This window comes from Nostoc sp. UHCC 0252 (assembly GCF_034931145.1).
Classification (GTDB): Bacteria; Cyanobacteriota; Cyanobacteriia; order Cyanobacteriales; family Nostocaceae; genus Nostoc.
Map to the genome: position 1 here is coordinate 90457 of NZ_JAYGHE010000004.1, position 56302 is coordinate 146758.

The 56302-nt window shown below is 40.8% G+C and carries 60 protein-coding genes and 2 pseudogenes (1 of these 62 cut by a window edge); 20 read left to right on the top strand and 42 right to left on the bottom strand.

Annotated elements, in window-relative coordinates:
- Positions 1 to 38, top strand: partial view of an anti-sigma regulatory factor gene (locus VB732_RS03745; protein WP_323229638.1) — the end only. Its footprint begins 388 nt before the window's first position; 38 of the gene's 426 nt are visible here — the last part of the coding sequence; its start codon lies off the left edge, out of view; its stop codon occupies positions 36 to 38.
- A gap of 75 nt (positions 39 to 113) precedes the next feature.
- Here the strand turns inward: VB732_RS03745 and VB732_RS03750 are convergent, their stop codons facing one another.
- Positions 114 to 545 carry a ketosteroid isomerase family protein gene (locus tag VB732_RS03750; protein WP_323229498.1) on the bottom strand — a complete coding sequence of 144 codons (432 nt, stop codon included), beginning with the start codon at positions 543 to 545 and terminating at the stop codon, positions 114 to 116.
- A 474-nt stretch (positions 546 to 1019) separates the two neighbouring features.
- Here VB732_RS03750 and queG point away from each other — a divergent pair.
- Together queG and VB732_RS03760 are read left to right on the top strand one after the other, a co-directional pair.
- Positions 1020 to 1993: pseudogene (gene queG, locus VB732_RS03755) on the top strand (tRNA epoxyqueuosine(34) reductase QueG).
- Positions 1968 to 2618, top strand: a complete 651-nt coding sequence (locus VB732_RS03760; protein ID WP_323229499.1) for an HAD-IA family hydrolase — start codon at positions 1968 to 1970, stop codon at positions 2616 to 2618. The pseudogene queG and the gene VB732_RS03760 overlap by 26 nt, the downstream one beginning before the upstream one ends.
- Positions 2619 to 2793: 175 nt before the next feature.
- Here the strand turns inward: VB732_RS03760 and VB732_RS03765 are convergent, their stop codons facing one another.
- Positions 2794 to 3168: a hypothetical protein gene (locus tag VB732_RS03765; protein ID WP_323229500.1), complete on the bottom strand. Its 375-nt coding sequence runs from the start codon at positions 3166 to 3168 to the stop codon at positions 2794 to 2796.
- Positions 3169 to 3390: 222 nt separating this feature from the next.
- On the opposite strand from VB732_RS03765, the gene VB732_RS03770 reads away from it, so the two are divergent.
- Entirely contained in the window at positions 3391 to 3921 is a 531-nt protein-coding gene (locus VB732_RS03770) for an orange carotenoid protein N-terminal domain-containing protein (RefSeq protein ID WP_323229501.1), read from the top strand.
- Between the two features lie 45 nt (positions 3922 to 3966).
- On the opposite strand, the gene VB732_RS03775 is transcribed toward VB732_RS03770, so the two are convergent.
- Complete coding sequence (locus VB732_RS03775; RefSeq protein WP_323229502.1) at positions 3967 to 4731, bottom strand: ABC transporter ATP-binding protein; 765 nt, start codon at positions 4729 to 4731, stop codon at positions 3967 to 3969.
- Between the two features lie 271 nt (positions 4732 to 5002).
- Between VB732_RS03775 and VB732_RS03780 the strand changes: the two genes are divergently transcribed.
- Entirely contained in the window at positions 5003 to 5419 is a 417-nt protein-coding gene (locus tag VB732_RS03780; protein WP_323229504.1) for a XisH family protein, read from the top strand.
- Complete coding sequence (locus tag VB732_RS03785; RefSeq protein WP_323229505.1) at positions 5407 to 5742, top strand: XisI protein; 336 nt, start codon at positions 5407 to 5409, stop codon at positions 5740 to 5742. Before VB732_RS03780 ends, VB732_RS03785 begins: the two co-directional genes overlap by 13 nt.
- 215 nt (positions 5743 to 5957) lie before the next feature.
- On the opposite strand, the gene VB732_RS03790 is transcribed toward VB732_RS03785, so the two are convergent.
- The 9 genes from VB732_RS03790 to VB732_RS03830 form a co-directional block, all read right to left on the bottom strand.
- Complete coding sequence (locus tag VB732_RS03790) at positions 5958 to 7175, bottom strand: ABC transporter permease (protein WP_323229506.1); 1218 nt, start codon at positions 7173 to 7175, stop codon at positions 5958 to 5960.
- Positions 7176 to 7193: 18 nt separating this feature from the next.
- Entirely contained in the window at positions 7194 to 8660 is a 1467-nt protein-coding gene (locus VB732_RS03795; protein ID WP_323229507.1) for an efflux RND transporter periplasmic adaptor subunit, read from the bottom strand.
- 411 nt (positions 8661 to 9071) lie between these two features.
- Positions 9072 to 9713 (bottom strand): Uma2 family endonuclease, encoded by a 642-nt coding sequence (locus tag VB732_RS03800; protein ID WP_323229509.1) that lies wholly within the window; start codon positions 9711 to 9713, stop codon positions 9072 to 9074.
- A 257-nt stretch (positions 9714 to 9970) separates the two neighbouring features.
- Entirely contained in the window at positions 9971 to 10582 is a 612-nt protein-coding gene (locus VB732_RS03805; protein ID WP_323229511.1) for a hypothetical protein, read from the bottom strand.
- A gap of 45 nt (positions 10583 to 10627) precedes the next feature.
- Positions 10628 to 11653 carry a glucokinase gene (locus VB732_RS03810; protein WP_323229513.1) on the bottom strand — a complete coding sequence of 342 codons (1026 nt, stop codon included), beginning with the start codon at positions 11651 to 11653 and terminating at the stop codon, positions 10628 to 10630.
- 84 nt (positions 11654 to 11737) lie between these two features.
- Entirely contained in the window at positions 11738 to 12385 is a 648-nt protein-coding gene (locus tag VB732_RS03815; protein WP_323229515.1) for a histidine phosphatase family protein, read from the bottom strand.
- Between the two features lie 184 nt (positions 12386 to 12569).
- Complete coding sequence (locus VB732_RS03820; RefSeq protein ID WP_323229516.1) at positions 12570 to 12899, bottom strand: DUF1493 family protein; 330 nt, start codon at positions 12897 to 12899, stop codon at positions 12570 to 12572.
- A gap of 159 nt (positions 12900 to 13058) precedes the next feature.
- Complete coding sequence (locus VB732_RS03825) at positions 13059 to 13622, bottom strand: Uma2 family endonuclease (RefSeq protein ID WP_323229517.1); 564 nt, start codon at positions 13620 to 13622, stop codon at positions 13059 to 13061.
- 29 nt (positions 13623 to 13651) lie between these two features.
- Positions 13652 to 14383: an ABC transporter ATP-binding protein gene (locus VB732_RS03830; protein ID WP_323229640.1), complete on the bottom strand. Its 732-nt coding sequence runs from the start codon at positions 14381 to 14383 to the stop codon at positions 13652 to 13654.
- Positions 14384 to 14464: 81 nt separating this feature from the next.
- Here VB732_RS03830 and VB732_RS03835 point away from each other — a divergent pair, with 81 nt between their 5' ends.
- Entirely contained in the window at positions 14465 to 15346 is an 882-nt protein-coding gene (locus VB732_RS03835; protein ID WP_323229518.1) for an Rpn family recombination-promoting nuclease/putative transposase, read from the top strand.
- 15 nt (positions 15347 to 15361) lie between these two features.
- On the opposite strand, the gene VB732_RS03840 is transcribed toward VB732_RS03835, so the two are convergent.
- The 12 genes from VB732_RS03840 to VB732_RS03895 form a co-directional block, all read right to left on the bottom strand.
- The gene (locus VB732_RS03840; RefSeq protein ID WP_323229519.1) at positions 15362 to 16132 is read right to left on the bottom strand and encodes an ABC transporter ATP-binding protein; all 771 of its coding nucleotides are present in this window, start codon (positions 16130 to 16132) and stop codon (positions 15362 to 15364) included.
- 31 nt (positions 16133 to 16163) lie between these two features.
- The gene (locus tag VB732_RS03845) at positions 16164 to 17126 is read right to left on the bottom strand and encodes a branched-chain amino acid ABC transporter permease (protein WP_323229520.1); all 963 of its coding nucleotides are present in this window, start codon (positions 17124 to 17126) and stop codon (positions 16164 to 16166) included.
- Positions 17127 to 17303: 177 nt separating this feature from the next.
- Positions 17304 to 17906 carry a Uma2 family endonuclease gene (locus VB732_RS03850; protein WP_323229521.1) on the bottom strand — a complete coding sequence of 201 codons (603 nt, stop codon included), beginning with the start codon at positions 17904 to 17906 and terminating at the stop codon, positions 17304 to 17306.
- Between the two features lie 14 nt (positions 17907 to 17920).
- Complete coding sequence (locus VB732_RS03855) at positions 17921 to 18871, bottom strand: branched-chain amino acid ABC transporter permease (RefSeq protein WP_323229522.1); 951 nt, start codon at positions 18869 to 18871, stop codon at positions 17921 to 17923.
- Positions 18872 to 18878: 7 nt separating this feature from the next.
- Positions 18879 to 20123, bottom strand: coding sequence for an ABC transporter substrate-binding protein (locus tag VB732_RS03860; RefSeq protein ID WP_323229523.1), 1245 nt, complete (start codon positions 20121 to 20123; stop codon positions 18879 to 18881).
- Positions 20124 to 20357: 234 nt separating this feature from the next.
- On the bottom strand, positions 20358 to 20546 hold the full coding sequence (locus VB732_RS03865) for a WecB/TagA/CpsF family glycosyltransferase (RefSeq protein ID WP_323229641.1): 189 nt from the start codon (positions 20544 to 20546) through the stop codon (positions 20358 to 20360).
- Positions 20536 to 21297 carry a YebC/PmpR family DNA-binding transcriptional regulator gene (locus tag VB732_RS03870; RefSeq protein ID WP_323229525.1) on the bottom strand — a complete coding sequence of 254 codons (762 nt, stop codon included), beginning with the start codon at positions 21295 to 21297 and terminating at the stop codon, positions 20536 to 20538. Before VB732_RS03870 ends, VB732_RS03865 begins: the two co-directional genes overlap by 11 nt.
- A 279-nt stretch (positions 21298 to 21576) precedes the next feature.
- Positions 21577 to 23148 carry a metallophosphoesterase family protein gene (locus VB732_RS03875; protein ID WP_323229527.1) on the bottom strand — a complete coding sequence of 524 codons (1572 nt, stop codon included), beginning with the start codon at positions 23146 to 23148 and terminating at the stop codon, positions 21577 to 21579.
- Positions 23149 to 23246: 98 nt separating this feature from the next.
- Complete coding sequence (locus VB732_RS03880) at positions 23247 to 23672, bottom strand: type II toxin-antitoxin system VapC family toxin (RefSeq protein ID WP_323229528.1); 426 nt, start codon at positions 23670 to 23672, stop codon at positions 23247 to 23249.
- A 7-nt stretch (positions 23673 to 23679) separates the two neighbouring features.
- Positions 23680 to 23895, bottom strand: coding sequence for a hypothetical protein (locus VB732_RS03885; RefSeq protein WP_323229529.1), 216 nt, complete (start codon positions 23893 to 23895; stop codon positions 23680 to 23682).
- A gap of 103 nt (positions 23896 to 23998) precedes the next feature.
- A complete protein-coding gene (locus VB732_RS03890) occupies positions 23999 to 24280 on the bottom strand; it encodes a hypothetical protein (protein ID WP_323229530.1) in 282 nt (93 codons plus the stop codon).
- Entirely contained in the window at positions 24273 to 24524 is a 252-nt protein-coding gene (locus tag VB732_RS03895) for a UPF0175 family protein (RefSeq protein ID WP_073645131.1), read from the bottom strand. Before VB732_RS03895 ends, VB732_RS03890 begins: the two co-directional genes overlap by 8 nt.
- 230 nt (positions 24525 to 24754) lie before the next feature.
- Here VB732_RS03895 and VB732_RS03900 point away from each other — a divergent pair, with 230 nt between their 5' ends.
- Positions 24755 to 25180: a hypothetical protein gene (locus VB732_RS03900; RefSeq protein ID WP_323229532.1), complete on the top strand. Its 426-nt coding sequence runs from the start codon at positions 24755 to 24757 to the stop codon at positions 25178 to 25180.
- A 114-nt stretch (positions 25181 to 25294) separates the two neighbouring features.
- Positions 25295 to 27394: a single-stranded-DNA-specific exonuclease RecJ gene (locus VB732_RS03905; protein WP_323229533.1), complete on the top strand. Its 2100-nt coding sequence runs from the start codon at positions 25295 to 25297 to the stop codon at positions 27392 to 27394.
- 63 nt (positions 27395 to 27457) lie between these two features.
- On the opposite strand, the gene psb30 is transcribed toward VB732_RS03905, so the two are convergent.
- Positions 27458 to 27589, bottom strand: a complete 132-nt coding sequence (psb30, locus tag VB732_RS03910) for a photosystem II reaction center protein Ycf12/Psb30 (RefSeq protein WP_100902773.1) — start codon at positions 27587 to 27589, stop codon at positions 27458 to 27460.
- 189 nt (positions 27590 to 27778) lie between these two features.
- A complete protein-coding gene (locus VB732_RS03915; protein WP_323229534.1) occupies positions 27779 to 28987 on the bottom strand; it encodes a transposase in 1209 nt (402 codons plus the stop codon).
- Positions 28988 to 29298: 311 nt separating this feature from the next.
- Here VB732_RS03915 and VB732_RS03920 point away from each other — a divergent pair, with 311 nt between their 5' ends.
- The 3 genes from VB732_RS03920 (at position 29299) to VB732_RS03930 (ending at position 30556) form a co-directional block, all read left to right on the top strand.
- On the top strand, positions 29299 to 29649 hold the full coding sequence (locus VB732_RS03920) for a YkgJ family cysteine cluster protein (protein WP_323229536.1): 351 nt from the start codon (positions 29299 to 29301) through the stop codon (positions 29647 to 29649).
- 117 nt (positions 29650 to 29766) lie between these two features.
- Positions 29767 to 30198, top strand: coding sequence for a TMEM165/GDT1 family protein (locus tag VB732_RS03925; protein WP_323229537.1), 432 nt, complete (start codon positions 29767 to 29769; stop codon positions 30196 to 30198).
- Between the two features lie 55 nt (positions 30199 to 30253).
- Positions 30254 to 30556: a TMEM165/GDT1 family protein gene (locus VB732_RS03930; RefSeq protein ID WP_323201043.1), complete on the top strand. Its 303-nt coding sequence runs from the start codon at positions 30254 to 30256 to the stop codon at positions 30554 to 30556.
- A 244-nt stretch (positions 30557 to 30800) separates the two neighbouring features.
- Here the strand turns inward: VB732_RS03930 and VB732_RS03935 are convergent, their stop codons facing one another.
- Positions 30801 to 31727, bottom strand: coding sequence for a cobalamin-binding protein (locus VB732_RS03935; protein WP_323229538.1), 927 nt, complete (start codon positions 31725 to 31727; stop codon positions 30801 to 30803).
- Between the two features lie 515 nt (positions 31728 to 32242).
- On the opposite strand from VB732_RS03935, the gene VB732_RS03940 reads away from it, so the two are divergent.
- A complete protein-coding gene (locus VB732_RS03940; RefSeq protein WP_323229539.1) occupies positions 32243 to 34036 on the top strand; it encodes an ATP-binding protein in 1794 nt (597 codons plus the stop codon).
- A gap of 163 nt (positions 34037 to 34199) precedes the next feature.
- On the opposite strand, the gene pruA is transcribed toward VB732_RS03940, so the two are convergent.
- Positions 34200 to 37169: an L-glutamate gamma-semialdehyde dehydrogenase gene (gene pruA, locus VB732_RS03945; protein ID WP_323229540.1), complete on the bottom strand. Its 2970-nt coding sequence runs from the start codon at positions 37167 to 37169 to the stop codon at positions 34200 to 34202.
- 296 nt (positions 37170 to 37465) lie between these two features.
- Here pruA and VB732_RS03950 point away from each other — a divergent pair, with 296 nt between their 5' ends.
- On the top strand, positions 37466 to 38128 hold the full coding sequence (locus VB732_RS03950; RefSeq protein ID WP_323229541.1) for a hypothetical protein: 663 nt from the start codon (positions 37466 to 37468) through the stop codon (positions 38126 to 38128).
- Positions 38129 to 38320: 192 nt separating this feature from the next.
- On the opposite strand, the gene VB732_RS03955 is transcribed toward VB732_RS03950, so the two are convergent.
- From VB732_RS03955 to VB732_RS03990, 8 genes are all read right to left on the bottom strand, one after another.
- Positions 38321 to 39046 (bottom strand): HEAT repeat domain-containing protein, encoded by a 726-nt coding sequence (locus tag VB732_RS03955; protein WP_323229542.1) that lies wholly within the window; start codon positions 39044 to 39046, stop codon positions 38321 to 38323.
- A gap of 169 nt (positions 39047 to 39215) precedes the next feature.
- Complete coding sequence (locus VB732_RS03960; RefSeq protein WP_323229543.1) at positions 39216 to 40061, bottom strand: HEAT repeat domain-containing protein; 846 nt, start codon at positions 40059 to 40061, stop codon at positions 39216 to 39218.
- Entirely contained in the window at positions 40061 to 40318 is a 258-nt protein-coding gene (locus VB732_RS03965; protein ID WP_323229544.1) for a phycobilisome linker polypeptide, read from the bottom strand. Before VB732_RS03965 ends, VB732_RS03960 begins: the two co-directional genes overlap by 1 nt.
- A gap of 73 nt (positions 40319 to 40391) precedes the next feature.
- Positions 40392 to 41261 carry a phycobilisome linker polypeptide gene (locus VB732_RS03970; RefSeq protein WP_323229545.1) on the bottom strand — a complete coding sequence of 290 codons (870 nt, stop codon included), beginning with the start codon at positions 41259 to 41261 and terminating at the stop codon, positions 40392 to 40394.
- A gap of 142 nt (positions 41262 to 41403) precedes the next feature.
- A complete protein-coding gene (locus tag VB732_RS03975) occupies positions 41404 to 42216 on the bottom strand; it encodes a phycobilisome linker polypeptide (RefSeq protein ID WP_323229546.1) in 813 nt (270 codons plus the stop codon).
- 380 nt (positions 42217 to 42596) lie between these two features.
- Positions 42597 to 43085, bottom strand: a complete 489-nt coding sequence (cpcA, locus tag VB732_RS03980; RefSeq protein WP_190729705.1) for a phycocyanin subunit alpha — start codon at positions 43083 to 43085, stop codon at positions 42597 to 42599.
- 83 nt (positions 43086 to 43168) lie between these two features.
- Positions 43169 to 43690, bottom strand: a complete 522-nt coding sequence (locus VB732_RS03985; protein WP_323229547.1) for a phycocyanin subunit beta — start codon at positions 43688 to 43690, stop codon at positions 43169 to 43171.
- A 691-nt stretch (positions 43691 to 44381) separates the two neighbouring features.
- A complete protein-coding gene (locus tag VB732_RS03990; protein ID WP_323229548.1) occupies positions 44382 to 45185 on the bottom strand; it encodes a superoxide dismutase in 804 nt (267 codons plus the stop codon).
- Between the two features lie 908 nt (positions 45186 to 46093).
- On the opposite strand from VB732_RS03990, the gene VB732_RS03995 reads away from it, so the two are divergent.
- The 4 genes from VB732_RS03995 to VB732_RS04010 all read left to right on the top strand — a co-directional run bounded on the left by VB732_RS03995 (position 46094) and on the right by VB732_RS04010 (position 49347).
- A complete protein-coding gene (locus VB732_RS03995) occupies positions 46094 to 46480 on the top strand; it encodes a hypothetical protein (RefSeq protein ID WP_323229549.1) in 387 nt (128 codons plus the stop codon).
- A gap of 471 nt (positions 46481 to 46951) precedes the next feature.
- Complete coding sequence (locus VB732_RS04000) at positions 46952 to 47698, top strand: GDSL-type esterase/lipase family protein (protein WP_323229550.1); 747 nt, start codon at positions 46952 to 46954, stop codon at positions 47696 to 47698.
- 176 nt (positions 47699 to 47874) lie between these two features.
- Positions 47875 to 48309, top strand: a complete 435-nt coding sequence (locus VB732_RS04005; RefSeq protein ID WP_323229551.1) for a hypothetical protein — start codon at positions 47875 to 47877, stop codon at positions 48307 to 48309.
- Positions 48310 to 48807: 498 nt separating this feature from the next.
- Positions 48808 to 49347 carry a DUF3172 domain-containing protein gene (locus tag VB732_RS04010; protein WP_322640448.1) on the top strand — a complete coding sequence of 180 codons (540 nt, stop codon included), beginning with the start codon at positions 48808 to 48810 and terminating at the stop codon, positions 49345 to 49347.
- Positions 49348 to 49447: 100 nt separating this feature from the next.
- Here the strand turns inward: VB732_RS04010 and VB732_RS04015 are convergent, their stop codons facing one another.
- From VB732_RS04015 to VB732_RS04030, 4 genes and pseudogenes are all read right to left on the bottom strand, one after another.
- Positions 49448 to 50287 (bottom strand): AMIN domain-containing protein, encoded by an 840-nt coding sequence (locus VB732_RS04015; RefSeq protein ID WP_323229552.1) that lies wholly within the window; start codon positions 50285 to 50287, stop codon positions 49448 to 49450.
- A 164-nt stretch (positions 50288 to 50451) separates the two neighbouring features.
- Entirely contained in the window at positions 50452 to 50733 is a 282-nt protein-coding gene (locus VB732_RS04020) for a hypothetical protein (RefSeq protein WP_323229553.1), read from the bottom strand.
- Positions 50726 to 51077: pseudogene (locus VB732_RS04025) on the bottom strand (cation:proton antiporter); the annotation flags it as partial. The pseudogene VB732_RS04025 and the gene VB732_RS04020, both read right to left, overlap by 8 nt.
- Before the next feature lie 33 nt (positions 51078 to 51110).
- Positions 51111 to 52400 (bottom strand): cation:proton antiporter, encoded by a 1290-nt coding sequence (locus tag VB732_RS04030; RefSeq protein WP_323229554.1) that lies wholly within the window; start codon positions 52398 to 52400, stop codon positions 51111 to 51113.
- Positions 52401 to 53218: 818 nt separating this feature from the next.
- Here VB732_RS04030 and VB732_RS04035 point away from each other — a divergent pair.
- On the top strand, positions 53219 to 54043 hold the full coding sequence (locus tag VB732_RS04035; protein WP_323229555.1) for an ABC transporter permease: 825 nt from the start codon (positions 53219 to 53221) through the stop codon (positions 54041 to 54043).
- A gap of 122 nt (positions 54044 to 54165) precedes the next feature.
- Here the strand turns inward: VB732_RS04035 and VB732_RS04040 are convergent, their stop codons facing one another.
- On the bottom strand, positions 54166 to 54642 hold the full coding sequence (locus VB732_RS04040; RefSeq protein ID WP_323229556.1) for an NAD(P)H-quinone oxidoreductase subunit N: 477 nt from the start codon (positions 54640 to 54642) through the stop codon (positions 54166 to 54168).
- A 505-nt stretch (positions 54643 to 55147) separates the two neighbouring features.
- On the bottom strand, positions 55148 to 55315 hold the full coding sequence (locus VB732_RS04045; protein WP_323229557.1) for a hypothetical protein: 168 nt from the start codon (positions 55313 to 55315) through the stop codon (positions 55148 to 55150).
- A gap of 270 nt (positions 55316 to 55585) precedes the next feature.
- Here VB732_RS04045 and rplC point away from each other — a divergent pair, with 270 nt between their 5' ends.
- Complete coding sequence (rplC, locus tag VB732_RS04050) at positions 55586 to 56218, top strand: 50S ribosomal protein L3 (protein ID WP_323229558.1); 633 nt, start codon at positions 55586 to 55588, stop codon at positions 56216 to 56218.
- Positions 56219 to 56302: the final 84 nt, after the last annotated feature.

Sequence of the window (56302 nt, forward strand, 5' to 3'; positions counted from 1 at the left end):
TTAAGCTAGAAGCTACTTTACCAGAATTAGTCAAATAGACAAAAGTTATTTTTTGATGCCTAGATTTTGTTTTGGGTAATATCAAACATTTCCTAAGCAATTATAATTATTTGCTATTTTTCCTGTCGTAAAGAAAGTAACTCTTGGGGAGAAGCTAAAAGTTTGATTCTAGTATACAAAATTTGCCGTTGTTGGTTGAGGATAAATAGCCACAAGACATTCACACTACACCAGGAAGTTTGGGCTTTGCCTGTCACCTGGACTTGAATCTCGCCAGTGTCTAAAGTCTCGGCTATTCCTGTGCTGGGGTAAGCTTTAATGTTTTGCCCTTCTTTTTTTAAGTAGGTTGCGATCGCATCTGTCCCCACAATATCAGATTCAAATGGTGGACTCATCACACCATCTACCCCAAACAAGGCGGCAGTTTCCTCAAATTCTCCGGCATTTAAGGTTTCAAAATAACGCAGTACGCTGGGTTCTGTAATTCCTTCAATCTGGAATTCTTCTTTTAACTGCGCTGGCGATATAAATTCAGCAGAGGTCATAAAATTTTCGAGATTATGGTAGCTAAATATTAATTTCAATACAAAAATCGCTAAAAATAAAGCTGCTGTTGAGATAGATTACTATATATTGGTAAATCTTCCCGACGATAGAAGTAGAGATGTTGCAACGCTATGTCTCTACATTCTTATATCTTGCACCAGGCGACTAGAAGTCGCGGCTACACGAGACAAAACCTGTCTCCGCAGGTTGAAAAGCCTTGGTTTTGTGTTAGTCCGCGCAGGCGGACTTCGTTTGTATAGCCGCGATTTCTAATCGCTAGGGCTAGGTGCAAGATGTGAGCATTAGCGTTGGAGTCAATAAAACAGGATTTACGCAAAATCAGATGCTGTAGGGTAGGGGCAATTCATGAATTGCCCTAATATTTGAGTGAAAGTAACAAATATTAATTAAAACTATTAACTAGTTAATGTATAATAATCGAGCCTTGATTAGGCAAAAGTCCCAATAAAAAAATGAGTCAGCATTCAGTAACAAGCAGCAGTGTGGTGAAAGAAAAAGCCAGCGAGTTGGGCTTTCACAAAGTTGGAATTGCTGCTGTAGATAGGATAGATGCCACAGAAGCGCAGAGGTTACAAGCATGGATTGAACTGGGTTATCACGCCGATATGGAATGGATGGCTAACCCAAAACGTCAGGATATCCGCTTAGTGATGCCAGAAGCGCGATCGCTAATATGTGTGGCGCTAAATTACTATACCCCACATCAACGTCCCAAGGGCGAGGAATACGCCAAGATTTCTCGTTATGGCTGGGGAAGGGATTATCACAAGGTAATGCATAAAAAACTTAAGCAGCTAGCTACATGGCTACAATCACTGGATGAAGGTGCATTAGCTCGTTATTATGCAGACACTGGCCCGGTGCAAGATAAAGTGTTAGCTCAACAAGCCGGCATTGGTTGGATTGCCAAAAATGGTAATGTGATTACACGGGAATATGGCTCTTGGGTATTTTTGGGAGAAGTGTTAACCAATTTGGAACTAGAGAGCGATCGCCCGCATACAGAACACTGCGGTAGCTGTACTCGTTGCCTTCAAGCTTGTCCTACAGGTGCAATTACTCAGCCTTTTGTTGTAGATGCTAATCGCTGTATTGCCTATCATACAATTGAAAATCGGGACAACAAACTGCCAGAGACACTCATACCCCATTTAGAAGGCTGGGTTGCTGGTTGTGATATTTGTCAAGACGTTTGTCCTTGGAATCAACGTTTTGCCCAAGCAACTGATATTGCAGAGTTTCAGCCTTATTCTGGGAATATTGCTCCCAAGCTGCTAGAATTAGCCCAAATCTCAGATCAGGAGTGGGATAAACGATTTCCAGCATCTGCCTTGCGGCGGATTAAGCCAGAAATGTTACGACGCAACGCCCTAGCTAATCTTGACGCATCCAGGCAAAGCATGACCCCAAAAGTAATTATTTTTGATTTTGATGGCACCATTGCTGATACAGTAGATGCTCTTGTAAGTATTGCCAATCGTCTAGCTGTAGACTTTGGTTATAGACATATCAGCCCAGAGCAATTAGGCTTCCTTAAAAACTTAACATCTAGGGAAATTATTAAGTATTCAGGAGTTTCTTTATTTAAAATCCCTTTTCTAGTTAAAAAAGTTAAAGGGGAATTAAAAGACAGAATCCCAGAATTAAAACCAATTCCGGGAATTAAGGAAGCGTTGATAGAACTGCAAAATCAAGGATATAAACTCGGCATTATCACTTCTAATTCTAAAGAAAATGTTACGCAATTCCTGACAATTAATGATTTAAATCACCTGTTTGATTTTATCTACTCAGGAATTACGATTTTTGGTAAAACAACGATAATTAATAACGTACTGAGGCAAAAGCAACTCCAACCTCAAGAAGTTATTTATGTCGGAGATGAAACCAGAGATATAGAAGCATCAAAAAAAGCAAATATCCAAGTGATTGCAGTAGGTTGGGGCTTTAACTCACCGGAAGTATTAGCCAAGCAAAATCCAGATTATTTAATTCAGCAACCTAGCGAACTTATAGAAGTAATGAATGGTAGTTATTTCAGCTTAAGTTGACACCTATGGGCAGTGCCGTGCCCCTATCTCGCAATATAATCTTGTACCGCATCTGAATGGGAACCGCTATAGTGAAAATCTTAACTATTGGCGATTCACCAAAATAGTAGGGTGGGACATATATATATCAATGCCCACCCTACAAAATAGCAAGATATCAAGATATCAGGAAAACTTAATTTTTCCGTTCACCCTTTTCTAAAGCTTGTTTTACTAGATCGTCACTGACATCAGTTACACCCTCAGTTTTAGAATTCCCAACTTCCTTTGCTAACTCGACATAATCATCAGGATTACCAGTTGACTGCGCTTGGGTTTTTGTCTCTGCTGGTGTAGAAACTTGATGTTTAGGTGCAGTAGCTGCTTCGGCGGCTGCTGTACCTTTACCTGTGCGATCAACTTCACTCACGCTGAATTGTTGTGCAGTTGCATAATCAGCATCAAAATCGACGTTTGGCGCTTTTTCTTCACCACTAGCTATATTGTCGGCAGCTAATTGGGCATCATGGGTGGGAGCTTCATTAACATTGGGCTTTACTTCATCAGGCATAATTAAAATCCTTAAGTTAAATTTTTATTGCTTACTTGAAAGAGCATAACAAGATAATTAGCTATTTCTATGCTCCCTTGGGAGAGACTTTACCTCTATTAAAAGATAGATTAAAGTTGGAATTTGCAATTAATATAACTCTTTCTCTCGATACTAGAAGCTGGTACTCAAACTTTGGTAGTCCTTAGTTTAGCCTGTAAAATTTCTTTGGAAATAATAATTATGACTGCAAGTTACGATAAAAGTATTTCTCAAGCCCAGAGCAATGAAAGTCAAAAATTGATGGATGCCTTTAACAATTTAGATACCGATGCAAAATTAGCTTGGTTCTATTTGGTTTATAAAAAAATGGGTGATTCTATCACGCCAGCTGCTCCGGCGGCGGCGGAACCTGAGTTAGCACCGCTTCTACTAGGAGACTATTTTGAGTTATCTGATGAACAGCAACTAGATATTATGCGGGATATTGTTAACTGCAAAGATACCGAATATTCCCGCGCTTATGGGGCGATAAAAGAAAACAATCAACTGTTAGTTTGGTATGCTTGGGCAGTAGCTATGGGCGATAAGGTGGTTGACTTACCAGCTAGCTACGAGCCAACTAAGGCAATTACTGATCTGGTTTCCCAGATTGAAGGATTAGATTTTGACGAGCAAATTTCGGTGTTTCGGACAATAGCTGGTGAAGTGGGTTACACCGATGTTAAGCCAATTGAGACACAAGCAGAAACTGGAAAAACGCCGAGTTTGTAATTAGCTTTGGCGACTAGAAATCGCAGCTACGCGGACTCTAAAAACCTATGAGACAGCTAACTGACTCAAGTCGCCTGGTGTGAGATTTGAATGCACCACTTGACCATCGCGGAACCAAACAATGCGCTGAGTTTGACGGGCAACTTCTGGCTCATGTGTCACCATGATAACAGTGATTCCACTGGCATTGAGTTCGCTAAATATATCTAAGACTTCTTGGGTTGTGCGCGAATCAAGTGCGCCTGTGGGTTCGTCGGCTAGGAGTACTACAGGACGATTGACAATGGCTCGGGCGATCGCTACTCTTTGTTGTTGTCCCCCAGATAGTTGAGTTGGTTTGTTATTGAGGCGATTTGCTAAACCGACTCGTGTCAATGCTTCGGTGGCGCGATCGCTTCTTTCTTTTGGATTCACGCCAGCATACAACATTGGTAGAATCACATTCTCTAATGCTGTGAGTTGGGGTAATAAATGGAATTGTTGGAAGACAAACCCCAGCTTTTTGTTGCGAATGTGCGCTAAGGATTTATCATCCATTTGCGCTACATCAATATTATCTAAGTAATAATGTCCGCCTGTGGGGCGATCTAGACAGCCGATAATATTCATAGCTGTAGATTTGCCTGAACCAGAAGGCCCCATAATTGAACAATATTCGCCCTTGTGGATAGTCAAATTCACATCATCGAGTGCTTTGACTTCAGTTTCACCACTGCCGTAGACTTTATATATATTTTCTAAACGAATAATTGTTGATTTAGGGACGGGAGTGGGAACTAGAGAATCGGTAACTGAAATAGTGTTTGCCATAATAATTTAGTTATTAGTTATTAGTTATTAATTCTTTCTTCCTTGTCTTTTATTTATCCAACACCAACCCAAGGCAATAAATAACAGTGTAGCAAAAATACTCAAAAGCAAAGATGCGTAAAACGGATGGGGTGGGTTGTTCGGAGATATTGGCGTTAGGGGTTGGTTGATTTTGTCGATGTGTTGGACGATTACGCCGGAGATAATTGCACCACTACCGCCCTTGTGGAATCCGATATCATTACTGTCAACTCAACTATAATGCGATATTATGCCAGCAAGAGATATCTTTCACAACGCAGTCAAAAAAGGACTAGAAAAAGAAGGGTGGAAAATTACCCACGATCCTTTACCCGTCAGTTTCGAGTTAGGGGATATGTATATAGACTTAGGTGCAGAAAAAATTTTAGCAGCAGAAAGAGAGGGTGTAAAAATCGCTGTTGAAATTAAAAGCTTTTTTAAAACATCTGCGATTTCTGAATTTCACACAGCTTTAGGACAATTTATTAACTATAGACTAGCATTATCCGAACAAGAACCAGACCGTACTCTTTATTTAGCAGTTCCCATCGATACATATACTTCCTTCTTTACTATCAGACTTGTACAAAGCATTATCAAAACATATCAGCTTAAATTGATTACTTATCAGCCTATAACCGAGGTTATTGTCGAATGGATAAACTAAAAAAATATCAAGAAATAATTCAGCAACTTCTCGAACAATATGCTGCAATTTCTAGCCAAGATCCAGAAGTTGAAACTCAATTAATTTTTGATACAGAACGCCACCACTATCAACTTGTAAATGTCGGCTGGAAAAACCAACGTCGTGTCTATGGTTGTTTTATACATTTAGACATCAAAGATGGTAAAGTTTGGCTGCAACACAATGGGACAGAAAATGAAGTAGGAGAAGATTTAGCAAATCTAGGTATCCCTAAGCAGGATATTGTCATCGGCTTTCATTCACCATTTAAGCGCCAATTCACAGATTATGCTGTAGGTTAAATATCAACAATCAACTAATTAGATAAAAACATCTCACAATCACTTCCATAATTAGTTCACTGTTCGGTTAAGGTAGGAGACGCGATAAATCGCCGTCTCTACAATAATCAGTCTTTCATCTTGACGACAATTTATCGCGTCTTCGTGGCGATTTTTCTCAACAGAACGGGATTGTAACGCACCTACTTAAGATTTAGATTATAAATAAATAGCCTTTAAGCACTTCTCAAAGCCACAATGGGGTCGAGTTTAGCAGCGCGACGTGCAGGAACAACGCCAAAAAATAAACCAATACCACCAGAAACACCAACTGCCATACTAATCGCTACAGGAGAAAGACTGGCTTCTAAAGGAGTCAAAGCTCCTACTAATAGGATGCCACTGATACCAACCGCAGTTCCAACTAAACCACCAACTGCGGAAACTATCACTGCTTCAATGATGAACTGGAGCAAAATATCTTGCTCAGTTGCACCGATCGCTTTTCTCAATCCGATTTCTTGGGTGCGTTCGGTGACGGAAACAAGCATAATATTCATGATGCCAATGCCGCCGACAAACAGGGATATACCTGCGATCGCAGCTAGCATAATTGTCAATGCACCTGTAATTTGACCAACAGTTTGCAAGGCATCCTTTTGTGAGCGGATAGTAAAGTCATCTTCGCCATTAATTTTGTGCCGTAGACGCAACAAATTAGTAATTTGAAACTCTGCTGCATCCACACTCTCGGAATCACGAGCGGCAGCGACAAGATAATCTAAAGCAATACCATAAGGAGAATTCTTTCCTACAAGTCGGTTTGCTGAAGTTGTAATCGGTATTAAGGCAGCATCATCATAATCTGCTCCCACGCTGGAACCTTTGGATATTAATGTCCCAATCACTTGAAAGCTAGTATTTCCAACTCGCAATTGTTGACCGATTGGGTTACTATTACCGAATAGTTTTTCTGCCAAGTCTCCACCTAGCACTACGACTTGGTTACTTCGCTTGATGTCTACATCGCTGAAAAACCTGCCTGTATCAGTTTCAAAATCCCGCACAGATAGGAAGCTGGGAGTTGTACCAATAATGTTGACATCGGTGTTTCTATTGCGGTATACAACTACCTGTCTCCTGTTTAACTCCGGCGCAACTCCTACTACTGTTGGTACTTGAGAGGCGATCGCTTCGGCATCTTGCAACACCAGAGTTTTTGGTACTTCAAAGGAGATACGCTGAGTTTCTCGATTTCCTGGCAGCACAAATAGCACGTTTGGCCCTAGTGACTCCAGCTGTTTATTCACGAACTTTTGCCCACCTTCACCAATGCCAATCATGGCAATTACTGAAGCGTTACCAATAACTATACCCAACATCGTCAGGGCGCTACGCAGCTTATTTGACAGCAGGGTTTTCCCCGCCATTTGGACACTTTCTAAAAAATTCATGTCTTAAACAATTACGAATTACGAATTATTCTGTTCTTTTGCCTTCTCAATTTTGTAGTCTTTGGGTGGATTAACAAAAATGCGATCGCCTTCTTTAACTCCCTCTAGAATCTGAGTTTTATCTTGGATTTGTGCCCCAATTGTCACTTCGCGGAATTGAGGTTTGTTGTTTGCATCTGGTACAAGTACGCCAGTTTGGCCCTTTTCGGTGACGATTGACACCGTTGGTAACACTAAGGCATTATTAACGCGATCGCCCAAGAAAGTCAGATCCACGTTTAAGCCAGAACGCAGTTTATCAGTACCAGTATCGAGAGCAACCCGCACCTGGAAGGATGTCACACCTTGTTCCACCACTGCTTCAGGAGCAATCAGGCGCACCTTACCTTTAAAAACTTGATCGGGATAAGCATCAGCGACAATTTCCACCTGCTGTCCCTGTTTAATTCTGCCAATATCGGCTTCGGGAACTTGAGCTAATACTTCTAAACCCTTTGCTACAGCCACAATTGAACTAGAAGTTGCCGACGCGCTCGTAGAAGCAGAAGTTGTGGGTGTCACAAAAGCGCCTGGTTCGGCATACTTTTGCGTCACAATTCCCGAAAAAGGAGCGCGAATAATAGTCTCATCCAACTGCACTTGCACACCCTTCAATTGAGCTTCAGCTGCTGCAACTGCGGCTTGACGCTGGACAATTTCTTCAGAACGGGTGCCATCTTCTAACAGTAGCAATGCGGCTCGTGCTTCATTCACAGCTGCTTGGCGTTGGGCAATTTCTTCAGTCCTAGTGCCACTTTGGACTAACGACAATCGTTTTCTAGCTTCTTCCAAGCTAGCTCTAGCACTTTTATCTTCGCTGATGGCTTGATCGAGTAATTGTTTTTTCTCTGCTCCCTCTTTATATAGATATTGGTAACGCTTTACCTGCTCACTGGTGTAATTCACCTTTGCTTGAGCCGCATCCACTTGGGATTGAGCTTGAGCAATTTCTTGGGGACGATTACCAGCCTTAGCTTCGGTTAGTTGAGCTTGAGCTTGTGCTAATCGCGCCCTAGCTTGAGCAATTTCTTGAGGACGACTACCAGCAACGGCTTGGGCTAGCTGTGCTTGACTTTGGGCTAAGTTGGCACGGTACTGGCTGATTTGAGCCTCAATACTGGCACTATCCATGCGGGCGAGAATTTGCCCTTTTTGAATGCGATCGCCTTGTTCCACATATAATTGCGACAGCACTCCTGGGTTCTTTGGACTAATATTTACGCTCTGTACTGGCACGACTTTGCCACTAGCTGTAATCCGCAAAGTAACGTTTTGCGCTGCTACTGGCACAGTTAGTTCAGTAATATCTTCGTTTGTCCCTTGATTGACTAAGGTGTAGGTTGTTACTGTACCCACAACCAACGCACCTCCCGCTATCAGCCCCACCAGCCAGCGTAATGGATACTTAACTTTGCCAATAACAGGAATTTCTATGTTCGTAGCCATATTTAAAAGCCTATGAATCTTGCTTTATGGGAGTAGCTGTAGTTAGATGATGATCTCCGGCAAATTGACCCAAGTAAAAGTACCTCAAAGAGCAAGCGGGGAGCGTTGGGGGTGGAGTTTCGGGAAATTATGCTTAATTGAGCAGACATAAATATTTAAAGGGCAATTGCAGAAATAAGGAGTTGTTAAAATTTTTGTGTTAAATCTTTATACATAAACAAATAACTAGACGCATAATTAGCTTCATAGTTGCTTAATCTTACTTCATAATAGGTATTTAATGTCTGTATGCCTTCACCTGAAAGGGTGATTTTAGCCACTATAGCACTGTGGGAAGCTTGTCTAAGTTAATACAACGGGCTTAAGCTTCTTGTCTGCCCCAAGTCTTGTTATTGAGAATAGTTCAAGTAATTATTGCTGAAATTGGGTTAACAACCAAGCGCCAACTTGACTTTGATTTATTTGACGAGTTCGGCGTAATGCATCGTTTAATAAAGAAATAGCTAATCCTGGTAATACCTGAGATTCCGTAATCCGCCTACTACCTTGGTTTTCAATAGCAAAAGCCATAACTTGGACATTCTGGACATTTAAAATCCAGTATTCTTTCACTTCTAAATCTTCGTATAAAAGTCGTTTTTCACCTTGATCGTCAGCAAGTGAGGTATTAGCTACTTCAATAACCAAATCTGGTGGTGGATAGATATCTAGATTAATGATAGAAGTGCCGTAGGGAATGACATCAGCATTCTCGCCAATATAGTAAGACACATCAGGTTGAGCTTCCTTAAAGCCTGTTTTCCGATATGTACAATTATCTTTGCCATTTAGAGCAATGCCTTTGATACTCGCAAACAAGTTAACAGCAAAGATAATAATTGTATGGTCGCTGGCATGGTCATTCCCGATTGGCGGGATTTCAATCCTCATCTGTCCATTGTGGTAGTAACCCTTGGCTTTTTCGTAGGCAGGATTTTCAATTATTTGGATATATTCATCCCAAGTTGCTGCTATCCAGGTATCGGTTGCTAGTTGGGTCTGTAATTCGCTCATAATATTGCGAAAGAGGAACTTTAACAACGATCATATAAGAATCCGCTTTGAAAACTGAACCCATTTGCCTGGTACGCGTTCGCGTTGGCGTAGCCTCTCGTAGAGAAGCGTCTCGCAGAGAAACGCAGCACAAGTGCCATATTAGGAAATAGGCAATAGAAAAGAAGCATTTTTGAGTTGTACCTAGCTTCGCAAAAATCAAATCAGAGTTTTATATTAGCCTTACAATTGATTGCAAGGCTAACATTGTAGAGATTTTAATTATTTGGCTTTTTCAAAACTACATGGAAAGAATTTAAATACCCAGTAATGGTTTTAGCTAATGTCTTCTGCTGTTTCTTTGTAGTTATTGCCATTACTTGATATAATCTTCCTTCAGCAACATACATTCTACTTTTAGTGATTTTCCCTCCAGAATTGATGTACTCAATTTCTTTGCCAGGATGATTATTGGAACTACGAATATTTCGTTGACTAATCAAATTACTTTTCGTAGTCTTTAAAGCCATATCCCTTGCATTATTAAGTACAGCTTGGGGGTCAGCCATTTCACCGTAACTATAAGGAAAATCATTGTAAGTAACTACATATGCTACTTGCTGTTTTGGGGGTTGAGCAACAAATATTTCTAAGTTAATTTCCCCCATGTAAGTTTTTTGGGATTGGGTATTTCTGTTGGGGTTTCCCGGCATCAAAATAGTAAAGCGCCCATCTGGAGGGGTGAATAACTTCCATTTTGGCTGCACGGGTTGAGAAACCTTTGGTTTGACAACAGCCGCCGGAGGTTTGGGTTGACGCGCTTCCACGAAAACAGAACCACCAGACACAAAGGTGACGGCGATTAATGGCAACAGAATTTTCATTGTCATAGGTTTTACCTTTTGAGATGCTAATCTCACTGATGATGCTAGCTGTTATAACCTAGCAGCACATAAAGCAGCACCTATTAGCCCCACTTGCGGGTTGAGGATAATATACACGGGGATTTCTTCGAGGAGGCGGCGCATTCTGCCTTTTTGGGTGAAGTTTAATAAGAAACCGCTATTTTCGATTAAGGGCAGGATTTTGGGCGCAATTCCACCAGCAATGTATAAGCCACCATAAGGTAGGAGTTTCAGGGCAAGGTTGCCGGCTTCTGCACCATAAGCCTCTATAAATAATTGCAAGGTTTGTTCTGAAAGGCGATCGCTACCTTGCAATGCAGCAGTCCCAATAGCAGCACCGGGATCGACACTTTTCTCTTCCTGTCCAGCTTCTTGTTCCCAAGTTCTGACAATTTTGGCAATATCTGGTGATTCGGCGGCAAATTTGCGATCGCGCAAAAATTGATAAATCGCCACAATTCCCATTCCAGAAACCACCCGTTCTACAGAAATGCGTTGGATATCATGTTTATCCAGCAGGTATTTCAACAATTGAAACTCGATCTCGTTTCGAGGGGCGAAGTCAGCGTGTCCACCTTCTGAGGGAAAAACTTGATAGTAGTCTCCCTGCTTAATTAAAAATCCTTGCCCTAAACCAGTACCAGCACCAATAATTCCAATCGGGGTTTCGGGTTGAGGTTTGCCAACTTGCAACGTCAGCAAGTCTTGTGTTTGTAAACCTGAAATGCCATAGCCAACGGCGGCGAAGTCATTAATCAGAGAAATATGTGGGATACCCAATTCTTCTTCTAAACGTTCGGTATCTAGGAACCAGGCTAAATTGGTTAGTTTGGCAGTATTTTTGACAAGGGGGCCTGCGATCGCAAAACAAGCCTTTTCTGGTATTGGTGTATTAGCTTTGGCCAAGAACTGCTGCACTATGGGTACTAAATCGGGAAAATCAGCACTGTGGTAACTTTCCTGATAAATAGTATGTAAAGAGGGTGAATCTGATGTTTCAACCAATCGCAGAATAGTTTTCGTACCACCGATATCTCCTGCTAGTAACAATGTCATAGAACTTATTCGCGGATTAATGACTTTATTTGTACGATATACCCAACCTAGCAGAACCTATGAACACAAATCTCTATCAGAGGTTTAAGCAAATCGAATAACTTCTTCTATGTGGGTTAAATGGGAGGTATCTCCCGTTAGTTCTAATAACCATTTTGGATCTTCGCGCACGACTTTTACCAGAGAACATAAAGAAGCCTTAACTTCTGTTTTGGCAATTTCCCCCACTAGTCCCATTGCTCCGCCCAGTACAGATGCCCCATGTGCCACTAGTAAGATATCCTCTGGGAAGAACTCAGTAGCTAAACATCTGGCAGTTTGCCCAGAACGTTCTCGTACTTTTTCGTGAGTTTCAGGATATTTGGCGGCAATGCGCGAAGTATAGCTGGTGTCAATTCTGGGGAATAAATCTGCCAACGCTCGAGTTGAGAGTCTTTCGGGTTCTTCCGTCATCCAAACTGGATTTAGCCATTCACTCAAACCTGTTTCCAATTTAATTGGCAAGTTAAGCACTTCTGCAACTGCGTTTGCTGTTTGTACGGTTCGCAGGAAAGGAGAAGCAAAAATATGGGTAATATTTTCTCCTTTCAATCGTCTAGCTAACTGCTGTGCCTGCACCATCCCATCATCAGACAAAGGTGGATCATAGCGTCGTTCGGCGGTGAGAAACCAATCGGGGTTTACGAAATCGAGGCGGTTAGCGTGTCTTGCTATCCAGACTATTTGACTCATAGGTTTAATGATTCCGGTGAATAGAATTCGCCGCTAAACAAATATATAGATATCTGCAAGGAGGGCTGCAAATATTAATATAAGACAAAAAACGTAATAATATTTAATAATACTAATGATTAGGAAAAGTTATAAGTATAAATTAGTTAAGATTGTCTAATGAACTCAAATTGTAAGTACTAGATTAGGACGGTTCAAACCAAACTCCACGCTCAGTAACAAATAGTAGATGGCTGATGGTAATTGTTTTGAGTGTACCGTGACGTTGGCGATAGTAACATTCAAAAAGTAGAGAAAATAAATGTGGTTCTTCATGGAAGTAGCGGTAAAAAATAAACCCCTGCCAATCTATGCCAAACTTTTCAGTAATTTTACAAAATAGTGCATCAACATCATCACCATCTATTTTGAGGTCTTCCCGAAGCCGTGTATCAAGAGTAATATCTTTTGTTTGCACACCCAGTTCATTAGAAAGAATTGCTGCAAGTTGGTTAAATCTATCTGTAAATGACATAAACTTTTCAGGTGACAAACTCCAGTAGCAAGAATACTATCGATAAGGGAATTGTTAGCAGGAAATACTGGTTAAGCCTCTATAGGCTAGTACCAAGATAGGGTTATTGTAGGCATTGCTTTAGTCTTTTCAAAGCTAGATATGAATCTATAACATTGCTTACAATTTCAACCATCCAAATAGTTGCCCTACAGTTAATTGAAAGCCGTTAACTAAATCGGGAACTGGTAATATCTCTTGTTCTTCTTGTAAAAGTTCTGGTTGCTGCTTTGGTGGATAAACTAAAACAGAATGCTCATCTGGATCAATTAGCCAACCGAAGCGACTACCATGTTTTAAACAATGCAGAATATTTCCGGTTACTTTAGTCTGGCTTTGATCGGGCGAAAGAATCTCAATCGTCCAGTCTGGATATGTCTTAAAGACATTTGCCACTTCTCCACGCTCGTCTAATAAAATCCGTTCCCAAGCAAACACAGCTATATCAGGGACAATTGAACGTCCGCCAAAAGTACATCGCAATTCTGGGAAAGCAAAGGCAATTTTTTGACTTTCACCTATTTCATTTATACCTGTGACTAACTTACCCTGTAATTTGCTATGTTTTCCTTGAGGCATTGGCTTTTGAATAATTTGACCGTTGATGTATTCTGAGCTAGGCTTTGTTTCTGGAAGCTTTAAAAATTCTTCTAAAGTAAAGTTTTTAGTTAGTGATTTTATCATTTTTTTGTATCTCCAAAACTTTCATTTAATTAACCTAAATAAGCTTTTTTAACTCGCTCATCACTAATTAATTCTGATGCTGCGCCTGTTAAGGTAATAGAACCCGCTTCTAAAACATAACCGCGATCGGCAATTTGCAGCGCCAAATTTGCGTTTTGTTCAACTAACAAAATAGTCACGCCTGTAGCACGGAGATTTTCAATAATAGAGAAGATTTCCCGGACGATCGCAGGTGCTAAACCTAAGCTAGGCTCGTCTAAAAGTAAGAGTTGTGGTTTACTCATTACAGCCCGTGCGATCGCTAACATTTGTTGTTCACCACCGCTAAGGGTTCCTGCTAGTTGATTGCGTCTTTGTGACAAACGGGGAAATAGCTCAAATTGACGCTGAATATCTGCTTTTATCTCAGCTTGATTGGAGCGAATATAAGCACCCAAAAGTAAGTTATCAAATACTGTTTGCCTAGCTAATACTCTACGTCCTTCAGGACAATGGGCGATACCAAGTTGTACAACCTCGTGAGTTTGGCGGCGAGTAATATTATGTCCATTATAGATAATTCCGCCACTCTTAGGATTAACTACTTTGGATATGGCGCGGAGTGTAGTAGTTTTACCAGCACCATTAGCACCAATTAGAGTAACTACCTCGCCTTTTTGAATAATTAAATTAATTTTTTTGAGAGCTTGAATACCGCCATAATTAACATCAAGTTCTTGAACTTCTAAAATTGTATAATTTGGTTTAATATCGGCTTTCATCGGCGTGATAAACATTTTTTGGGTGTAATGCTAAATTTCAAGTTACCATAAATCTTACTTACTGAGTGCATCTATACCTTAATGACTAAGCCTGCTGATGTTAGTACCAAAAAATTAATCAGCCTCGCACCCAATAACTGGGTGAGATGGGTAACGCAGATTCCTGATATTGTTGCTGGGGAAATTCTAAATAGTGAATTTCAGTGGATTAGCCGGGAAAGCGATGTTTTAATCCGTGTTAGTAGTCCCCAACATGGAGAATTTTTGCTTCTCAACGAATTGCAATTACGCTATCAATCCAACATGCCACGCCGGATGCGTGCTTATGCTGCACTTGCAGAAGAAAAATATAACTTACCAACGTATCCCGTTCTCATCAATATTCTTAAAACTAGTAACAACGAAATACCCACAAGCTTTATATCAAATATTGCAGGATTACGGGCAATACAAGATTATCGGGTAATTAACCTGTGGGAAATTGATGTCAATATTGCTTTTCAACAACCCTTACCATCCTTACTGCCATTTGTACCCATTCTTAAAGGTGGTGAAAATGAATCTATTATTAGAGAAGCATTGCAAATTCTCCGTGCTGATGAACAACTAAACCAACTGGAAACAGTTCTAGCTTTTTTTGCTACGTTTGTTTTAGAGAACACGCTCGTTCAAGAAATCATGAGGTGGGATATGTCTGTATTACGTGAGTCACCTTGGTATCAAGAAATTTTACGCGAAGGGGAAGTACGCGGGGAAGCACGCGGGGAGGAACGCGGGAAAGCAAGCGGGGAACTACGAGGAATACTTTCTGCGATTGAAATTAATTTAGAGTTGAAATTTAGCGATCGCGGCTTACAATTAATGCCACAGATTAATCAGATTCAGGATTTGGAGCGTTTGAAGACAATTTTACGAAATGTTGTCACTGCAAATACTATTGAGGAATTGCAACAGACTTTGTAATTTTTAAGCTAATTATCATTCATTACCCAAATAAGCTTCAATTACAGCCGGATCGTTTCTAACTACCGATGGTTCACCCAAAGCAATCAACTGTCCAAAATCTAACACGGCAATGCGATCGCACAAACCCATAACCAAGGGTACATGATGTTCAATCAGCACAATTGTCAAACTAAACTGTTCTCGCAGACTACGGATAAATTCGCTCAGTTGCTGCTTTTCGTTGGGGTTCATCCCCGCCGCCGGTTCGTCGAGAAGTAAGATTTGCGGTTCTAAGGCTAAAGCGCGGGCAATTTCTAAGCGACGCTGATCGCCATAAGCGAAATTTTTGGCTTTCTCCTCAGCGCGATCGCTCAATCCCACCATCTCTAATAATTGCAAAGCTTTTCGCCTGCTTTTTTTCTCTTCCCGACGCGCTGGTGGTAATCCCAAAAGTCCTGTTAATAGATTGCTTTTATTATCTAAATGTCGGGCAATTATTACATTTTCTAGCGCTGATAATTCGCCAAATAAGCGAATATTTTGAAAAGTCCGAGCAATACCTAAACCTGCAATTTGATGCGGGCGTAGTTGGGAAATATTAGCACCTTTATAGCGTAATTCTCCACTAGAAAGGGGAATAAAAGCTGTAATCAAATTAAACAGTGTTGTTTTCCCCGCCCCATTAGGGCCAATCAATCCAAAAATCTCATATTGATTAACTGTAAAAGATACATTATTCACCGCTACTAAACCCCCAAAACGGCGAGTCAGTGATTTTGCTTCTAAAACAATGTTATTAGTCATTAGTCATTTGTCATTTGTCATTGGTTATTTGTTATCTTGTCTGCTTGGATGTCTTTGAAATTGATTTTATTAATAGCTTTTTACACTTTTTTAAAATATCTGGAGTTACAAAACCTTGCGGGAAAAATATAGTTCCCAAAACTATTAATATACCATAAATAATTAATCTTCCATCACGTAAAAATTGGGATAACCAATTGGGTAATCCTGCAATATCTGCTATTCTTCGTAAAACAATTTCTAATAATACTTTCAATACAATAGCGCCGACAACCGAACCTAAAAAAGTTCTAGAGCCACCAATTAACACAATCGTTAAATAGGTAATACTAGCATCAAAAGTACCTTGTCGAGCATTCCAGGTATTAAGAAAATGAGCGCTGATTACACCTACAATTCCGGCAAGAATAGCTCCGAGAGTAAAAGCTAAAACTTTATAGTAAGTGGGGTTAATTCCCATTGCACTGGCAGCTAATTCATCTTCGCGGATGGCAATAAATGCCCTACCTGTGCGAATACGTTCTAAACGGTAAAATAATACCATACTAACTAATAGTAATGGTACGGCAATCCACAAATATTCGATTTGGCTTTGGAAAGGTTGAGGAATACCAAAAATTCCTACAGCACCACCTGTAATATCTAAATTTAAGGATACAACTCGTAAAACTTCTACAAAAGCAATAGTTGCGATCGCTAAATAAATTCCCCGTAACCTTAATGCCGGAATTCCCACTATTACAGCTAATATACCGGAGATTAAACCAGCAATCAACATTTCTAATAGAAGTAATGGAATCGGAAATAAATTATTACTAGATGGAAAAACTTTTGTAGATAAAATCGCTGCAATATACCCACCTAAAGCATAAAATCCAGGACTAGCCAAAGACAATTGTCCAGCCATTAGTGGTAAATAAAGCGATAATCCTAATAAAGCCTCCAATACCATGTAGACTATTGGTGATTCATAAGTAGAGAAAAATTCAGCCATTGTAAAATATTTTGATTAAGGAGTCAGAAGCCAGAATTCAGGAGTAAAAGGGTTTCAGTCACCACTAAATTTTCAATTTTATAATCTACAATTCATGTCGAGTCTGTAGCTTGCTAGTCACAGGGTATCGCTTATAGCTAAGTAATTAATTCTGAATCCTGTATTCTGTATTCTTCTTCAAGCTGTTAATATTTGCTCTGCTGTTAACGCCAGTTCAGGAAAAGTTCGTGACACAATTATTTCTGAACCTCTAAAATATGTGCGTTGATATTTACCCTCAGCATCTAATAGAAAAACAAACACAGTCGGAACTTTGGAATTTCCCAAATATTCTCTTGAACCAATTGCCAAATAATCTACAATCCAATATTCTGTAATACCTAACTGTTGATATTCATCCAATTTATCAATGTAGTCATCTTCCCAATTAGTTGATGTTACCTCGATAGCTAGTTGGATGGGTTTTTCAAGTGCCGAATAAGAAGAGCGATTTGAGCGCCATACATCTTTATCTATGACACTTACATCAGGCTTGCGTCCTTGTTCTATTCCATTGACAGTTATGGTTTTTAGAACTGCTGTGTTTTTTACTACGTAATTCAGATTTAGACGTTTAATTTCATCATTGAAACTAAACAATATAAGATCAGCGATATCATCATGATTTCTAGTTGCACGCACTTCTACAATTTCTCCATCCACAAGTTCATATAAACCTTCTTCTGGACACTCTTCCAAAAATTGAGCGAAAGTTAATTTTTGTTTGGTGTATGTTTTCATCGCGCTACGTCTCTTTAAACTTTCTGAATAAACCGACGACCTAGCAAGCCTTGGGGTCTAACTAACAACATGATAAATAATATTCCGTAGGCTACAGCGTCTTTATAACCGGAATATTCCGCCGGTACAAAAGCTTCAACTAATCCAATGAGTAATCCTCCTAGAACTGCGCCGGGAATACTACCTAAACCACCTAAGACAATTACCGCTAAACCCCGCAACCCAAAAGCGATGCCAAAATATGGGCCAGCAATACTAACACTAGAAGCAACTAAGGTTCCTGCTAATCCTGCTAAGAAACTGCTGATGAAGAATGTGAGGATGATAAAGCGATCGCTATTAATGCCTAACAAACTAGCTGTAGTTGGATCTTCTGCGATCGCTTGCATTGCTTTACCATACTTAGTTCGATTTATAAAGTAGGTAATAATTGCCACAATCGCAACAGATACAGCAAAAATTATTATCTGAACGGTGCGAATCGGAATTGGATTATCTGGACTACCAAAGTTAATCGCAGGTGGTAAATTACCATAAGTATCGGCGGGGTATGTGTAACTTTCTGCGCCTACCAAATACTGGATTAAGTTCACAATTACCACCGCTACCCCCAAGCTGGAAACAACAGTTAATAAAGGATCAGATCCTTGACGGCGCAAAGGTTGAAAAGCAACCCGTTCCATCACCACCCCGATCAATCCTGCTAAGGTACTTCCTAAAATCAAGGCGATAGCAAATGGTAATTTGATCGGCAAGGCTGCATTCGCTAGCAAGCCATTAAATCCAAAGTTACCACCCATGAGCGCATAAGTGAAATATGCGCCCAAGGTAAAAATCGCGCCATGAGCTAAATTAATTATGCCCAAAATAGAATAAACCAAGGTATATCCCAATGCAAAAATTGCATAGATACTACCAATAGATAATCCATTCAAAAATTGCTGCAAAAATAGAGTTATATCCATGTTGCAACTATTTTATAAATACGAATTTTCCAGTGTTTCCATCTTTATCCATCTTAATTTGGGCAACGTAAAATTCTCTTTGAACCACATCACCTACTGGTGTAAAACCAATTCTACCTAAAGGAGTATCATACTCTCCAGAAAGTATTTGCTTGTTCAATTCTGTCCGCAGTTTATCAAGAGGTAATGTGCTGATTTTGGTCTTCTTATCCAACTCTTTAAGAGCTTCAACATACACCTGCACCGCCGCAAAAGCTTGACCGGTAAATTGGGCTGGTTCTTTTTTGTATTGCTCAATATAGGCTTGGCGAAATACTTTATTAATCTCACCAGGATATTCAGGACTGTAAGCTTGAGCAATCAGCACACCATCGCAAAGGGCTTTACACACTGATAAAACATTGGGTGTATTCAGACCATTACCACCAATAATTATGCCCTGATAACCCAGTTCTCGCAGTTGCCGCACTAAATTACCACCATCGGCAGCTAGTCCTGAAATAATTACTAAATCTGGTTTTAAGTTAATTGCATTGGTAGCTTGGGATTGAAAGTCTGTATCAGTAGTTTGGAACTTTTGAACGGTTACTAATTCTAGCCCCTGTTCTTTAACTGCTTGTTGAAAAATCTCCGTTTCTGATTTATTAAATGCATCGTTTTGGGCGTAAAAAACTGCCACTTTTTTAATTTGAGGATTCTGCTTGAGTGCAGCTTTCAGCGAATTAGGGGCAACTTTAGAAACGGGAGCAGATACACGAGCTACATAATCACCAATTTCTGGAATTCCGTTTGCAGTATTCGATGCTCCAATAACTGGAACTTTAGCACGTTCGGCGATGGGGTCAGCACTAAAAGCTTGCTGTGATAAAGTAGGGCCAACAATCCCGACAACTTTATCTTTATTAATTAAAGTTTGAAAAGCGTTAATTGCTCCAGCTTCATCACCGCTAGTATCTTGGGCTATTAATTTAATAGGAGTACCATTAACACCACCCTTACTATTAAAATACTTCTCAGCAATTCTGGCTCCCACAAATCCTTCTTGACCAAGTAATGCTACGTTGCTGGTTTGTGCCAAAGCGATACCGATGGGAATAGCACCCGATATGGTGGTTGTCTGGGTAGTGTTAGTTGTATTATTATTTGTAGTGCTGTCTGGAGTATTAGTTACAGAGCTACCGCCACCACAGCCTGTTAGTAGCAAAGCGCAAGTTGATAATAATGCTGTTGTTTGAGCGATCGCGTTATTCATCGTTAAATAATCATGCAGTTATTAGTTATTCTGCAAAAGTCAATAAGGTCTGCAAACTAAATTAGGCAGATTTATATTTTTGCAAGAATTTTATTTTATTAAATCATTTTTATTTGATTATGCAAATAAAAATATTCCATCCAAGTGTTTGCCAATCAAGTTATTAGAATTAATAATAATTTAACTATTCACAGCTACAAGTGAAGAGTATGTTACAGCTATGTAAAGATTTTTTTACAAAATATGAGATGTTTGCCTGTTAAATACTTTAAAAACATTCAATCCTTTTTCGGCAGCAATGGCGCATAGTTTTTCAAACAAATCTGTGCCATTAACTCTACCATTAAGCGGAGTTTGTAAGAACTTGGCTGCCCAGAGCAACGACACCCCATCTGGTACTACTAAAAAAGCTTTACGATAAATTTCTCGGAAATATGTATTCTTCTGCTATGTCGAAGTTAGCTGTGACATTTTGCACATCATCCAAACCTTCTAGAGTATCAATTAACTTGAAAAGCGATCGCGCCTGATCTGGATCAGTAACTTCTACACTATTACTAGGAATCCAGCGAAATTCGGCATCTGTTACTTTAAAGCCTTGATTTTTAAGTGCCTGGCTAAGGGTTTCTAAATTGCCAATATCAGTAAATACATCAGCCATCTCGTCTTCAGTCATCTCATAAGACTCAGCACCGCCTTCAAGGGATGCTTCTAAAAGCTGTTCTTCGTCAACTACACCCTGCACTACACAAACAGCTTTTTGGTCAAACATCCAGCTAACACAACCCACTTCGCCAAGATTGCCACCATTTTTACTAAAAGCTACGCGCAAGTCAGCAGCAGTGCGATTACGATTATCTGTGAGGGCTTCAATTAAAATCGCTACACCACCAGGGCCGTAACCTTCGTAGCGAATTGCCTCAAAGATAGCGTTATCTCCGCCAAAAGTGCCTACACCTTTAGCGATCGCTCGTTCAATATTATCATTGGGGATACTGGCTGCTTTTGCCTTGTCAATTGCCGTGCGAAGTTGAAAATTCAGCGCCGGATCTGGTACGCCGCTTCTAGCCGCCACGATAATCGCCCGCGATAACTGAGTGAAGGTTTTTCCCTTTTTTGCATCTACTACCGCTTTTTGGCGCTTAATATTTGCCCATTTACTATGTCCTGCCATAATCTGAAATTATCAAAACTCTCTTCAAGATTAAGATATAAACGCTTGCAATAACCACAACTTTGGATAATTGTGCAAGGCTAAGGGACTGACAAGAAATAAATTATCCAAATAAACGAACCGCAGAGACGCAGAGAACACAGAGGAAGAAATAGAGAGGATTTTTGCGTCAGTTTTGGAATATTTTTTTATTTGGAAGTCCCTAAGATCACAGTGTCAAAGTTAGGCTGAGGGAATTAAGGGAATTGACTAATCATTTTCATCAACATCATGCACGGTTTAAATTACAAAAGGTTCAAGTTCGCGGTTATGCCACTCATCTTCAATACGTTCAGTAACCAATGGTCTGATGATAAACTTGGGCGGACTACCATCCAAAACATCAATCCGCACACAAGAATAAGGCAGGCGGCTCTGAAAATTGTAATCATGACGACCCACAAAAAGCTTTGAATCGGCAACTTTTCGAGTGGGTTTACCTGCAATGCCTGTAAAAGTTTCCATTAATTCAGTCCCCTTTCGCCGTTGATAGCGGGGACGATGACCACTACCACCAGAGATAATGCAGTTAATGTGGGAGTCAGCAAATCCGGTATCAGTTGTGCAAAGATGCTCCAAACAGTGAGCATGACCGTTTAAAATTAAATCGACTATGGGACGTTCTTTAATTAGAGAACCAAGAGTTTCTGCTACTTGTTCAAACACCCAGCGCAAGCGGTGGCGAACCGCTAAGGTTTGTGCCTGGTTCCACTTGGTAGCTTCTGTGACATAAGGCGGATGGTGGAAAAATATTACACGTCCGCGCACTTCCGAGTTGTTCCAAGATTCGACTAGTCTGCTTCGCAACCATTCAAGTTGTTCAAAATCGATCGCAGGCATTTCATGAGATGCTAATTGTTTTTCAATATCAATTTTGATCTCGTCTATTTGGTCTAATTTGGCGCTAAGTTCATCCAGTTGTTCCGCTTCGGCGGGTTTATCGGGGTTGAGGCGATCATATCTTCCTAAAATCTGCAATTCTTCTTGATCTATTTCCTGGCGACGCTTTTGCAATTCCCGGCGGTAAATTTCCCCCTCTTGAGTAGCAGGTAAAGGTGACGGTGTATTAAAGGTATTAGAATCCAGTGCAAAAAAATCAATCCCGCCATAACGAAAGGTGTAATAGCGATTGGGTAAGCGAGTAAACTGTCCAGGTTCGTAACGCAAACAGCGCCCTGTATCGGTTTTAGCAGTATAGTGTCGATCTAAATGACGTTCTAATTCTTGTGGAGAAGCGATCGCTTGGGTATAATCCATAAATGCCCGTGCATAAGCATTTCCTTGATACGATCCATGCCAGCCAATCTCAATATCTTTATAGCGGAACAGGCGACGTAGTGAAGATGTTGCTCCAGTAAATAAACGGTACATCAACGGTACATCGTAGTAATCATGATTCCCTGGTACTGGCAAAAATGGCATGTTAAATACCATGCGATCGTAAGGAATGCTTTTTGGGTTGTCACCACCCACAAGAAATTCTCGGTAAGGCTCAATAAAGTTTGTTGAATAATACTCTTGGGAACCAACCACATAGATTACATCACCTGTGTGCAATACAAAACTGCAATCATCCTGGTGAGTCAGCATCAATTCGGCAACTTTTCGCTGGGGATGGTGGCGAGAATGGGATTTAGTGCCAGAATCACCGATAACCATAAAGGAAAATTCTGGACTATCTTCCCTGCGATCGTCAATAACCATGCTGGTTTGGTCAATTCCCCGTTGCACAAAACTTGGATGCATCCACCGCACCCGTTCCTTCATTTTTTGAATTTTTACAGGAATCGGTGGATCGGAAATCAATTTCATGGCTGATAACTCTTGAATGCTTAACGCACAAGCTGATTGTAACGAAATATTTACTTGTCATTAGCCATTTGTGAATAACCAATACCAATTCCCAATTTTTAAGGCAAATTTTCTCGCAATAATGCTCGAAAACCTGCTTGTTGAAAATGCTCATCAGCAGTCAGCGCTTCAGTGATTCCGCTATACTCCATCACAATAAAAGATACGCAATCTACAAATCCCCATTCTTTCTGTGTTTGTTCCCGATATAGCTCGAAAGCACGTTCGTAGAGTTCCTGGGAAAGAGGGACAATTTCTACTTTGGAGTCTGCTACTAGAGAATTTAATAATATGATTGCCGCCTGACGATAAGGTTGTTGAGATAAAGCATTGCCAATTTCCAACATTACCGCCTGTGTTGTCACCAAACGAGTTTCTGCTGCTTGTAACATTTTAGCCAGATGTAAGGCTCGGTCATGCAAGCGATCACTCGGTGCAGATAAGGCAATGGCAAATGATGTATCAAGAAAGACTTCAGAATGCATGGAGAGTTTACTTACTATATAAATATTTATCTATATTGGTAGACCAGTCAGGTGGCCCATCTAAGTTGAGCGATCGCGCCGTTTGCAGAAATGATACTGTTTCATATTCACTTGGCGGTAAAACTTCAATACTGATTCGCACGCGGGTATTGATTGGCAGTGCGATCGGTTCAGCCGGATAGAACACTTTGCCATTAAAGACAGCTGTGATTTTTTCTACCATTGTTTGCAAAAAATGCTTTTAGTCTATCCTAAGCTGGTTGTAGCAATACGGGTAGAGTAAACGATGTAATAACTAGTGAAGATACCTATATCTGTCTTACGAATTATATCAATTTTTCAAAATTTTCTAAACCACCAACTGAACTAATGTTAACTAAAATTGATAATGGTTCTAAGATAATGGGTTCAGGAGTTTGAATTTCTAACCAAGTTAGTTGACTGACGGCTTGTGCGCCAGGTAAACCTGCACCTTGGACTGTTACTTCATCCCATACGGCTGGGGGAATTAATATTCGCTGATACAGTTGAGGAAGAATTTCCAGTTGCTCGATAATTGATAAAGAGATGAGGGGACTGCTATCGGCAACAATCACAGGGTTAGTCATCGCGCAATTCGTCGGCGATTTGGTCATCATCTAAGTTGATAACAGGGATTTGCAAACGTCCTAGTTCGTACATGAACTGCGGTTTGTTCATGCTGCAAAAGGCGGCGGCTTTACCAAGCGATAGTCGGCGTAGCTCAAATAGTTTGACTGCGAGCAGAAATGTCAGTTCTGCTTCTAATGCTTGGGGTGATTTACCAGAGGTAATGAGTAAGTCATCGGGATAATGAAGGGATAGGATGTGCATAGTTAGCTTCTTGCTTCCTGATTCCTAATTCTTTCTTGATTATGACTTAATACCAAACCAACTAGGATAGCGATCGCACCCAGTAGTGACTGGCTAAATCACGATTAAATCGCTTATCGAAGAATGATGAGATGATGTTGCTTTGCATTAGCTTAATTCTGGAAAATATGCTGAGGCTTAACAGTCCGAAATTAAAGTAAGATTTCAGCTTAGTACTTATACTGTGTATTATGCTTAAGTCTCTGTCATTTGCTTTAGTTGCAGCTACCATTTTAGTTGCATCAATCAATAATCCCAGCAGTACTTTAGCGGGAACTTGTGCTTCTAAGTGTGGTTCTCGCCCAATTCAGTTTACACCTGGGCAACACATTCGGGTTGAAGTCGTAAATAGCACACCCAATCTGATCAAAATACAACAACCCTCTGGCACTGGTGCAATATCTTTGAGTCCAGGGCAGAAATTAAATTTAGAACAAATAGAGGGTACGGAGCCAAATACATCTCTGATATTTTGGAGTGAGAAGGGTTTATCACTACAAGCAATCGTCTCGAAACCTAACTTTGGCACATTGCGGCTAGAACTCCGTCCGACTTGGCGCTCTCCTGGCGATCGCTCGTTATATATTATGGATGATGGTAGAATCAACGTGTTTTAGATAGCAAATAGTGTTATTAGTTATGGGTTAAGAAACAACTCTCAATTCAATACTCATAACTCTTGTAGAGACGCGATTAATCGCGTCTCTACTCCTAACTCCTAACTTTATACTGTGCTAGACCGACCTGTATCTGAACTCTCAAAGCCTCACCGACGCTTACCCAATCAGCGCTGGCAAATTTATCCACAAAAGCCAGAATTTGCCCAAAATCTGGCAGCTTTGACAAATATTTCACCCATTATCAGCCAGTTGTTGATTAATCGGGGCATCGAAACACCAGAACAGGTACAAGCATTTTTAAATCCAGAGACTTTAGTTTTGCCTTCGCCGTTGGAAGATTTCCCAGATTTGGCGATTAGTTTGGAGTTGTTGCAAAATGCGATCGCTTCTCAAACAAAAATTGCGATTTGTGGTGATTATGATGCTGATGGGATGACCAGCACTGCTCTCCTTTTGCGTAGTCTCCGCACTTTGGGCGCACAGGTAGATTATGCTATTCCCAGCCGGATGCACGAAGGTTACGGTATCAATAAACGCATAGTTGAAGAATTCCACAGCGAAGGCGTAGGACTAATTCTGACTGTAGATAATGGTATCTCTGCGTTTGAACCAGTTGCGAGAGCTAGAGAACTTGGTCTAGCAGTGATTATCACCGATCATCACGATGTACCCCAAAAATTACCGCCAGCTAACGCTATCCTCAACCCTAAACTGATAGCTGAATCCTCACCTTATCGGGGTGTTGCTGGTGTTGGTGTCGCCTACATTTTGGCAGTGTCTCTAGCGCAACAGCTAGGGGAGACTAAGGGCTTGATTCAGCCGATGCTAGCACTATTTACACTGGGAACGATCGCAGATTTAGCCCCCTTAACAGGCGTGAATCGCCGTTGGGTAAAACGCGGTTTACAACATTTACCCAAATCCAACTTACCTGGAATACAGGCGTTGATTCAAGTGGGTGGTGTGCAGGCGAGGGGAGAGGAGAGAGCAGGGGGAGATAAGGAAAAACTTCAGTCCCCAGTCCCCAGCCCCAAATCCCTCAAACCTGAAGATATCGGTTTTCGCTTGGGGCCACGAATTAATGCTATTGGCCGGATTGGTAATCCCCAGACTGTGATTGAATTGCTGACTACAGATGATATGGGGGTGGCGCTGGAAAGAGCAATGCAGTGCGAACAAATCAACGCTTCTCGTCAGGAAATGTGTCAGCAAATCGAACAAGAAGCGATCGCTTATGTAGAATCAGAATTTGTTGCATCTCTACAGCAAAACCGTGTATTAGTTGTTGTTCAACCCAATTGGCATCACGGCGTTATTGGCATTGTCGCCTCCCGCTTGGTAGAACGTTACGGCGTTCCCGTGTTCATCGGTACTTATGAGGATGAGGGACACATACGTGGTTCTGCACGCTCAATTCCAGAGTTCCATGTATTTGAAGCTTTGGAATATTGTCACGATTTACTAGGGAAATTTGGTGGACACAAAGCAGCCGGGGGATTCTCTCTACCAGCAGAGAATTTAGAGATGGTGCGATCGCGTTTGATTGAGTTTGCTAACCAGTGTCTTGAACCGCAGCATCTCAAGCCTCTGCTCAAAATTGATGCAAAAGTCAACCTCAATCACATAAATCAGCAGCTTTATCAACAGCTTAATGCTCTACATCCCTGCGGTATGGACAACCCCGATCCAGTTTTTTGGACAGCTAATGTTCAAGTGGTTGAGCAAAAAATTGTTGGGAAGGGTCACATTAAACTAACAATTGCCCAAACTATTGATAATCAGGAATATAAAATTAAAGCGATCGCTTGGCGTTGGGGCGACTATTTCCGCTTACCGCCGCGAGTGGATGTCGCTTATAAACTACGAGAAAATTACTTTAACGGTAACACCACCATCGAGCTAGAGTTAATCGGTGTCAGATTGCCAGTTCAGCTTCAACAATTTTTTGCTTCGCCACCTATCCCGTCAAGTGCTACCTTTGAGTACAATCAGCGACAATATACTTGTGGTTTTTATAAAAATGGTATTGGGGCAGAATTAAGAATTAAAAATCCTGAAGGTAAGGTATTAGTCATGCAGCCAGGACATATAATCGGTTTACTGGGCACTAATCGTCAAAATGCCAAAGAAGTTGATATTTCCCAACCACAGTATGACGGTATTATTCAAGCTGCACTTCAGGCGTTATCGGTATTGAATGCTGAGTTATGAGTTATGAGTCTTAAATTCAACAATTTTTTCAACTCAGGACTCACTACTCAGCACTCAGAACTGTTATAGGTTGCCGTTGCGAAATGCCAACAAAAAGATTACCACTGGCCCAGCAATCACAATTAGCCCCACGGACAGCAATTGGAAAATAACTTCCCAATTTATACTGGTAAAAGCGTTAAACAAAGCGTCCATTTTTCCTTTTCTCCTCCCAATTGTCTTAAAAAATTCAATAACTTAATTAGGAAACCCGAAATCGATCATATCTGGCTATGGCCTGCTAGATTTAATTTACTTAACAAAATTATAAGAAAAGACATAAAAACTTGACATCCTCCCGCCACTGGAAACGGAAGTACCGAATGCAGTGGGGGATTCCAAAGATCACTCTTTGGGTTTCCTCTTTCCACGAGTTGATTTGCTTGAAGGAGTTTTCTCACCCAAGTATTGATCAGCCTCTCCAGAGGCGTTAGTTCCGACGTGACCCGCCGTACTTAATCCCTTTTCTAATATGTTCCGCGCCGCGTTCCAATCTCTGTCTTGAGTGTGTCCACAATGAGGACAAATATGAGTTCTAGTGCTAAGAGTCTTTTTGACAACTTCACCACAATTAGAGCAATTTTGGCTGGTGTAGTAAGGTGGAACTGCAATTGTCACCACGCCGAACACCTTACCGAAATACTCAACCCATTCACGAAACAGCGACCAGGAAGCGTCACTAATCGATTTAGCAAGGTGCCTATTCCTCACCATATTCCGCACATTCAAATCTTCATACGCCACAAGGTCGTTAGACCTCACCACGCACCTTGCACATTTTACAGCAAAGTCTTTACGCTGGCGACTTACTTTGAGGTGCTTACGCGCAAGTTTATTTCTAAACTTGACTCTGTTGTTAGAACCCTTTTTAGTCTTAGACAAATGGCGTTGCAACCGCTTCAAAGACTTCTCGCTTTTACGAAGATGTCGGGGATTTGCAACTGTTTCCCCGTTACTATCTGTATAGAAATGGCTCAGTCCCAGATCAATACCAATAGTTTTACCTGTCGGTTCTCGCCTTTCTACTCGCTCTTGGTCAATGCAAAACTGTGCATAGTACCCATCAGCACGACGTACAACCCGCACCCTCTTAAATTGTTTAAGTTGGTAGAAATGCAGGTCACGGGTTCCCCAAAGTTTAAAGGTTCCTGCCTTAAACCCATCCGAGAAAGTGATATACCTGCGGTCGTCAGAAAGCCGCCATCCACAGGTTTTGTACTCAACGGAACCGTGTGTTTGCTCTTTCTTAAACTTTGGAAATCCTTTTTTTACTCGTTTGCTTTTTTTGCAGTTGTCAAAGAACCGAGCAATTGCGCTCCACGCTCTTTCAGCACTAGCTTGTCTTGCCATCGAGTTCAACTTGGATACCCAAGGAAACTCAGTGTTGGCAGCAAGCACAGCGCAGAATTTGCTGAGGTCGTATCGCCCAATACCCTTGTTATCCATCCAGTACCGAAGGCAAGCATTACGAACAAACCGCGCAGTTCTAATCGCTTCATCAAGCGCTTGATATTGCACGTTTTGTCCTTCAAGTTTTGCTTCAAATACCAGCATGTTTACGTTATGAACATTAACGTAAATTATAACACAAAAAATGCGAAAAACCTAGCTATCCCCTCTCTCTTGCTAACTTTCAGTCAGCTATGGCCGGAGGATGCTAGGTTTAACGCAAACACGATTTATGAGGCAGTGCGTTAGGCGGCGAGCCACTTTTGTTGCAACTGCCGTCTCGCCGCCATAATCTTTAATTATGGCGGGAGCCTTCTCTCCGATTTAGGTAAAATTAATAGCATTGGGCATTGATTATTAATTTATTTTCCCTGCTCCCTATTCCCCACTCCCCATTCCCCATTCCCCAATCCAAAATGTCAACTTGGCAATGTGTAAAACAATGTGGAGCCTGCTGTAATCTGGATCCCGCAGATCGTCCAGATTTGGATGAGTATCTCTCTCCACCAGAACTAGAACTCTACCTCAGCATGGTAGGCGAAGATGGATGGTGCATTAATTTCGACCATACCACGCGAGAATGTCGTATCTACTCAGATCGTCCCCGTTTCTGCCGCGTAGAATCAGAAGTATTTCAAGATATGTATGGGGTTGAACCTGAAGAAGTCAACGATTTTGCTATTGACTGCTGTCGTCAGCAAATAGAAGGAGTATACGGCGATCGCAGCTTAGAAATACTACGCTTCGATAAAGCTATTGGCCCGTAAAGAGGACGCAAAGACACCCGATAATTTTTTATCTCTATTTATGTAGTTGCAATTTATTACAACAATCTGAGAATATGATAGAAATATGAAAGCAACTTAGCAACCAAACTACTGCCTGTGAAACTTGACTCTGCACCTTTGGAGATTTGTGGCATAGCTCAGACTGAAATCGAGCTAGAACTGAAAAACAGCACTGATTTTAACTTAACTCCTGCGATCGCCCAGCCAGTTCAGCCTATAGTTGCCGATAGTCCCCAAAAGCAGCAATCAGCACTAGTAGTTTTTGGTACAACTTTTATAACCATTTTTCTAGCAGAAATTGGAGATAAGACTCAGCTATCCACTCTGTTAATGAGTGCAGAATCTCATTCGCCGTGGGTGGTATTTATCGGATCTGCGGCTGCACTGATAACCACAAGCTTATTAGGCGTGCTTTTAGGTAGTTGGATAGCCACGCGACTCAGCCCAAAAACTGTAGAAAAATCAGCAGGTGTGATGTTGTTGGTGATTTCCCTAATGCTCTTTTGGGATGTATTTACTAGTCATTAGTTATTTGTCATTTGTCATTTGAAAAACTCCCCATTCCCCATTCCCCCTAAAATATATGGATTGGCATCTCTTAGGACTGAGCTTTATTACAGTTTTTTTATCAGAATTGGGTGACAAAAGTCAGCTAGCAGCGATCGCACTTTCAGGGCGTTGTAATTCTCCCCGTGCAGTATTTTTCGGCGCAGCAGGCGCATTGCTGTTGACAAGTCTGTTGGGGGCATTAGCAGGGGGAGCAGTAGCAGAATTATTACCTACACGGTTGTTAAAAGCGATCGCTGCTGTTGGATTTGCCATTCTTGCAGCACGCCTGCTGTTATTTAACAATGAACCATCAACGGATTCTGAACAGACACCCTAAGAAAGAGTCAGAAGACTTCACCAATGAAAGGATAGAGTTATAACGCCGTCAAACTCTAAATTCATACTGAATTCTGATATCAGGTTCGGTTAAATACTTATAACATCTGTAGGTTGGGTTGAGGAACGAAACCCAACGCTTGATCCTTGCTCATCTTGGGTTTCATTGCCGTTCAACCCAACTTACATCGAGAAGTTTTATTATAAGTAATCACCCGAACTTGATATGACTCCTGAATTGTTCTTTACAAAACCTCCCAAGCAGTTCCTTTGTAGCCGTATTGAAAGATTTCTGGATGTAAAATTTCTGCCAAAATTTCTAGAGAATCTACCAGTCGGGGCCCTGGACGATTAAAGTATGAATTGCCATCAGTTATGTAGACTCTACCAGCTTGGGTAGCGTGCAGTTTTTCCCACTCTGGACGTTGAGTTAACAAACTGGCTTCTTGGCGAGTGCGATTCAAATCAAATCCACAAGGCATAAAAACAATTATGTCTGGATTAGTTGTTAATAGTGTTTCCCACTGCAACATAGAAGAAGGCTGACCTGTGGAGCAAAATAGAGATTGTCCTCCTGCTAAGTTAACTAATTCAGGAATCCAATTAGCAGCGACCATTAAAGGATCAATCCACTCAATACAGGCGACAGTAGGCTGTTCATTTAAAGAAAGTCCTTGGATTTTTTGCTGACAAATTTTGACGCGAGCTTCTAAATTTTCTAAGACTTTTAATGAATCTACCTCGAAGATGTGACTGACTCGTTCAATGTCAGCCCAAACATCTGGGAGAAGATTGGGTTGTAAAGAAATAATCTGCGGTTTACTCTTAATAAGTGTAGCAACTGCCTTTTCGACTTCTTGTAAGCTAACAGCACAGACATCACACTGGTCTTGAGTAAGAATGTGGGTAGGCTCCAACTGCTCTAAAACATCTGTTTTGATTTCATAAATACTGAGAGCAGATTGTAATAAATTGTTCACATCATCGTGAATTTGGCTACTGGATGCATTGGAATCTAAACGTGCTTGGGTACAAACGGGGCGATTGAGGATTTCTGGAGGGTAATCGCATTCGTGCGATCGCCCTACAATAGCATTAACTAACCCTAGTGCCGCTAAAATCTCTGTTCCACCAGGAATCAGAGAAACAATTCTCACATTATTATCCGTCATTGCTCCACCTCTATAAAAGCTCCCGTTACCTTAATATTCGCAAAATTTGAGTCATTGAGTATCTTTCTTCAGGAGAATCAACGGTATTTTGGTAGTCATACTTAATTCTCTCCAGAACTTGATGTTTAACCCCAAGTCTAATAAAGTTGAATTTCGTAAAGCTTTATAAGCAAAATCACGTAGTAAAAATTGTTTTAAGTATAATTATAGTTAGCAAAAATCACTAATTTGAAGTATTAAAAGTTATTATGGTAATCCTACTTGATTTATTAAGATTAAAAGTCACAGATTTCCTACTTTTGAAACAAGTCTGAACTTTTCTCTATCAGAATTGATTTAAGATTGCTATAGCAAAATCTAGTTTAGAACTCATTATTCAGAATCAAAATATTTAATTTTAAAAAATAAAGTTTCCGGTTCTGAAAAGCACCAGGTAGTAATTGTAGTTATACAAAGATAGTTCTACTTTTTACGTAGAACTGTAAAGCGAAATTATTTCTTCTTGAGGTCAAGTAATGCAGGTGCTGTCAGCTAGAGATATTACAGAGCAAAAGCAGTCACAAGAGGCTTTACAAATCAGAGAAAATAGTCGGCGAAAACAAAGCCAGACGTTAGTACAACTGGCAAGAAGCAAGACATTTCAACAAGGTAATCTCAATGCAGTATTAAGAGAAATCACAGAAACTGCTGCTCAGACGCTTTTAATCAAGCGAGTTGGGGTGTGGTTATATGATGAAGAACGCTCAAAAATTGAATGCATTGATTTATATGATCTACATACCAAGGAGCATAGCTTTGGTAACTTGCTTTCACAAGAAAATTATCCAGTTTATTTCCAGGCTTTAGAAGAGGAACGTACCATTGCCGTAGATGATGCCAGAAACGATATAAGAACCCAAGAATTATCCGAGTCTTATCTTTCTGTTTTGGGCATCACATCCGTACTGGATGCACCGATTTGGCTGGAGGGTCGTTTAGTAGGCGTAGTGTGCCATGAACACATTGGCGATGTTCGCCAATGGACTTTAGAAGAAGAGACTTTTGCAGGCTCAATTGCAGATTTTGTGGCTCTGGCTATAGAAGCAAGTGAGCGAAATATTGTACAGGAAGCGCTGCGACAAAGTGAGGCACAATTCCGAGCAATTTTTGAGCGTTCTTCTATCGGTATTGGACTTATAAATATGAAAGCAAAAATAGTCGATACCAATCCAGTACTGTGCCAGATTTTAGGATATAGCCGAGAAGAATTATACGGCAAGAGCTTTACAGATTACATTTCCATACAAAAAGGAGATTTAAAACTTTACAAACAACTGATGTCAGAAATTCGCACCAACTTAGGGAAAACTTCAAAGTTCGGCTTCCAACCCTCCAAACATCAAGAACAGTTTGTTGAAAGACATCGCATTGAACTGGAAAGACGCTGCTTGCATCAAAGTGGTAGCTTCGTTTGGACTCACATCTCTGTTTCTGTTATACCAGACAGCAATGGTGAACCTGAGTTTTTTCTAGCGATGATTGAGGATATTACTGAACGCAAGGAAATAGAGTTGAAACTGCGTGCTTCTCAAGAAGCAGCAGAAGCTGCTAGTCGCGCAAAAAGTGAATTTTTAACAACCATGAGTCACGAACTGCGAACACCTCTTCATGCGATTATGGGTTTGTCACAGTTGCTGCAACAAGAAATAGTTGGCTCTCTCAATGAAAAGCAGAACGAATATGTAAGTTGTATATATAGTAGTGGTGAGCATTTACTGGCACTGATAGACGATATCCTTGACTTATCTAAGGTAGAAGCAGGTAAAGAGGAATTATTACTGTCACCTTTGCCAGTGTCAGATTTATGTAATTATGCCATCTGGACAGTGCGCGATCGCGCCTCAGAAAAAGGTTTACAACTCACCTGTAAAATTGATATACAAGAGAATATTTGTATTGCTGATGAGCGGCGCATCAAGCAAATGTTACTCAATCTGCTCACCAATGCCATTAAATTCACCCCAGCAGGTAATGTATCACTAGTAGTAAAAAAATTACCGCAAGGAATAACTTTCACAGTTTCAGATACTGGAATTGGTATAGACTCAAGTCAGTTTCAATTTATATTTGAACCCTTTAAACAGCTTGATAGTCGTTTAAATCGGCAGTACGAAGGCACTGGTTTGGGATTAGCTTTAACACGCAAATTAGCACGTTTGCACGGTGGAGATGTTACCTTTACATCGACTTTGGGAAAGGGTAGCGAGTTCACTTTGTTTCTTCCAAATCCAGTCCTTTCGGAAGCAGAGAAATATGAAACAGATGAATGAAAAATTTTTACTTTATGCTTGGGTTAGCGACAGTTTTACCCAGGAAGATCCTCCCAATTCCCTTAAAAAGAGTTGCCCTAATTTACTGTTTTTAAGGAGGGTTAGGGAGAATCAAACCTTAGCTTCAGCGTATTGGTTTATACTTCCTAGTAATTTTTCTAGTTTAATCTGCCCCTTCAATTGGTGCAAAACCTTGACGCTGAATATTTTCTGTCACCGCACGTGGTTCTAAAAATTGCAGTAGATAATCAGGGCCTCCTGCTTTAGAACCCACTCCAGAAAGTTTGAATCCACCAAAGGGTTGCCGCCCAACGATCGCTCCGGTAATATTGCGGTTGATATACAAATTCCCAACTTCAAACTCTGTCTGCGCCTGCTGAATGTGCGAAGGTGTTCTAGAATAAAGTCCTCCAGTTAAGGCGTAGTTTGTCCCGTTGGCGACTGTTAACGCTTCTTGAAAATCTTTTACCCTAATTACCGCCAGCACTGGGCCAAAAATTTCTTCCTGGGAAATTACCGCATTTGGCGAGACTTCGCTAAATATGACAGGGCCGATAAAATATCCTTGTTCCGGTGCTGGTAATTCCAAGGCTACTTTTGCTTCTGCCTTACCCTTCTCAATATACTCGCGGATGCGATCGCGGGCATTAGCATCAATCACTGGCCCAACTTGTGTACTTGGTAACTCTGCTTCCCCAATGTTCAAGGATTTTGTCGCTTCTACTAATCGCTGCACAAAAGCTTCATAAATCGGTTCCAGCACAATCACCCTGGAAGCAGCAGAACATTTTTGTCCACTGTAACCAAATGCCGACTGCACAACTCCTACTACGGCTTGGTCTAAATCAGCACTTTCATCCACGATAATGGCATTCTTGCCACCCATTTCAGCAATCACTCGTTTCATGTGCTTTTGTCCGGGTTTTAAGATTGCGGCTTCTGCGTAAATTCGACAGCCGACTTCTTGGGAACCTGTAAAAGCAATTACATGAGTATCTGGATGATTTACCAAATAAGCGCCCACTTGTGAACCCTTACCAGGTACGTATTGAAATACACCTTTAGGAAAACCAGCATCTACCAAAATTTCTGTGAGTTTTGCTGCAATTACAGAAGATGTTTCCGCAGGTTTGAGGAGAGTACAATTGCCTGAAACTAAAGCTGCAACTGTCATTCCACATGCGATCGCAAGAGGGAAATTCCAGGGAGAAATTACTACAACAATTCCCCGTGGCTGGTAGATATAACGATTAGTTTCTCCAGCAAGGTCATAATTAACACCTTTATCTAGCCGTTCTATCTCATCAGCATAGTACCGACAAAAGTCTATCGCTTCCGAAACCTCTCCGTCAGCTTCTTTAACTGGTTTCCCAACTTCCAAAACTATCCAAGCTGAAAGTTCGGCGCGGCGGAGTTCCATCAAATCACCCGCTTTCCGCAAAATATCAGCGCGTTGTTTGGCGGGTGTTCTCCTCCATTCAGGAAACGCTGCTTTAGCTGCTTGCATTGCCTGTTCAGCTTGTTCAACGCTAATTAACCCAACCTTACCAACTACTTCACTGAAATTAGAAGGGTTGAGAGAATCAACAAATTCCGGCGGATTAACATATTCTCCATTAATCAACGGCAAATAAGTTTTACCCAATTGTTGACGAACGCTTTGGAAAGCTTTCGCCGTTTTCGTTCTTATCTCTTCCACCGCAAAATCGGTATCAGCTGCACCGAGGAAATGAGAGTTATGAGTTAAAGATTTTTCTTCTTTGACAATTGGCGGCGCTAATAACTCCTCAGTTGGTCGATTTTCGAGATTTTGCCGTAAAAAAGAACTATTCGCTGTATTTTCCAACAATCGGCGAATTAAATACGCCATTCCAGGTAATAATTCACCGTAGGGACAGTAAACTCTAACTCGATAGCCTTTGTCAACCAACGCTTTTGCAACTTTATCACCCATGCCGTAGAGGACTTGCAATTCAAAGCGACGGCGAGGAACATTTAAACTTTCAGCTATGGCAATGGCGCGAGAGTGCGATCGCACATTATGGCTACCAATGGCAGAATACACATATTGGTGATTTTCTAGCAATAACTGAGTGATGGCTTCAAAGTTAGCATCGGTTGCTGCTTTATCGTTGTAAACTGGCTGTGGCCAATGCTTTTGGGCCGCTTTGATAGTTTCTTGATCCCAATATGCACCTTTCACCAAGCGGATTGTCAAGGGATAACCGCGTTCTTTCAACCAAGAAATTACGTTTTTGGCATCTTGTTCACTATCACGCAGATATGCTTGAATCGTCATGCCGATATCTGTGCGTTGCCGAAATTCTTCTTCTAATAAGAGTTTTTTCAGGATGCTGAGAGTTATATCCTTATAAGCATACTGTTCCATATCAAAATGCACAGCTGCGCCTAACTCTTTAGCACGACGTAAAAGGGTACGAATGCGATCGCTAACTCTCTCCTCACTACCTTTAGCATCTAAAGGATCAAATTGGGAATAAAACGCCGTTAATTTAACAGAAACCTGAACTTTTGGGATTGTTTCGCCATCAGCCTCATCAATAGCCGGGATAGCAGCCCAATTCTTTGATGCTTCCACCAATTGTTGCATTAATTCTAGATAACGTTCTAGATAAGACTGCGCTTCGGCTTCGGTAATTACAGCTTCACCAAGTAAATCAATGGTAAAAGCCATTTTTTCTTTTCGTAGTCGTTCAACTGTTTTGATGACTTGTTTTATATTTTCCCCAGAAATATATTTATGGGCAAGAGTCTCAACCGCAGTCCCAACGGTTGTAGCAGCAACTTGTCCTGGCATCGAGTCAGGATTAGCAAAGTTTAGCATTCCCTTTAAAGCTGCCGGTAATTCTACAGACTCATCGCCTAAATATTCTTGTAAATGTGAGGCAATTTCTGATTTACTGTGTAAAGCAGGTAGCGTGTCTATAAAGCGAAATAGTTGCACCCGCAACCCAGGATTACTCATCGCCCAAGCTAGTAATTTATCATCCCAACGCATTTGATCCCGCAGGGAAGAAAAAAACGAACGATTTTCCTGGGTTGCTGCTAGAAGTTGTTTAGCAATTTCTTGGGTTTTAGCTTCGTAGGTGCTTGTTTGTACTTGTAATACCACTGATAATAAACTCCGTTAATCTAGGCAAGGCTTTTTGTACAAAGCCTGTGTCTTCTATTTTGACGCTTTCATTTAGCTGTCACCATATCTAATGATTTTCTAAGTTGCAATTTAAGTTTGGCAGCAAGAAAATTCTAAGTAGTGGCTTTTATCAGATTTTTGAGGAACACGGATAATTCGGCACAAGGGAAGGATTTTCCGGTTTTTACCCTTATTTCTCTGATTGCATCTCCCGTCTGTGGTTTTAACAGGATGTACTTGTTTTTTCCAATACTAAGAATGGGTATACTCACTCTATGCCTACAGAAAACTTTATGGATATTTTATTTTCTAACTGGCAACACACACTCCAACCCTTTGGCGTTGGCCAGTTAGCGGCTGAGAAAGCCTTTAATGACTTGGTAGCAGCTTACTCTAGCCCTAGTCGCTACTACCATACACTGAAACACATTCATCACCTTCTCAGTACAATTGAGATTTTGCAAGGCTACGCTAATAACCTACCTGCTGTTCAACTAGCTGCCTGGTTTCACGATGTAGTGTATGACACTAAAGCTCAAGATAATGAACAACGAAGTGCAGACTATGCTTTTGAATTGCTGAGTGATTTAGGTATTCCAGAAAGTACTATAACTACTGTTACCCGTCTCATTTTGAATACTAAAGACCACCAGGCTGCGGTGAATGACTATGATAGCCAAGTTTTACTTGATGCAGATTTAGCGATTTTGGCTGCTAACTCAGTGCATTATCTAGAATATGCCCATGCCATTCGCCAGGAATATAGCTGGATGTCAGAAGGGGATTATATCACAGGTCGTCAGCAAGTTTTAGAGCGATTTTTACAGCGATCGCGTATTTATTATACGCCTTTAATGTTAGAGTTTGCCGAACCCTCTGCCCGTGGTAATATCCAGGCAGAAATTAAGTTTTTATTAATGGAATTTGCGGTTACATAAACAAAGTCCAATGACCTAAGCCAAGATAAAATTAGCAAAGGTAAGCCCTTTATTTTTAATCCGTACAGGTGGGTAATATCATCTCCGGTAAATTACTTGTGATATGTCATTGCGAGTGTAACGAAGTGGAATGAAGCAATCGCAGGGGTTCGGAGATTGCTTCACTTCCTACTGCTATAAATTTTGAATTGCCTAACGTCTGCCGCCGCCACGGTGAGGCACGTCAACTTCAGTTTCTTGTAGCTTTCTTTTCGGTGCAAAGACTTCTTGATGTTGTTGTTGCTGAATTTTTTCCTGTGCAAACTTGACACGGGTACGAACTCCGAGATCAACATCTGTATCGAGCATTTGCTGAAGTTGATTGGTAATTCGTGATCTTTGATCGGGTAAAGTGGCTGCTATAACGATCGCTAGTGTTTCTAAACTCGTCACTGCTGCATAACGGACTACCCATTCTGGATCTTGAGAAATTAGTAATAGCGCCTCTAATACCTCAGTCTGAACGGATTCTAGTTTCTCAGGCGGTACTTGATGCCAGCGCAAAGTGCCTAGCCCTCTAGCTGCTGCCCGCCGCACACTTAAAGAAAAATCAGTTTTTGCAGCCTCAAATAAGGTATCCAGCGCCCGAACATCGCCAATTCCCGCTAAGGCACGAAGTGCCCAAGCTCTAGCACCATAGTTATAGTCATCAATTAGTTCTAGTAGTGGCAATACTGCGGCTTCCCCGATCGCAATTAATCCATCTACTGCCGCCACAGCCGCCCCTGGATTGTTGTAGCCCAAAGCTGCAATTAAAGTGGGAACAGATTCCTCTAAACCAGATGCTGCTAACTCTTGAACTGCGTCTACTAAGCGTTCTGACGAGTCTGCTTCTTCTACAGCACGGATCAGAATTTGAGCAAGATCGCTGTTATTCATAACAATTTTTCATGAGTAATTGACCGTCAGCCAATTGTAGCTGAAGTTATCCGTAACTGACTCATACATAAACCCCCTAACCCTAATTTTGCAGTTGGGCTGGGGGTTTATATGTAGTGAGCATTTTAATGCAACGTATTAATAACAACTTGCTGTCTAGAATTTAGGACTATAATAACGAGTCCATCAAATTAATGACTTTTATCGCACCTTCTGACAAAGTATTTCGTGTGGTGTGATTGACTTGATGTTCTAATAATCCTTTGAGAGAAATGAGCTTGAGGCTATTCTCAGCAAGAGTCTGTGCGATCGCATCTGCTGCGGGTAAATATCCAATCGCTCCCAAATCTGCTAAAACTGCTCGACGCAATTGTAATCTTTCACCTGCCAAAGCCTTTACCAACCTTTCTCCATAAACTGGTTCTTGGGTTAATTGATACATTGCTCGTGCGGCAGCATATTGTACCAATTCGATTGGATGCTCTAAAAATGGGTTTACTAAAGGGATAACTTCAGTCGCCCTCAATGTTCCCAAGGCTTCTAAAATGGCCTCGTAGGGTTGAGATAAATCAGGCTGCTGTGATCCAAGCTGCTCTCCCTGCAAACCTACTGTTAATAGTTTGATTAGGGCAGGAATACAAACCGGATCGCCTAACATTTCTAAGGATTGTGCTGCTGCTTCCCGCACATAAAAATCTGAGCAGTCTAAACATTTAATTAAAGGTGATACTGCTTGGCGATCGCCTAGTTTTCCCAATGCTCTAGCTGCGTTCCGTCGCAGAGGATATCCGCCTTCTGGTGTCCTGTCGGCTTCATCCTCTAAAGCTTTAATCAGTCCTGTAACCGCAGCTGGTTCACATATCCGAAACCTACCCAACCACCAAGCAGCATAAAAGCGCAACCCTAAATCAGCACCTTCAAGATTAGCGATCGCTTGTTCTACTGATAAAGATTCACCACCGGCATTATCACCTGTCGCTGATGAATCTTCAAGTTTCTGTGGACTGGAATTCATTAGGAAGAAGGATGATCGCTTTGTTCGCTATGTGTTGTTGTATCAAGATTTAATGGCTGAATACTGACTATTTTGCCACCCAAGCGAGTAATTCGCTGCATTTCTTGATTCATCCGGTTCTCAGGCACTGTAATAAATACACTGGCGCTAGAACGAATCGGATAGTTGTTTTTTTCAGTTTCTTCCGTTTGGCGTAACCCAACTACTTCATAGCGGAAGTTACGACTATTATTCCTACCACTAATTTGCCCAACCATAAATCACTTCCAAATTTCAAAATTTTTATTGATTGGTCAATAGTCATTAATCAATGACTATTGACAAATGATCCTAAAGAGGTTTCACACTGGCTATTTTACCACCTTGTTTTACCACTCTCTGGAAGTAACTAGATAGTTCTTCATAAGGTATTATCACCGCTTGATTGACACGGCGTGTACTAGGATAACCAGCACCAAAAACCCCTGCTACTTCAATACGGTAGAGTCTGCCTTCTTTGCCAAATGTTCCTGCACCACCAAAAGTACTGTTAGGGGTAACACCTTTTTCGGAAGGAACGTATGAAAAACCAGAAGAAGCACCAGATGGAGGAACAACAACAGATGCACTGTTGCGACCTAGTTCGGCAGCAAGGCGAGAGGAATTACCTCTAAGTTGGGAGGTATCGCTATTGGCATAGCCGCGATAAAGTTGGAATATCCGGCTAAATCCGACAGTTTTCTGACCTGTTTGAGTTTTGAAACCGCGATAGAAAGGCACAATATTGTCACCAAAGCTACTTTGATACTCTGGCGAATCAATATAGGAATCAATGTCGGCTTCATATCCCTTGGTTTGATATAAGTCTAAGTGATAGACCACCTCAGACTCATCATAAGGGGCACGACCCAACAAATGTTTATAGTTCAGTTCAATGACGCGAGTTTGAAAACTGTTGTAGAAAAACTTAGATTTGTACAGTTCTGATTTAGCTACTTGACGTACAAATTCTTGTACTGTGCTTTTCCCATCGCGCAGAATAGATTCAGCACTTGTGAGACGCTCAGATTTCATTAAGTAATCGTTGCCCAACAGCTGACGATAGACGGCAGTAATTACCTGCTCTATGTCTTCTTTAGTTGCATTTGGGCGCAATTCTAGAGGAGCGTTATCACTAAAAGCTTCTGTTCCCAGACGGGAAGCTGCTGTTGTAATAGCCATTGGTAGTTTTCCTTTTGTAATTGGTAATTGGCAAAGGGAGTGGGGAGTCGGGAGTCGGGAGTAGCGAATTTCACTACTCCTAACTCCCTAGTACAGACGCGATTAATTGCGTCTCTCCCTACTCCCCACCCCGATTCCCTATTTATACAGATGTGATGCTAATAACCTTGCTGCCCTTACGATTAAGCTGCTGCAACTTGCTAGAAAGTTGTTCGTAGGGTACAAGAAATTCCGCACTACCCCGCCGCACTACAGATGAGTTTGGAGAAGCTGCTTGTAGTACCTTAATTCGGTATGTTTCTCCTCTCCCACCTGATGAGAGGCCCGTCAAAGCTCCTGTAGAGACTGGGTAGATAGGTGAAGCTAAATTCTTAGCTATTTCCCAAGTTAGGCGTCCTTGTTTTTGTCCTTGAGCGCGATCGCTATTGGCATAACCCCGATACAGTTGGAAAAGTCGGCTATAGCCAACGTTTTTCTGCCCTACTAGGCTATTAAAACCACGATAGTATGGTACTATATTTTCGCCAAAGCTTTCTTGATATTCTAGTGAGTCAATGTATGAGTTAATCTCAGCTTCGTAACCTTGTGAGTTGTAAAGTTCAACGTGGTACGAAATTTCTGACTCATCTTCTGGGGCGCGACCCAATAAATGCTTATAATTCAACTCGATAAAGCGAGTTTGCGAGTTTGAATGGAAAAACTTATTCCGATAGAGTTCCGACTGAGCAATGGCTAGCACAAATCCCCTAACTGAAATATCGCCTTGCTGCAACAGTGATTCAGCACTGACAAGACGCTCTGATTCCATTAGGTATTCATTACCCAAAACCTGACGGTAAGCTGCCCGGATGATCACTTCCACATCCGTTTGTGTTCTATCGGGACGTAGTTCTGTCAGTCCTGAGTTTTCAAAGGCTCTAATTCCTAATCTTGCTGCTTGTTCCAAAGCTGCCATCTTTAAACCTCCTCAGTTTTAACTGGAAAACTGAAAACTTTTTAGAAAATTTTTTTCTAGTTTTTTTAAAAGAAAGAATTCAGGAGTCAGGAGGCAGAATTCAGAATTTAATTAAATCTACGCGATTGGTGGATAACACACCGCAAAAGATCCCAGAAGCGTCTGAATCAACGGTGAAACACCACCCTAAATATGCATTAGTGGTCAATTTCAGTAGTGGTGCGTCTGAATTCCACACTCAAAGATTTTTAAATTCTGTGTTCCTAATTGTGCATTCTTCTTTAACAGTCTTTTGAAAATAAAACTGCCCAGAAAGGTAAACCAACTCCTAGCTATTTGCCAACAGAGCTTGTTTTCCTTTCCGGGCTAAATACACTCTATTAGCTTAGAGCGTTAATTGCGTAGTCGATGTAGGAATTAGCTTCTACAGCAGGATCGCCACTTAGACCGTGGTTAGCCTTGATGTACTTGAGAGCTTCAACGTACCAGCTGGGAGATAGATCAAAGGTGCGGTTGATTTCAGTCAAACCGGAAATCAAGAACTCATCCAATGGGCCTGTACCACCCACAACTAAGGAATAGGTAACAATCCGCAGGTAGTAGCCGATGTCACGTGCACACTTTTCTTTACCGGTGTTGGTAGAAGCGAAGTTAGGGCCTTGTTGTTGAGTGGTGTAGGGGAACTTGTTGTACACCGCTTGAGCTGCGCCTTCGGTCAAACGTTGAGCATTAGCAGTCAAGCTTTTTGCTGCTTCCATGCTAGCAGGAGCTTGACGGAAACGACCAAAAGCGACTTGAAGTTCGGTGCTGGAAAGAAAGCGACCTTGAGAATCTGCGGTTGAAACTGCTTCGGTAAGAGGTGTCTTCATCGGTTTAGTATCTCCCTATTTACAATCTTGTTGAAATTTGTTTTGTCTAACTGACAGTTGTCAGTCAATAGTCTTAATCGGGTTTAGCTTACTGCTGAGGCTGCACGATCAAAGTAGCTAGCAACTTCAGATGCTATAGCGCTGCAATCGCCTCTGGTGATATTGTTGGGGTCGTTAACAAGAGCCAAAGCTGCCTCTTTCATCTTTTGTACGCCAGTTGCTACAGAACCACCAGGAACTCCTAGAGCTAAGTAGGTTTCGCGCAGACCGTTCAAACAACGATCATCTAATACACTTGCATCACCTGCAAAGATTGCATAGGTGACATAGCGTAAGATGATTTCCATGTCACGCAAGCAAGCAGCATTTCTACGGTTGGTGTAAGCATTACCACCAGGAGCAATCAACTGAGGTTGTTCTGCAAACAAAGCGCGAGCTGCATTAGCAACAATTGCTGAGGAGTTGCTGGTAATCCGGTTTACGGTATCTGCACGCTTGTTGCCATCTTTAACTAGGGCAGCTAGGGCGTCTAACTGAGCAGCGCTGAGATATTCACCGCGGGCGTCAGCTTGGGTGATTACTTTTGCAAATGCATCTAAAACCATTGCGTTAAATCTCCTACTTTGCTTGGTTAAGAATAATTGGACTCAAAACTGAGTGCTTCAGCTTTTTTTAGATGTCAGTACTGCCTGACGAGTTACGAAAGGTTTAAAACAGACATCTCAAGAAATAAGTTTACGATCTCCAGGCTTTCAGATTAAAACTTTTGTTAAAAAACTTCAAACTTCTATGAACGACTGGAAAACCTGATTAAGATGTTGTTTTTCACTTCCAAGTTATCTTTATACAATGCTGCCGCATCATTTTTTATTACAAATTATTGTTATGTTTGTTAATTTGATTTACATAACTTCATATCTTCTATAGGATAATTTATTCGGCAAAATCTCTTAAAGAATGCATAGGCATAGCCCGCATTTCTCTACGAGACGCTGCGCGTAGCTTGCTTCCACGAAGGGGTATGACCAAACTCAGTGACCATCTCAAGCATCGACTCTTAACCTATGTCATGCTTATGTAAAATTGGCTACTTCCCTACTCCTTCGACGAGGACATACATGATATCTGCAATAGTTTTAAAGTGAACTACCCAGATGAAGTGAAGTAGTTTGGAAATTTTATTCTTAAAAAGTCCTTATAACAAAGCTACCCCTAGAGGTATAGAGGTAGCTTTGTTAAAGATGTCTTTGAAGATTGCATTAGCATTCCGTAGAAAGCTTACATTCCTTATAACATTCAGTTCACAGAGCGTCCCGTAGGAAAAGAAAGGTATCGCCTGTTAACTTGGGGCCAATTTACTACATTCCACCAATTATTCAAATACTCTGCGCGACGGTTGCGATATTTTAGGTAATAGGCATGTTCCCACAAATCGTTACCCATAATTGGATATGAACCGTCCATAATCGGGTTATCCTGATTTGCTGTGGTAACAAGCTGGAGTTGATTTTGAGGATTGCGTACTAGCCAAACCCAACCACTACCGAAGCGAGAAGTACCTGCTGCGTTAAACTGTTTTTTAAAGGCATCAAAACTGCCAAAGGTTTGGTTAATTTCTTGAGCGATCGCTCCTGATGGTTTTCCACCACCTTCAGGACTCATAAGTTGCCAAAAAATCGTGTGGTTGAGATGACCACCACCGTTATTACGCACCTTTGTCCGAATATTTTCAGGTACGCTATTTAAATCCACTAGTAACGCTTCAACACTTCTTTTTTGTAAATTTGGATACTGCTTCAATGCATCATTTAGGTTCTTGACATAGCTAGCATGGTGTGCATCGTGATGCAATTTCATTGTTTCAGCATCAATAGCTTTTGTTAGCGAGCCATCACTATAAGGTAATGGTGGTAGCATCGCGGGGAAAGCACTTAATGACCTATTGGGATAAGCTACAGAAGCAAAAGACCTAGCAGCCGTTGATATTGGTGTGGAAGATTCTGCTTCAGCTATTAGTACTGGGTTATAAGAAATTACTAAAATTGTCAGTACAATTGTCGTGAAGAAAAAAACTATCGTTTTTCGCCAAACTTTTATCATAAATTCTAGCCTCAAAGTCAATATTATTTGGCTTGTCATCTGAATCATATACTGTTGTTTCGCAGCACAATCAAGCCAAATATGAATTATACCTTGGCTGGCAAGTTTTTGAGCAAACATACTCAAGATAATAGAATTAATCACTGCCAATACATGGGGTTATTTAAGGCATAATAAAAGCCCCATTTAAGCGATAAACCTTTACTAGATAAGCTGCTGATGCAAAAACAATTAATCGGACGGCTTGTAACAAATATAACTTAAATTTTTATTTTTTAAACAACTCAGTACAACTCAAAAAGGCTTGTTTCTCGTTAATTTGGGCCTATTCTCTGCTTACACAACCATGTTCAGAAATAAAAGCGGATTTCTACATAGCCTTAATATCCAGAAAATTTTTCAGCATTTTTTATACTTATATTAACATAAAAACATCTACTTATAAATTAACTGTCTAATTTATTCCCTTGGATATATAGCTTATAAATAGAAGCAAAACTATTGGCAGATATAGCCGAAGCTTTATTTTGCTAAACCTATAATTAAAAGCTTGTAAACATTGAAATCCCTGCTAATGAAATCTAATCTATGTAGTAATTTATTATGAATTGAACTATATATGAGTAAGCTAAATTTATATATACTCTATATTCTTCCTTTCTTCATCTATTGATATCTCTCTAGAATAGACGCTTTTAAAATCTTGCTTGTCATAAAAATATAAAATTAGTATTTCAAAAAAATACTGATTTTCTTGTAAGCAACTACCATGTATTTATGTTCCAGACCAAGAGTGTAATCAACCTCATTCTCATGGAACAGTAATAAGTTGAAACTTCCAAATGAATAGCTATTCACCTGCAATTAAAAATCAAGGCACTAAAAACATATAACAGAAGGTAAATGATATGTATCACGATCAAAAGTTGCAAAAAGATGTATTAGCTAATAGTGCTTCACAGGTAGTAAAAAGTGAAGAAAAAACCGATCAGTCACAAGCCCATGAATTAAATATCCCTGATATAGCGGTGTATTTATCTCCTGTTGGATTTATAATTGGTTGGGTAGCTTTTTTTGCCATAATGCAAAAAATTAGGGCATTTTTAGATCATAAGATGGCTTTTTCCATCAATAGATTACACAAGCTTCCCTGTAAGAACTGCCGCTTTTATTCAAATAATCATTATCTAAAATGCGCGGTAAATCCTTCTATTGTTCTTACAGAAGAAGCTATGAATTGCTCTGAATACTCACCCAGCAATAAAAAACATTCCGCAAAAAATCCCTTTGATTAGGAATTAAAATTATCAATTTGATGAAACAACGTCTTTCGTTTCTACAGTATTGTAGGCAAATATTAATATATGCGAACTCGGTCTTTATGGTTCAATTCTCACACTTATTTGGCAAATTACTTAAGCGTAGGATATCGTAAATATCGTTTACGCGCACTTAGAACAAATATAATTTACACAGAAATTACGGAAGAATGCGGAAAAATTAACCGTAAAGCACCTTGCTGCAAGCTATCGCAGAGGCGTAGAGACATAAGGAATATAAGAGTTTGAGAGAGATTTTGCATAAGTCTGTGGTGCGATCGCTCTAGTCGTTTTGAGTTCCAAACTTAAATTTGAGTCTCAACTACGACAATATTAACCTGGCAACTATGTCAATTAGAAAACTCATAGATGCTTAGACACTAAATATAGCCATCTATGGTATAGAAATGTATAGAATCTTGTAAAGATATAAAATATAGTTGTTAAATGCACACATTTCTAGCTTCTTCCTCAATGCAGCTGTCTGTACCGCCAAACCACTTTCAGCCAATGAAGATTGTCGCACTGGGGGACAGCTTAATTTATGGATTCGGTGATCCCGAAAAGGGAGGCTGGATCGAGCAACTACGACGATGGTGGATGTTACCGGATAGCCCTGGTCACATTCTCTATAATTTAGGGGTAAGAGGCGATCGCACACAACAAGTAGCACAAAGACTAGAAGTTGAATTTCGCCATCGTGGTGAACTGCGAAACCGTGTCCCCGACTTGATTATTTTATCCGTAGGCGTGAATGACTCAGCGCGGTTGGCGCGTCCTGATGGCCGAAGTTACACAGATTTCACCCTATTTGAAAAAGAAATTGCAACTCTTTTAGATTTAGCACAGCAACTCTGTCCTGTGTTATTTGTGGGCATGGTTCCAGTAGATGAAGCTAAAATGCCATTTTTGGATTGTTTTTACTATAATCATGCCGATCAATACCGCTATAAAGAAGCAACTCGAATTGCTTGCACCAAACGGCAGATTCCCTATTTGGATATTTTTGAGCAGTGGATGGAACGTGGTGAAAATTGGCGGCTCAAACACTTGAGCGAAGATGGTCTTCATCCCAATACACTTGGTTATCAAGCTTTGTTAAAAGATGTGATAGATTGGGAGGCGATACATTCAGTAAGCTTTGCCAATGCAGCTTACCATTCTCAATTTAATTATCATCTTAAACCATCTTAATAATATAGATATGTTGGTGCTTTTGCATTCGCCTGTATCTTTGTATTTGCCATACTCACAAAAAGCACCACAATCTTGCTAAATTTTAAATTAAAGTAGATGTAACATTCTCTCACAATCAATCTATAAAAACTCTAACAGACGTGATAAATCGCGTCTCCTCACTCACCACTTTTATGACACCAACTTTATTTGGTCGTTGGCAAACTCGATTATTATTACTTGCAACAGTTGGCGTACTCACATCTTTACCTTTTGTAATGGGTTGGATTGGCCCTGGTGCTAGCTCAGTTTATTTCTGGATACTTGCTTATGTTGCCATATTTGGCTTAGGTTGGGATGTGCTTTATAATTATCTCCAAAAATATCGCTGGGACAGGGATTGGCCCGCAGTTTATCAACTATTAGCGGGGATATGGGAATTAGTATTTGTATTTTGTGGAGTAAAATTGTTTGGTTTTTTACCAATACCTTTACCTAAAGAAGAATTACCCTTAGCAATTTTTTTATTGCACTATATTATTGTGTGGCTAGCAGTCTTTATTAGTTCACAAAGCCTAATGCGGATTATCTTTCTGCGTTGGCGTTTTCGGGGTGGAGAGTGGTTGTAACATCAAAAAAGGTTTATCGCTGGCTGTGAAGTTTTATTAGATGCCATAAAAAACAAAAAGATTTTGTTGTTTTAGTTAAACATTATCTTCTTGATAAGACTAATGAGTCTGTTTAATTAGTGCAAACGATTAAGCAAAGATTATGGAATCCTATTTGAGACAACGAAAATATTCATCTATATCGTCATGATTGATTTAATGCTCAAGCCACTTGCTTGGTGAAAAGCACCGAACAGAAACCTTTCAGATATTCTCTAAACAATGTAAAATTGATATTAGCTTGTAATCAGGACTTTAAGCCTAAATTCATAACTACCAACCTTTAATTATTTACAGACACTATAATTAATTTATATATTTGTATTTGCTATTTTTCTCAATTAACAAGAATCTTGCAAAGACAGTTGTAGGCAATTACAGTCCAGACTAGGCATACTGAAAACAGAGAGGATTCTAAACCACTCCCTCCAAAATCGACGTGAAGGTAATTAAGCAACAATGAGACGTAAAACCACTGGTAGATCGGCTACTACTTCTAAACCCTCTATTTTCCAATCCCCTATGTTTAACCTCTTCACCATCGCAATTATGGGAGGAGTGTTAATTTTGGGAATTGGAATTGGCATTGCTTTTAGTTCTACAACCACGTTGGCCCCGTCAAATGTGGCTTCTCGTGAATTCATTGACACCAAAGCCCCAAATCCTGAAATTTGTGTCCAGTACGGAGCTAGCGCGATGGTGATGGACGCTAGACTGTTCGTTACTCTCAACCCTTTTAATGTTTATGTTGCCCAGCCGAGTATGCGTCCTGGATGCGTGATCCGACAAAATAACTGGGCGCTTTTAGAGAACCGCAAGCTGGTGACATCCGATCAGGTAAGAGATTGCAAAAATCGCCTGAATACCTTTGGATTCACAGGTAACTTGGACAGTGGCCAACCTGATATTAGGTGTATATATCAAAATGAAGCTGCTCAAAACTTCTTTACGGCTCAACCTGGAGCAGTTGGAACTCCTCAAGAAACTGATAGATTTTAAATTTGGGAAAGGGCAATTTAATTTTGGATTTTGGATTGAAGATTTTGGATTGAAATTTAATCCGAAATTTAAAATCTAAAATCTAAAATTCTTAATCTTTTTATCTACTTTTAGGAAGGGGTTGACCAAACTCGATTACTTGGGGATTAGAAACATTAGGGATTGTTGGAACTGGAAATTCCGATACACCCAAAGGAGGAATGTTATTTAAGTTATCAGGTTGATTTGAGAAAGAAGCAGGGGGAAGAATTAAAGCAGGTTGTTGAGAGGATGTATTCGGAGTTAGGGGAGGTACAGTGACAAAAGGCTGTGCTGAGTTATTAGTAATTGTTGAGGGTAGGTTATTTGATATAGGCGGAATTGTGAGCAAGGGCGCTTGTAAATTAGTAGTAGTTACAGGTAGGTTACTAGGCGGCTGTGGTTGATATGGTGCTTGAGGTTGTTTCTTGGGTGACGGTGGAGAGTTCCCTGGTTTCACGGCAGTAGTTTTACCAGAAATAGCCGGGCGTAATACCCAACGAGTGGAATTTTTTCGGGAAACAGGTTGCAGTTGTACCTGTTTAGGATTAAAAACAGCCCCCGGTGCTAAATCTAGAACAATGCGTGTGTCGTTTTCGTTCAGTTGAGAAACGCGAATGCTTTTGATTGCTCCAGAATAATTTTGTTGTGTGGTAACTTTGCCCAACTTGGTATTCGGTAAATCTACAACAAGCCGAGAGGGTTGGGCTAGGTAGAAATAACGAGGGGTTGTACCTGCTGAGAGAGTGATTTCGAGTTGTTGTGTTTTTGGGGAAAACCGCCACTTATCTAGCTTTGCTATCGGTGTAGCAGCAGTAGTGTAAGTTTCGAGGGCGATCGCTGCACAAAAACCTAATAGACTGATACTAAATAGCTGCTTGCGCCATTGGCAAAATTGCCTAGTCTTTAACCCTTGATCCATTCTTTTTATCTGCTCCATAAAACCCATAAAATGCGCTCACATTGCTGTTTACTTCGCCCTTTAAACTCCCACTTCCCACTCCTCAATTCATAACTTTTGAGATTTTTCCTCAGTTTTTTCAGGCACAGCAGTGAATTTTAGGGTTTGTGGAATGCCATTTACGCTTAATTGACTGTCATATTACCTTTATCCACAAGTTGCATTTGAATTGTGACTGAATTCAGAGGATCATTTTGGGGGCGAGGAATATTACAAAGGATTGATCTACCAACTTTTCCAGATAAATTTAACTGTTTATTTCTGAAGATGCCTGCCAGAGAGTGCTTATCGTCAGTATCGGCTTTAGGGTTAGTCGGTAATACAGAGGCATTTAAGTAAATACCCGACTGCTGAATATTTAACGTTAGAGTATCCGATTTTTCACAGTTCGGCAAATTTTCTGACATAGTGTTTGGCAAGGCGTTGGTTGCTCCAACGCTTTGCCGTCAACATCAAGCCAATGTAGACTACGCTGGCGATAATTGTGGGTATTGCACCAGCATAGTCACCAGTTCTAGCCACTGCCTGCGATCGCTACTGCTAACAGACACCAAGCTGTCACATCATCCACGGCTGCACAAGTTAACGTCAATGTTCCTAAACGTGTTCCTTGTAAATTGTTTTCAGTAGTGATTCGCGCCAACACCGGAAAGACAGTAATAGACATCGCTGCCCCTAAAAACAAAGCAAAGGCGGTGAAGGATACACTGGCGTTGGAAACTAGGGGATAAAGAATCGCCGCTAGCTCAGTAAATTGTTACTTAAATCCTCTATTTATATTTGTTTAATTAGAAAAATTATCATAGCTTGTTCCGTGCAATAAAAAGGCAATCAGTGGTGATGCCATAAGTGTAGTAATGACTGCCATAATAACCATCATAGTGAATAAGGTTGGGGTAATTATCCCTTGTTCTAGACCGATATTGAGGATGATTAATTCCATCAAACCACGAGCATTCATCAGAGCGCCGATAGTTGCAGATTCACGCCAATTTTCTCCCGCCAATTTTGCAGCCAACATACAAGCAACACCTTTACCAAGAATTGCGATCGCAATAATTAACAGTGTAATTCCCCACAAAGTAGGCGTGTTTACTAATCCAATTTGAGTATTTAGTCCAGAGAAAACAAAAAATATTGGTAGCAAAAAAGAAGTAGTTAAAAACTCAGTATATTGGCGAATTTGTTGGGCGAATTCTCCGCGTGGTGTTATCGCTCCCAGCACAAAAGCACCAAATATTGCATAGATACCTGTGATATCGGTAAACCATGCACAAAACATCAAAATTATCAACATCAAAGTCAGAGTTTGTCTGTTCACACCTGCATTACGTTTTGTCATCTGTGTGAATATTCTCAGTAGAGGTTGACCGAGAAAAATTGCAAATAGCACATAGCAAATGCCACCACCAATTGCTAATAGGGCAATACTCAGAGAATTTTTCACGCTAGCCAAGACGATCGCTAGTAAACACCAAGCAACTGCATCATCTACCGATGCCGCACCTAAAGCCAAAGTACCGAAACGGGTTTGTGTAAGACCGCGTTCGTAAAGAATACGAGCTAACATAGGGAATGCCGTAATTGTCATCGATGCACCTAGATACAAAGCAGCTGACCAAGGCATAACTTGGGGTTGAAAAAAATCACCATTGTGATAAAACCAAAAAGATGCGATCGCTCCTAAAATAAAAGGAGTAATAATCCCAGCCGCAGATAGCAAACTTGCACTTTTGATATGATGTTTTAAGAGTTTGGTGTTGAACTCTAAACCGATCAAAAACATATAAATTACCAACCCAATCTGGCTGATAGCATATAAAATAGACATCGATGGATTGGGTATCTTGAGTCCTACAGCAGTGATGATTGGAAGCTTAGGAAAAAGCCATTGTTGGAAATCCGGTGCAATAAATCCTAGAAGTGACGGCCCTAACATCACACCTGCAATCATTTCGCAAACAACATCGGTTTGACCAAGATATCGCCGTCCTAAAATGGTAACGATGCGACAAGTAGCTAAAATAACTGTGAGTTGCAAAAATAGCTGAATAACCAAATCAAAGTTCGACATTGTACTTCCTTAATTTGAGTCTCTGCATTGAAGAATTTTCCCAGACTCGCACACAATTCTATGTCAGTACAACATATTGCATTCATGATTAAACCGCCAGATGTCAGTTTGTTTTTATACAGCAAATTACTTTGATATGAAGTATAAAGCTAGGGATTTGGAGGCAGGAGACAGGAGGGGTAAGGGAAGGAACCACAAAGGACGCAAAGGGTACGAAGAAGAGAAAAACAACAGAACATCAAAAAATTGATTTATCCCTCAATTTTTTATTGAAAAACTATTACTGCGTATATTTAGTTCTATTTTTATGTGATTAAATTTTTGAAAAGTAAAAAAATACTTCGATAATTAATTACCTCCTGAAATTCAGGGAGCAAGGCGATTTCACATTAAAAAAGAAAAAAACATAAGCCTTGATTTGTTGTTTTGTAGCATGGCTTTTTACCCCTCTCCAAACCTCTCTTATATTATGTTCGGCAAATTATTGGTGATATGTCATTGCGAACGAAGTGAAGCAATCGCAAGGCTTTTGGGATTGCTATCTCTACGAGACGCTCCGTGAACACTTCGTACCCTGCGGGTTCCGCCCTTGGCGGTACGCAATGAAAATTGTTTAACCGGACATGATATTACTTTGCGAGAGAGGCATTGACTCTTGCTCCCCTTACCTACTAAAAAAGGGATTAGAGGTTAGCTTTAAGAGAAAGTTGCACACAGCGTTAATTTTTAATAAAAAATATTTTTATTAACCTAGCAACTTATACGTTAAACAATGTAAATTAACACTTAATGAAATTTTGATAAGTAGTAGAAAGCACGTGACATATCAAAGAACACTACTTTCCGACAAGAGGTTCAATTCACAGCTTCAACTTCTCCTAGCTGATAGTCTGACTATTTTTTGGGGAGACTGGTTAGATTTACGTGTAAGAATCGTACAAGTTGCTGCATCAGGCTTAATATCCCCACTGATATATATTTTAGCTTTTGGCTTAGGTTTGGGTAGTTCCATCAAACCCGGCTCAGGGATTAGTGGTAACTATAACAACTATTTAGAATTCATCTTACCGGGGATGGTAGGGCTATCTTCGATGACAATTAGCTTTGGTGGAACGACATTTTCGATTTGTGGAGACAGATTATTTACTAAAACCTTTGAGGAATTGCTGTTAACTCCCATACACCCCTTAGCGTTGCACATCGGAAAAATGCTGGCGGGAGTAGTGCGGGGGTTAATGACATCCGGTTCCGTGATTTTGGTAGCGTTGTTGTTGACGGGGAACTGGAATTTTCTCAACCCACTATTTCTACTGTTGGTAGTGCTGAATTGTTCGGTATTTGCTGGGTTAGGGGTAATTGTGGGGTTGAGTGTGCGATCGCTCGAATCAGTCGGACTCTACAACAATTTTATAATTATCCCCATGTCATTCTTAGGGGCAACTTTCTTTGATCCTAGTACATTACCAGCTGCCCTCAAAGTCGTAGTTTACCTGTTACCACTCACCTACGCCAGCATCGGACTACGTGCAGCTGCCCATTTACCCTTGTCCCAGTTTCCTTGGTACAGCATACCGATTTTGCTAGTGATAGCGATCGCTTTTTCTCTCTGGGGCGGTTATAAATTCGCTCACCAACAGGACTAGAATAACTCGTAATTCCTTAAAGCCTTGATTACATCTTGGGGCTTTCAACTCAGCATTATTGAAATACTGATTGAATTAAGTCATTAGTCATTAGCTTATGACTAATGACTAATCACACAGAACTAACTAGCTAACAGAGTTTTTTCTAAAGAAGTCCAACGGAAGGCGCGATCGCCACCTCTCTCAATTACTACTCTCACTCGTGGTTCTAACTGAGGTAAATTCGTTAAATACTCCAGTTCCTCGTTGGAAAGAATATGCCCTTCAATAATCCACAAAACCAGCCCCTTTGACTTTGGTGGTAGCTGTTCTAGATGAGAATTGAGAATTGGTGGCAAATAGTACACCTGACCTACTGCCGCACCGCTACCAGTGCTTTTTTTTCCAAGATGAGGAGGTCTGACTCCATGAATTCTTGTGAGATAGGCAGCTACGTCGCCCAGTCCCTTGGCAGTAATGTGGAGGGTGGTATATCCAGCAGCGCGTAGTCGGCGCTGATATCTACCTTCATAACCCCCTTCCAGAGGTACATACACACCAAGAGCGCCAAATTTTTCCAGATCGCGGATTAAACCGTTGCCAGTGGTAATTAGTGCCATAGATTTTTGTTGTTATCCCACTTAGATATCTCTATTATTTACCCTGAACCGATATAAAAGCATTTTTTTGGGTATGAGGCATGGAGCATTGGTTATTAATTCTTCTGCCCCTGCTTCCAATTCCTAATCCCCACTCCCCAAAAATAACTCTATAAACTACTGGACAAACATAAATAAATAATTTATATTATTAGATTGTGACCAAACACGCAATTAGATAGCCTTTTTCATGTCATTCTGAGGTAGTGCCTTAGCATCAAAAGCTAATGACTCAATCCAAATTGGATAATTTAACTCAGATCGAGCATAGACTGGTAAACTAAGAAAGCTTTCAGGTCAACATTGGAGCTTATGGATCAACAAGCGAAGTTAATCCTACATCTCCAGAGTTAATTTGCTCCTGTGCCTCTGAAATAGTAGGCGAAATCTTAAAAAATAGTTTAAGGTATTTAAGGAAGTAAAACTGAGCAGCAATGTTGGTTTCATGGCATTACGTCAGTCTCAGTTAACGGATACTGGGCGGTAACAACCGCTTAAGTCCAACTGCAACACGGCAGTAGCCAACCTCCGGGAAAACGTCATACAAGGGCGTATACAAATCGGAAAACCCGCCGACAGCGCTGCCTCCAGAAAGTGCCAAAGCAATTGCTTGGACAAAAGCATTGCTGCACACAGCTTTAAGCTGTAGCGCCTTGCATTGATTCCAGAAGTTACTCCTTCCCAATGGGAAGAGACTTGTAGCTGTCCTGGTGATCTATTGAGTGAAGCTAAACAGATTCACCAAGCAGTACGGACACGGTTTGTTGTGTCCCCAAGCATTTGGACTGGTTTACTAAAACCATGCCAAATTTCGCAGGCTAACTCAGCCTAAACTGATGCGTACAAAGCGTGTCCTCTAGAGTCCAATTCCAAGGTCAGCAAGTAGAAAGGAGAACCAGTTACTGTGTCTGTAGGTATTCTCGGCACCAAGCTGGGCATGACCCAAATATTTGACGAAGCAGGAGTAGCCATTCCTGTGACTGTCATTCAAGCAGGGCCATGCACCGTTACACAAGTTAAAACGAAACAAACCGACGGTTACTTTGCCATTCAAGTTGGTTTTGGCGAAGTTAAACCAAAGGCACTGAACAGACCACTATTGGGTCATTTGGCTAAATCATCTGCCCCAGCATTGCGTCACCTAAATGAATATCACACCGAGAGTTCTGGTGATTATGCTTTAGGTCAACAGATTAAAGCAGATATTTTTAGCGCGGGTCAAATTGTTGATGTAGTCGGCACAAGCATCGGTCGCGGTTTTGCCGGAAACCAGAAGCGCAACAACTTTGGTCGTGGGCCTATGTCCCACGGTTCCAAAAACCACAGAGCGCCAGGTTCTATTGGCGCTGGTACGACACCAGGTCGTGTCTATCCAGGTAAGCGGATGGCAGGACGTTTAGGTGGGAAACGCATCACAATCCGTAAACTGACCATAGTACGAGTTGATGCAGAGCGCAATTTATTGCTAATCAAGGGAGCCATTCCTGGTAAACCAGGCGCTCTAGTAAGCGTTGTGCCTGCAAAAGTAGTGGGATAGTCAAAAGTCATTAGTCAAACGTCATTAGTCATTAGTCATTGGCTAAAGACAAATGACATCAAGACAAATGACAAATGACCAATG

What these genes read in the sequence shown, in the direction of transcription:
- VB732_RS03920 (WP_323229536.1), top strand. Translation starts at nt 29,299, where the DNA reads ATGTCAACTTGGCAATGTGTAAAACAATGTGGAGCCTGCTGTAATCTG.
- VB732_RS03880 (WP_323229528.1), bottom strand. Translation starts at nt 23,672, where the DNA reads ATGCATTCTGAAGTCTTTCTTGATACATCATTTGCCATTGCCTTATCT.
- VB732_RS04010 (WP_322640448.1), top strand. Translation starts at nt 48,808, where the DNA reads ATGAGACGTAAAACCACTGGTAGATCGGCTACTACTTCTAAACCCTCT.
- VB732_RS03890 (WP_323229530.1), bottom strand. Translation starts at nt 24,280, where the DNA reads ATGACTAACCCTGTGATTGTTGCCGATAGCAGTCCCCTCATCTCTTTA.
- VB732_RS03825 (WP_323229517.1), bottom strand. Translation starts at nt 13,622, where the DNA reads ATGATAAAATCACTAACTAAAAACTTTACTTTAGAAGAATTTTTAAAG.
- VB732_RS04040 (WP_323229556.1), bottom strand. Translation starts at nt 54,642, where the DNA reads ATGGCACTAATTACCACTGGCAACGGTTTAATCCGCGATCTGGAAAAA.
- VB732_RS03950 (WP_323229541.1), top strand. Translation starts at nt 37,466, where the DNA reads ATGCCTACAGAAAACTTTATGGATATTTTATTTTCTAACTGGCAACAC.
- VB732_RS03990 (WP_323229548.1), bottom strand. Translation starts at nt 45,185, where the DNA reads ATGATAAAAGTTTGGCGAAAAACGATAGTTTTTTTCTTCACGACAATT.
- psb30 (WP_100902773.1), bottom strand. Translation starts at nt 27,589, where the DNA reads ATGGACGCTTTGTTTAACGCTTTTACCAGTATAAATTGGGAAGTTATT.
- VB732_RS03935 (WP_323229538.1), bottom strand. Translation starts at nt 31,727, where the DNA reads ATGACGGATAATAATGTGAGAATTGTTTCTCTGATTCCTGGTGGAACA.
- VB732_RS03915 (WP_323229534.1), bottom strand. Translation starts at nt 28,987, where the DNA reads ATGCTGGTATTTGAAGCAAAACTTGAAGGACAAAACGTGCAATATCAA.
- VB732_RS03965 (WP_323229544.1), bottom strand. Translation starts at nt 40,318, where the DNA reads ATGGTTGGGCAAATTAGTGGTAGGAATAATAGTCGTAACTTCCGCTAT.
- VB732_RS03845 (WP_323229520.1), bottom strand. Translation starts at nt 17,126, where the DNA reads ATGGCTGAATTTTTCTCTACTTATGAATCACCAATAGTCTACATGGTA.
- VB732_RS03875 (WP_323229527.1), bottom strand. Translation starts at nt 23,148, where the DNA reads ATGAAATTGATTTCCGATCCACCGATTCCTGTAAAAATTCAAAAAATG.
- VB732_RS03895 (WP_073645131.1), bottom strand. Translation starts at nt 24,524, where the DNA reads ATGCACATCCTATCCCTTCATTATCCCGATGACTTACTCATTACCTCT.
- VB732_RS03960 (WP_323229543.1), bottom strand. Translation starts at nt 40,061, where the DNA reads ATGAATTCCAGTCCACAGAAACTTGAAGATTCATCAGCGACAGGTGAT.
- VB732_RS03975 (WP_323229546.1), bottom strand. Translation starts at nt 42,216, where the DNA reads ATGGCAGCTTTGGAACAAGCAGCAAGATTAGGAATTAGAGCCTTTGAA.
- VB732_RS03805 (WP_323229511.1), bottom strand. Translation starts at nt 10,582, where the DNA reads ATGACAATGAAAATTCTGTTGCCATTAATCGCCGTCACCTTTGTGTCT.
- VB732_RS03770 (WP_323229501.1), top strand. Translation starts at nt 3,391, where the DNA reads ATGACTGCAAGTTACGATAAAAGTATTTCTCAAGCCCAGAGCAATGAA.
- VB732_RS03750 (WP_323229498.1), bottom strand. Translation starts at nt 545, where the DNA reads ATGACCTCTGCTGAATTTATATCGCCAGCGCAGTTAAAAGAAGAATTC.
- VB732_RS03835 (WP_323229518.1), top strand. Translation starts at nt 14,465, where the DNA reads ATGACTAAGCCTGCTGATGTTAGTACCAAAAAATTAATCAGCCTCGCA.
- VB732_RS03815 (WP_323229515.1), bottom strand. Translation starts at nt 12,385, where the DNA reads ATGAGTCAAATAGTCTGGATAGCAAGACACGCTAACCGCCTCGATTTC.
- VB732_RS03940 (WP_323229539.1), top strand. Translation starts at nt 32,243, where the DNA reads ATGCAGGTGCTGTCAGCTAGAGATATTACAGAGCAAAAGCAGTCACAA.
- VB732_RS03855 (WP_323229522.1), bottom strand. Translation starts at nt 18,871, where the DNA reads ATGGATATAACTCTATTTTTGCAGCAATTTTTGAATGGATTATCTATT.
- VB732_RS04020 (WP_323229553.1), bottom strand. Translation starts at nt 50,733, where the DNA reads ATGTCAGAAAATTTGCCGAACTGTGAAAAATCGGATACTCTAACGTTA.
- cpcA (WP_190729705.1), bottom strand. Translation starts at nt 43,085, where the DNA reads ATGAAGACACCTCTTACCGAAGCAGTTTCAACCGCAGATTCTCAAGGT.
- VB732_RS03765 (WP_323229500.1), bottom strand. Translation starts at nt 3,168, where the DNA reads ATGCCTGATGAAGTAAAGCCCAATGTTAATGAAGCTCCCACCCATGAT.
- VB732_RS04005 (WP_323229551.1), top strand. Translation starts at nt 47,875, where the DNA reads ATGACACCAACTTTATTTGGTCGTTGGCAAACTCGATTATTATTACTT.
- VB732_RS03785 (WP_323229505.1), top strand. Translation starts at nt 5,407, where the DNA reads ATGGATAAACTAAAAAAATATCAAGAAATAATTCAGCAACTTCTCGAA.
- VB732_RS03820 (WP_323229516.1), bottom strand. Translation starts at nt 12,899, where the DNA reads ATGTCATTTACAGATAGATTTAACCAACTTGCAGCAATTCTTTCTAAT.
- VB732_RS03795 (WP_323229507.1), bottom strand. Translation starts at nt 8,660, where the DNA reads ATGGCTACGAACATAGAAATTCCTGTTATTGGCAAAGTTAAGTATCCA.
- VB732_RS04015 (WP_323229552.1), bottom strand. Translation starts at nt 50,287, where the DNA reads ATGGATCAAGGGTTAAAGACTAGGCAATTTTGCCAATGGCGCAAGCAG.
- VB732_RS03970 (WP_323229545.1), bottom strand. Translation starts at nt 41,261, where the DNA reads ATGGCTATTACAACAGCAGCTTCCCGTCTGGGAACAGAAGCTTTTAGT.
- VB732_RS03790 (WP_323229506.1), bottom strand. Translation starts at nt 7,175, where the DNA reads ATGAATTTTTTAGAAAGTGTCCAAATGGCGGGGAAAACCCTGCTGTCA.
- VB732_RS04000 (WP_323229550.1), top strand. Translation starts at nt 46,952, where the DNA reads ATGCACACATTTCTAGCTTCTTCCTCAATGCAGCTGTCTGTACCGCCA.
- VB732_RS03800 (WP_323229509.1), bottom strand. Translation starts at nt 9,713, where the DNA reads ATGAGCGAATTACAGACCCAACTAGCAACCGATACCTGGATAGCAGCA.
- VB732_RS03840 (WP_323229519.1), bottom strand. Translation starts at nt 16,132, where the DNA reads ATGACTAATAACATTGTTTTAGAAGCAAAATCACTGACTCGCCGTTTT.
- VB732_RS03810 (WP_323229513.1), bottom strand. Translation starts at nt 11,653, where the DNA reads ATGACATTGTTACTAGCAGGAGATATCGGTGGTACGAAAACTATTCTG.
- VB732_RS03860 (WP_323229523.1), bottom strand. Translation starts at nt 20,123, where the DNA reads ATGAATAACGCGATCGCTCAAACAACAGCATTATTATCAACTTGCGCT.
- VB732_RS03870 (WP_323229525.1), bottom strand. Translation starts at nt 21,297, where the DNA reads ATGGCAGGACATAGTAAATGGGCAAATATTAAGCGCCAAAAAGCGGTA.
- VB732_RS03850 (WP_323229521.1), bottom strand. Translation starts at nt 17,906, where the DNA reads ATGAAAACATACACCAAACAAAAATTAACTTTCGCTCAATTTTTGGAA.
- VB732_RS03775 (WP_323229502.1), bottom strand. Translation starts at nt 4,731, where the DNA reads ATGGCAAACACTATTTCAGTTACCGATTCTCTAGTTCCCACTCCCGTC.
- VB732_RS03885 (WP_323229529.1), bottom strand. Translation starts at nt 23,895, where the DNA reads ATGGTAGAAAAAATCACAGCTGTCTTTAATGGCAAAGTGTTCTATCCG.
- VB732_RS03900 (WP_323229532.1), top strand. Translation starts at nt 24,755, where the DNA reads ATGCTTAAGTCTCTGTCATTTGCTTTAGTTGCAGCTACCATTTTAGTT.
- VB732_RS03985 (WP_323229547.1), bottom strand. Translation starts at nt 43,690, where the DNA reads ATGGTTTTAGATGCATTTGCAAAAGTAATCACCCAAGCTGACGCCCGC.
- VB732_RS03830 (WP_323229640.1), bottom strand. Translation starts at nt 14,383, where the DNA reads ATGAAAGCCGATATTAAACCAAATTATACAATTTTAGAAGTTCAAGAA.
- VB732_RS03955 (WP_323229542.1), bottom strand. Translation starts at nt 39,046, where the DNA reads ATGAATAACAGCGATCTTGCTCAAATTCTGATCCGTGCTGTAGAAGAA.
- VB732_RS03930 (WP_323201043.1), top strand. Translation starts at nt 30,254, where the DNA reads ATGGATTGGCATCTCTTAGGACTGAGCTTTATTACAGTTTTTTTATCA.
- VB732_RS03760 (WP_323229499.1), top strand. Translation starts at nt 1,968, where the DNA reads ATGACCCCAAAAGTAATTATTTTTGATTTTGATGGCACCATTGCTGAT.
- VB732_RS04030 (WP_323229554.1), bottom strand. Translation starts at nt 52,400, where the DNA reads ATGTCGAACTTTGATTTGGTTATTCAGCTATTTTTGCAACTCACAGTT.
- VB732_RS03995 (WP_323229549.1), top strand. Translation starts at nt 46,094, where the DNA reads ATGTATCACGATCAAAAGTTGCAAAAAGATGTATTAGCTAATAGTGCT.
- VB732_RS03780 (WP_323229504.1), top strand. Translation starts at nt 5,003, where the DNA reads ATGCCAGCAAGAGATATCTTTCACAACGCAGTCAAAAAAGGACTAGAA.